Below are 54,791 nucleotides of genomic sequence, written 5' to 3'. Positions count from 1 at the left end.
CAGCTCCTTGAAGCGGATGAAGGCGGCGTTGACCTCCGCCTCCGATTCCAGGTCGATGCCCAGCTCCTGCAGGCGCTGCTTGAAGGCGTTGCGGCCCGACAGCTTGCCCAGCACGATCTTGGTGGCGGCCCAGCCCACGTCCTCGGCGCGCATGATCTCGTAGGTCTCGCGCGACTTGAGCATGCCGTCCTGGTGGATGCCGGAGGCGTGCGCGAACGCGTTGGCGCCCACCACGGCCTTGTTGGGCTGCACGGCGAAGCCGGTGATCTGCGACACCATCTTGGAGGCCGCGACGATCTGCGTGGTGTCGACGCCGACCTCCAGGTTGTAGTAAGCCTTGCGCGTGCGCAGCGCCATCACCACTTCCTCCAGCGCGGTGTTGCCGGCGCGTTCGCCCAGGCCGTTGATGGTGCACTCGATCTGGCGCGCGCCGCCTATCATCACGCCGGCCAGCGAGTTGGCCACGGCCAGGCCCAGGTCGTTATGGCAGTGCACCGACCAGATGGCCTTGTCGGAGTTGGGGATGCGCTCGCGCAGGCGGCGGATGGTTTCGCCGAAAATCTCCGGCACCGCGTAGCCCACCGTGTCCGGGAAGTTGACGGTGGTCGCGCCCTCGTCGATCACGCCTTCCAGCACGCGGCACAGGAAGTCCTCGTCCGAGCGGCTGCCGTCTTCCGGGCTGAATTCGATGTCGTCGGTGAACTGGCGGGCGAAGCGCACCGCGTTGCGCGCCTGCAGCAGCACCTGGTCGGGCAGCATGCGCAGCTTCATCTCCATGTGCAGCTTGGAGGTGGCGATGAAGGTGTGGATGCGTTTGCGTTCGGCCGGCGCCAGCGCTTCGGCGGCGCGCGCGATGTCGCGGTCGTTGGCGCGGGACAGCGAGCAGATGGTCGATTCGCGCACCACCGAGGCGATCGCCTTGATCGACTCGAAGTCGCCCTGCGAGGCGGCCGCGAAGCCCGCTTCGATGACGTCCACCCGCAGGCGCTCGAGCTGCTTGGCGATGCGGACCTTTTCGTCCTTGGTCATCGACGCGCCGGGCGATTGTTCGCCGTCGCGCAAGGTGGTGTCGAAGATGATGAGGCGGTTGGATGAGTTACTCATGATGGCTCCGTGGCTGATGCTTCGTTGCTTGAATTCTCAGGGCCTGCCGCCCCTGTTGGTTTAGCGCCGCTCGCTGGGGTCGCTGGTGTGCTCGTCGGTCTGGATCAGGCTGACCTTCTTGCCCTTGGCCAGCCGCCAGGCCGACACCACATAGCCCGACAGGCCGTAGGCGATGAAGATCGGGAACAGCACCTTCGGCGGGTCGATCGACACCAGCGCGAACACCAGCGCGATCAGGAACACGGCGATGAAGGGCACCGACTTGCGGAAGTTCACGTCCTTGAAGCTGTAGAACGGCACGTTGGTCACCATGGTCAGGCCGGCGAACACGGCGATGCTCCACGAGACCCAGCGCAGTTCGAGGCCGGACACTTCCTGGTCCACCATCAGCAGCACGAAGCCGGCCACCAGCGCGGCGGCCGACGGCGACGGCAAGCCCTGGAAGAAGCGCTTGTCGACCACTTCGATGTTGGTGTTGAAGCGGGCCAGGCGCAGCGCGGCGCCGGCGCAGTAGACGAAGGCGGCGATCCAGCCCAGCTTGCCCAGGCCGCGCAGCGACCACTCGTAGATCACCAGCGCCGGCGCGGCGCCGAAGGACACCATGTCCGACAGCGAGTCGTACTGGGCGCCGAATTCGCTCTGGGTGTTGGTCAGGCGGGCCACGCGGCCGTCCAGGCCGTCGAGCACCATGGCGATGAAGATGGCCCAGGCGGAGTGTTCGAACTTCTGGTTCATCGCCATGACGATGGCGTAGAAGCCGCAGAACAGCGCGGCGGTGGTGAAGGCGTTCGGCAACAGATAAATCCCGCGGTGGCGCGGCCGGTCGAGGTCCTCGCCCCTGGCGCGGCGCGCGAAGCGGCTAAAGCGCGACATCTGGGGCGTTTTCGCTTGGACTGCGCCATTCTTGGCTCGGCGGCGGGGGAATTTGGCCATAGGGTTCCGTTTCTGATTAACTGGTCGTATTGCCCCGTCATTATAGAGGAGGCGACCGTAAAAAAGGGGATGGCGCGCCATCCCCCTATTCTGCCCGGGTTTGCTTATTTGAAGCGCACCTTGCCCACCAGGCGCATCTGCAGCGTGGTTTCGCCCGGTTCGAAGCTGGGCTCTTCCACTGGCGCGGCAACGTTGCTGGCCATGGCGGTGACCATGCGCGACGAGCCTGTGACCGACACGCGGTCGAGGTAATTGCCCGAGCCTTCGAAATCGACCGTGTCCAGCACGGCGTCGCCGAGCTTGCGGCCCATCGCATGCGCGATCGAGTTGATGCGCTCGTTCAGGTTGGCATAGGCGGCGGCGATGCGCTGGTCGTCGAGCTTGCGGGTGGTGTCCGGCGCCAGGCCGAAGTGCAGATTATTCAAGGCCAGCACGCGTTGAGCGGCGGCTACGGTCTTCGGCAATCCCGCCAGGTTGGTGGTGACCACCTGCAGCGACTGACCCACGCGCCAGGCGGTCGGCACGCGCGGCTTGCGCGGCTGGCCGTTCACCGGCGCCGGCTCCTCGGGATACACCGGATAGGTATAGTAGCCTTGGGTCTTCAGGCTGGCCTGGGGATCTTCCTGCTTGACGATGTCCAGGCCCTGCTTCATCTTCTGGTTGACGCGCGAGGCGGCGGCGGCCTTGTCCTTGTCGATTTCCTCGACCGACAGCAGGATCGTGGCCTGGTCGTTGACGTGGCGGACTTCGCCGGAAGCCGGTACGACGACCAGCGTGCCGGCGGTCGGCAGGGATTCCAGCGGCGCGGCCTGCGCGGACAGCGCGCAAGCGGCGATCACGGCGGCGGCCAGGTGTTTCAGTGCAGTCATAACGATCTCCAGGATTAATAGAAAAGCAATCGTCACTGTACCTGAATGTGCGCCGCCGCGCACCGGGCCTTACTTGAAGCGCACCTTGCCGACCAGGGTCATTTGCAGCGTGGTCTCGCCCGGCTCGAAGCTCGGCTCGGCCACCGCGGCGGAGTCCATCATCTTGGCCTCGCGCATCATCATCGGCGCCGGGGCGCCGCCCATGCGTTCCTGAGCGTAGTTGCCCGAGCCTTCGAAGTCGACCGTGTCGAGCACCGCGTCGCCGACCTTGCGGCCCATCGCGCTGGCGATCGAGCCGATGCGCTCGTTCAGGTTCTTGTAGGTGGCGGCGATGCGCTGGTCGTCCAGCTGGCGGGTGGTTTCCGGCGTCAGGCCGAATTGCAGGCCGTTCAGGGTCAGGATCTTCTGGGCGGCGGCCACGGTCTTCGGCAGCTTCTCCAGGTTGGTGGTGGTCACCTGCAGATACTGGCCCACGCGCCAGGCGGTCGGCACGCGCGGTTTGGATGGCTGGCCGTTGATCGTCTGGCGTTCCTCGGGATAGACCGGATAGGTGTAGTAGCCCTGGGTCTTCAGGCTGGCGCCGGGGTCTTCGCGCTTGACGATGTCCAGGCCCTGCTTCATCTTCAGGTTGACGCGCGAGGCGGCGGCGGCCTTGTCCTTGTCCTGCTCTTCGATCGCCAGCGTGGCGACTGCCTGATCGTTGGCGTGCTTGACTTCGCCGAAGGCCGGCACCACGACCAGCGTGCCGGAGGTCGGCAGCGATTCAAGCGGGGCGGCGTGCGCGGCAAGCGCGAAGGAGGCGGCAGCGGCTGCGGCGAAAGTTTTCATGACGGTCATTGCGGGCTCCAAAGTTAAATTTACAACAAGGCGAACTTTACCCGAAATTGCCGCAGCGATATGTAAGACATGGTGAATGTTTGTAACAAACCACCTTGTGCTACAGTGCGCGAAGTATGCATTTTGAAAGCCGATATGTCGTATCCCTATTTGAGTGACGTGATCAAAGCCTGGACCGGCTACGAGCTGCCGCTGCCGCTGGCGACCTTCGGCCTGTTCGTGGCGCTGGGTGCGCTGGTGGCCGGCGCGCTGTTCCGGGCCGAGCTCAAGCGCCTGTATGAGGCGGGCCGGATCGGGCCGGCGCGCGTGCGCGGCGCGGACGTGCCGCCGCAGGACGTGGTCAGCGATTTCATGGTGGTGGTGATGGTGGCCGGCGTCCTCGGCGCACGCCTGTTCCATATCCTGGAGCACACCGACCAGTTTGCCGCCGACCCGATGGGCATGATCTTCACGCGTTCGGGCCTGAGCATTTTCGGCGGGCTGATCCTCGGCACGCTGGCCGGCATGGTGTGCGTGCGGCGCTGGCGCATGCCGGTGCGTCCGCTGCTGGACGCGGCGGCGCCGGCGATGATGCTGGGCTACGCCATCGGCCGCATCGGCTGCCAGGTGTCGGGCGACGGCGACTGGGGCATCGCGGCCAACATGGCGCTCAAGCCGGACTGGCTGCCGGCCTGGCTGTGGGCGCAGACCTACGACAACAACATCTACGGCGAGCTGATCGCCCTGCCCGGCGTGTATCCGACGCCGCTGTACGAAACCGCGATGGCCGCGCTGTGTTTCGCGCTGCTGTGGGCCTTGCGCAAGCATGCGTTCGGCTTCGGCTGGCTGTTCTCTGTGTATCTGATACTGGCCGGCGTGGAGCGTTTGCTGATCGAGCAGATCCGCGTCAATCCGGTGTTCAATGTCGCCGGCCTGCACGCCACGCAGGCGGAGATGATCGCCGTTTCGCTCATCGCACTTGGCGCCGCCGGGGCCCTGCTGCTGCGCCAGCGCGCGGCCCACCGGCCGGCGGCTGGCTAAAGCCGGATCAGTTGGCCCCGGCCAGGAACCAGGCCTTGACGATATCGCGCTCGGCGTCCGTCATGCCGGTGGCGTTATTGAAGGGCATCGCACGGGTGACCACCACCGCATCGTAAATGTTCTGCGCCTGGGCATGTATATTGGCGGAGCTGTTCAGCTGAACGCCACCCTGCGCGAAACTGCCTGTATGGCAGCTGAGACAGCGCTGGCTGATGATGCCGCTCACGGTCGAGAACGCCGGAGGTGGCGCGGCCGCGGCAAGCAAGGTATTGATCGTCGCGTCGACCAAGGAACCGAAGGTGGCGGGGTCGGTATTCGCGTCCACCGAAGCAAGCATCGCCCGCGCTGTCGCCGACGCGGCTTGCCCCTTGTAGGCATTGACGCGCGCATCGGTGTTGAGGGCGGCGGTGAAGGCCGAGCTGATCGCGACGCGGTTGTTGATCAGCCTGGCGTCGAGCAAGCCTTGCGGCGTGGTGTTTTGCAGCGCCGAAGACATAATGGTCAACGCCGCGTTGGACCGGCTCAGCAAATTGCCGTTCAGCGCATTGGTCCAGAAAGCCTTGCCGGTGGGCGCCGGCGAGCGCCCCAGCACGTTCTGGAAAATGGCGATGACAAAGGCCTCGTTGTCGCCGGAATACAAGGCTGCCGATTCCTTGCTGGTGCTAAAGCTGTCGATCAGCGCATGGACGTTGGCGTCGTTGGCGTAGCCTATGGTCATGGCGCCGATGCCGGTTGGCGCGTTCAATTGCTGCAACTGCGCCTCGAAATTGACCAGCGCGCCGCTATCGGCCGGTCGGCCGAAGTATGAGATATACAGCTGCTGCACCAGCGGTGCGTAGTCGGTGGCATTGACGGCACCAAGACGCACCGTGCCAGCCAGGCGCGTCATCTGCGTGGGCGGCGCGTCCGTCCCGCCACCGCCGCAAGCGGCAAGAAGGAGCGCGACAAGGAATGGAACTGCAGACTTGAATGAGATGTGCATGGCGTATCCACAAGTGTGATTTCCTGTGAATGCGCCCCGCAGCGAAAAAGGTTCAAAAAAAACGTGAAAATGCCAGCTCCGCTATACGGAGGCAACTTGCTCCGCCATGCCGCCGCCGGACTTAAACAATATCCAGCCCAGGAGCGCAAAGGCGGCGAGGACCAGGGCGCCGACGAAATAGGCGCCGAACATCGCGAAGGAATCGGCCGGCACCAACTTGCGGAACTCCTCGCTCGTCAACATGCACGCCATCGACAAGATGACGAATCCGTTAAATGCCGACATGGACAACAGCATCACGCCGGTATCCTTCTTCCAATTGCGCAGGCCGGTCAATGCCAGCGCGATGGCAAGCGCGATGAAGGCTGGCACCGAGAATCCGGCCAGCATGGCGGCCTTGCCCATGGCAGGGAAGCCGCTCATGAAGGCCAGCATGCTGACCATGTAGAAAAAGAAGCCGGCGATGACCTGGCAGATAACGCTCAGTACCTTACGCATCGTTAGCCGCCATCTGCCCGCTGAAGTAGGCGTTGGCCTTCGGGCGGTACAGGAAGAAGGCAAAAATCGCCAGCAGGATGGCGCCGGGCACCATCGCCACTTTCATCGGCGACGTCGCCAGACCGACCACGAGGCCCAGCACGCTCCAGGCAAAATACACCAGCCGTCCCCAGCCCAGGCCTTTCAACATGGCGACGCCCGTCGCCACGCTGACGGCCAGGCCGACAAACATCATGGCGTATTGGACGGACAGCGGCAGCAGGCTCTTGGACATGAGTTCGCGCACGATGGGTTTGTCCATGCTGACGTAGCTGGAGACTAAGGAAATGAGCGAGGTGACGATCAGTATCCAGGCGATGACGCTGACGGAGGTAGGACGTTTCATAGTTCTAAGAGGAAGTAAATCGTCCGGCAATAGTACCTGAAAGAAACTTCGCAATATGCGCACATATTCACACCGGAACGCGCGGACGCAAAAAAGCCGGCAACCAGTGCCGGCTTTTTCGTGGCGAAGAGCAAGCTTAGTTCTTCGACTGGTCGACCATCTTGTTCTTGGCGATCCAAGGCATCATGGCGCGCAGTTTTGCGCCGACTTCTTCGATCTGGTGCTCGGCGGTCAGGCGACGGCGCGAGATCAGGGTCGGAGCGCCCGCCTTGTTTTCCAGGATGAAGGACTTGGCGTACTCGCCGGTCTGGATGTCTTTCAGGCACTGACGCATCGCGTCCTTGGTGGCCGAGGTCACAACCTTGGGACCGGTCACGTACTCGCCGTATTCGGCGTTGTTCGAGATCGAGTAGTTCATGTTGGCGATGCCGCCTTCGTAGATCAGGTCGACGATCAGCTTCAGCTCGTGCAGGCACTCGAAGTAAGCCATTTCCGGAGCGTAGCCCGCTTCGGTCAGGGTTTCGAAGCCGGCCTTGATCAGCTCGACCGCGCCGCCGCACAGGACAGCCTGTTCGCCGAACAGGTCGGTCTCGGTCTCTTCGCGGAAGTTGGTCTCGATGATGCCGGCACGGCCGCCGCCGTTGGCCGAGGCGTACGACAGGGCGATGTCGCGGGCGATGCCGGACTTGTCCTGGTACACGGCGATCAGGTGCGGCACGCCGCCACCCTGGGTGTAGGTGGCGCGCACGGTGTGGCCTGGGGCCTTCGGTGCGACCATGATCACGTCCAGGTCGGCGCGCGGCACGACTTGGCCGTAGTGCACGTTGAAGCCGTGGGCGAAGGCCAGCACCGCGCCTTGCTTGGCGTGCGGCGCGACGTTTTCGTTGTAGACCTGGGCGATGTTCTCGTCCGGCAGCAGGATCATGATGACGTCGGCGGCCTTGACCGCGTCGTTCACTTCCGCCACTTTCAGGCCGGCCTTCTCGACCTTGCTCCACGAGGAGCCGCCCTTGCGCAGGCCGACGGTCACATTGACGCCGGAGTCGCTCAGGTTTTGCGCGTGGGCGTGGCCCTGCGAGCCGTAGCCGATGATGGCTACGTTTTTGCCCTTGATCAGGGAGAGGTCAGCGTCTTTGTCGTAGAAAACTTTCATGGTATTTCCTTAGTAGTATTTTTGAATTTGATTAAACTTTGAGGATGCGTTCGCCGCGTCCGATGCCGGAACCGCCGGTACGTACCGTTTCCAGGATGGAAGCGCGGTCGATCGAATCGATGAACGCGTCGAGCTTGCTCTTGGCGCCGGTCAGTTCAATCGTGTAAGTCTTCTCGGTGACGTCGATGATGCGGCCGCGGAAGATGTCCGCCGTGCGCTTCATCTCCTCACGCTCCTTGCCCACCGCGCGCACCTTGATGAGCATCAGTTCGCGCTCGATGTGCTGGCCTTCGGTCAGATCGACCACCTTGACCACCTCGATCAGGCGGTTCAGGTGCTTGGTGATCTGCTCGATGATGTCGTCCGAGCCGGTGGTGACGATGGTCATCCGCGACAGGGTCGCGTCCTCGGTCGGCGCCACGGTCAGCGTTTCGATGTTGTAGCCACGGGCCGAGAACAGGCCCACCACGCGCGACAGCGCGCCGGCTTCGTTTTCCAGCAAGACAGAGATAATGTGTCGCATGTTATAAGTCCTCCGAACCCAACAGCATTTCAGAGAGCCCTTTGCCCGCTTTCACCATCGGCCAGACGTTTTCCGATTGATCGGTAATGAAGTTCATGAAGACCAGCTTGTCCTTCATGGCGAAGGCGTCGCGCAGCGCGCCGTCGACGTCGCCCGGCTTCTCGATGCGCATGCCGACGTGGCCGTAGGCTTCAGCCAGCTTCTCGAAGTTCGGCAGCGAATCCATGTAGGACTCGGAATAGCGCGAACCGTAGTCGATCTGCTGCCACTGCCGGACCATGCCCAGGAAGCGGTTGTTCAGCATGATGATCTTCGGCGTCAGATGGTATTGCTTGCAGGTCGCGAGTTCCTGGATGCACATCTGGATCGAGCCTTCGCCGGTGATGCAGGCAACGGTGGCGTCCGGGTTGGCCATCTGCACGCCCATGGCGTACGGCAGGCCCACGCCCATCGTGCCCAGGCCGCCCGAGTTGACCCAGCGCTTAGGCTTGTCGAACGGGTAGTACTGCGCGGCCCACATCTGGTGCTGGCCGACGTCGGAGGTGATGAAGGCGTCGCCCTTGGTCACTTCCCACAGCTTCTGCACCACGGACTGCGGCTTGATCACCAGGTCCGAGGTCGGATACTTCAGGCAATCGCGGCCGCGCCATTCGGCGATCTGCTTCCACCAGTCCTTGAGCGCGGGCGCGTTCGGCTTGGCGTCCGCGGCGTCGAGCTGGGCCAGGAATTCGATCAGCACGTCCTTGACGTTGCCGACGATGGGGATGTCCACCTTCACGCGCTTGGAGATCGACGAGGGATCGATGTCCACGTGGATGATCTTGCGCGGGTTGGAGGCGAAGTGTTTCGGGTTGCCGATCACGCGGTCGTCGAAGCGGGCGCCGATGGCGATCAGCACGTCGCAGTGCTGCATCGCCATGTTCGCTTCGTAGGTGCCGTGCATGCCGGGCATGCCGACGAATTTCTCGTCGCTGGCGCGGTAGGCGCCCAGGCCCATCAGCGTGTTGGTGACCGGGAAGCCCAGCTTGTCGACCAGCTTGTTGAGCTCGGGCGAGGCGTTGGCCAGGATGACGCCGCCGCCGGTGTAGATCATCGGGCGTTCGGCCTGCAGCAGCAGCTGGACCGCCTTGCGGATCTGGCCCGAATGGCCCTTGTCGACCGGCTTGTACGAACGCATCTCGACCTCTTTCGGGTACGAGAAGGTCGTCTTGTGCATCGAGATATCCTTCGGGATGTCGACCAGCACGGGGCCTGGACGGCCGGTGCGGGCGATGAAGAAGGCTTTCTTGACGGTTTCCGCCAAATCCTTGACGTCTTTGACGAGGAAGTTGTGCTTGACCACGGGGCGGGTGATGCCGACCGTGTCGCATTCCTGGAAGGCATCCTGGCCGATGGCGTGGCTGGGCACCTGGCCCGAGATCACGACCATGGGGATGGAATCCATGTAAGCGGTGGAAAGACCTGTCACGGCATTGGTGACGCCCGGGCCGGACGTGACCAGCGCGACACCAACCTTGTTCGAGCTGCGCGAGTACGCGTCGGCGGCATGCACTGCGGCCTGTTCGTGACGCACGAGAACGTGTTGGAATTTGTCTTGCTTGAAGATGGCGTCGTAGATATACAGGACGGCTCCGCCCGGATAGCCAAAGACGTGTTCTACGCCTTCCTCGGCCAGGCAGCGCACCAGTATTTCAGCGCCTGTGAGCGTGTTCGCTCCGGATGATGCGGTTGCTTCGGTATTCATGAAACATTCCTTTCAAGGTCCATAGGAGATTGATCGGATGCTCTTTCCTAACGAAGTAGGCCCACCTCTACAGCATTGCCCTGCTTCCCTTTATCTCTGCAGTCACACCTGCCTCTTCCGTCAACCGTAGTGACGTGCAAAGCAGTGCTAGCTGCAAACTCTCGTTTGGCCGGATCTGTCTGTAGCGGTTCTGCGTACCTCTCGCGCTTGTGGCACGGGTTAGAGCAAACTGCTGACATATGAAAGCGCGTCTCGTCGATTGCGGCGTTGTGTGCCTGCTGCGACCAGACCATAGAGCTTCGGGGTGTTCAAAGCGTCCCATACGGTACACCGGGCGCACCGGTTTGGGCAAGGGAAATATCGAAAAATTCCGCATTGCGGAGCATTTTGCATCGTCCACGCCGCAAAAACCATGCAGAAATGGCTAATTTTTGCTAGCATGCGCTCAGTTCACGAGCCGCCATCAAGCGGCCCAGCGCCGGCTTTCCCGGCAGTACCCACACCCGACGCATGGCCACAGACAAAGAATTATCCGACTTTCTCGAAAACGTCGAGCGGCGTGCCTTTAAACAAGCCGTCTACGCAGTGCGCAAGGACGAATCCGCATTGGACATCGTGCAGGACGCGATGATCAAGCTCGCCGAGAAGTACGGCGACAAGCCGGCCGCCGAGCTGCCGATGCTGTTCCAGCGCATCCTGCAAACCACCATCCTCGACTATTTCCGCAGGGAAAAGGTCCGCAACACCTGGGTCAGCCTGTTCTCCGGCATGGGCCCCTCGGGCGACGAGCACGAGGACTTCGACCTGCTCGAATCCTATGCCGCCGAAGAGGGCTCCGCCGCCGCCGAGTCCAGCGCCGACCAGGTCGAGCGCCAGCAGATGCTGGCGCTGATCGATGCCGAAGTACAAAAACTTCCGGCGCGTCAACGAGAAGCCTTCCTTATGCGTTATTGGCAGGACATGGATGTAGCTGAAACAGCCGAAGCGATGGGATGTTCCGAGGGGAGCGTGAAGACACATTGCTCCCGCGCAACACACACGCTCGCCGAATCGCTCAAAGCCAAGGGAATCAAATTATGAATACCGACGATCTGAATTTCGCTTACAAGGTGCGCCACGCGCTCAACGAGCACCTGGACGATCTGCCCGCATCGACCACCGACCGCCTGGCGCAAGCGCGCAAGCTGGCGCTCGCCCGCAAGAAGGCCCATGTGGAGGCGCCGCTGAAGGTGCGCGTGCGCAAGACCGCGCTGGCCGGTGCCGGCACCGGCTTCTTCTCGTTCAGCTGGATGACCCGCATGAGCGTGGCCCTGCCCCTGCTGGTGCTGGTGGGCGGCCTGGCCGGCATCTACCAGTACGAGCAGGAGCAGCGCGTGGCCGACCTGGCCGAGCTCGACGCCGCCGTGCTGTCCGACGAATTGCCGCTGTCCGCCTATCTGGACCACGGTTTTAACGCCTATCTGGCCCAAAGCGAGTAAGCGGCATGGCATTGAGCGGTCACGCAACATGGGGCGCTAAGGCGGTGGCGGTATTGACGGTGGCAAGCGCAGCGCTGGTCGGCTGCGGCCGTTCGGAGACGCCGGCGCAGCCCGGCGCGCAAAGCGCATCCGCGGCCGGCGCGCAGCCGGGCGCCGCGGCGGGCAAGCACGCGCCCGCCAAGTCGGCGGACAAGACCATGTGGAAGGATTTGACGCCCGCGCAACAGCAGGCGCTGGAGCCGCTGGCCTCCGAGTGGGACCAGATGGAACCTATCCGCAAGCAAAAATGGCTGGGCATCGTCAAGCGCTACGCCTCGATGAAGCCGGACGAGCAGGCCCGCGTGCAGGAACGCATGCGCGAATGGGTCAGGATGACGCCGGAAGAACGCCGCCAGGTGCGCCAGAACTTCGCCCGCGCGCAGAAGATCGATCCGTCGCAGAAGACCACGCAGTGGGAATCCTACCAGCAGCTTTCTGAAGAGCAGAAGAAGGAACTGGCGGCCAGGGCGGCGACCAAGAAGCAGGTCGCCAATCTGCCGACGCCAACCCAGAGCAAGATGAAAACCGTGGCGCCGATCAAGCCATCCGTGCCGACCGGCGCCGGCCCGGCCGCGACGCCCGTGGTGGTAGCGCCGCCCGCCGCCGCACCGGCGCCCGCGCCAGCGCCCGGCATCGACCCGGCCACCGGCGCGCCGATCCCCAACGCATCGAACGTCGCACCCGTGATCGCGCCTGCCGCGCCGGCATCCGTTCCGCCCGCCCAGCCCGCCAACAGCAATGTCAAATAAGCAGCCTGCCACCATTCCCACCGTCAAGCGCCGTCTGATTTCGATGGTCTATGAAACCCTGCTGGGATTCGCGGTGCTGTTCCTGCCCTTCCTGATTTTTGAAGTCGCCGTCCACGGCAGCCACACGCCAACCCTGGAGCACATGCGCCAGGCGCTGGCCTTCCTGGTGCTGGGCGCCTACTTCATCCACCAGTGGAGCCGCGACGGCCAGACGCTGGCGATGAAGACCTGGCGCCTCAAGCTCGTGCGTCCCGGCCACGGCCACCTGTCGCTGCAGACCGCCGCCGTGCGCTACCTGCTGAGCTGGATGTGGGTGCTGCCGGCGCTGCTGGCGGCACTGGTGCTGGACCTGCATCGGTGGCAGGCGCTGGGCGCGGTCGGCGCCGGTATCCTGCTGTGGTCGCTGACGGCCTTCCTCGACAAGGACCGCCAGTTCCTGCACGACAAACTGACCGGCACCCGCCTGGTCCAGCTACCGCCGCCGGAAAAGAAAAAGAAGGCCGTGCCAGCGGTGTAATTCTTGCAATCTTCTGTGGCAGAATAGGCCTTTCGCCACAGGGGGTACAAATGACCAAAGTTGTTTGCATGATGTACGGGGCGGCCCTCGCCCTGTCAGTCTCCGCCGCGTTCGCGGCCGACATTCCCGCCGCGCCCGTTGCGCGGGTTGAACCAGTCAGCGACACCTACTTCGGCGAGGCCGTGGTCGACCGCTACCGCTGGATGGAAAACGACAAAGACCCCGAGTGGCTACCCTACCTCAAGCAGCAGAACGCCCACGCCCGCGCCGTGCTCGACGCGCTGCCCAAACGCGACGCGCTGCTGGCCCGCATCCAGCAGCTGTCCGGCGACGTGGCCACGCCGGCGCGCGTGCAGAAGGCTGGCGCCCGCCTGTTCTACCAGCAGCGTCCGGCCGGCGCCAACAACTTCAAACTGTTCGTGCGCGAGGGAGGCAAGGACCGCGTGCTGGTCGATCCGACCAAGCTCGACACCAAGACCAGCCACGTCTCGCTGGACTGGTGGCAAGCCTCGCCGGATGGCAGCAAGCTGGTCTACGGCCTGTCCAGGGACGGCAGCGAAGACTCGGTGCTGCAGATCATGGACGTGCGCACCGGCGCCATCCTCAAGGAACGCATCGCCGACACGCAGGCCGCCGATCCAAGCTGGCTGGACGACAGCTCCGGCTTCTTCTACAACCAGCTGACTGGCAAGAACAACACGCCGGAACGCTACCTCGATTCGACGGCCCGCTTCCACAAGCTGGGCACCGATCCGGCCAAGGATCCTCTGCTGATGAAGCGCGGCTTCGATCCGGCGATCGCGTATGAAAAAATCCAGGCGCCATACATCGGCACCTCGCAGCACTCCGCCACCGCGCTGCTGATGCTGGCGGACGTGCGGCATGAGAAGCGCATCTACGCCGCGCCGCTGCGCGATGTGGTCAAGGGCAAGGCCAAGTGGCAGCTGGTGGCCGACTTCGCCGACGAGGTGACCGACGTCGACCTGCACGGCGACGACCTGTATCTGCTGTCGACCAAGGACCATCCGCGCGGCCGCCTGCTGAAAACCTCGGCCAGCGCGCCATCTCTGCCCGAGGCCACCGAGGTGGTGGCCGAGTCCAAACTGGTCCTGCAAGGCATGGCGCGCGCCAAGGACGGCCTGTACCTGCGGGCGATGGACGGCGGCCCGAGCGCGCTGCAGCGCCTGGGCAACGACGGCAAGCTGACCACCATCGCCCTGCCCTTTGAAGGCACGCTGCGCGAGATCGAGGCCGATCCGAACGCGCCGGGCGTGCTGGCCCTGCTGACCGGCTGGCTGGAACCGGCCGGCATCTGGAGCGTGGCCGCCGACGGCAAGATGAGCGACACCGGCATCACGCCGAAACCAGCCATCGACACCAGCGCCTACACCACCGAGCGCCGCTACGCCACCGCCAAGGATGGCACGCAGATTCCGTATAGCCTGATCTACAAAAAAGGCCTGAAGATGGACGGGAAAAATCCGGCCTTCATCTCGGCCTACGGCAGCTATGGCTCGGCGGCGTACACGCCGTCATTCGCTGGCCGCACGCTGGCATTGGCCGACCAGGGCGCCATCATCGGCTACGCCAATGTGCGCGGCGGCGGCGAGTTCGGACGCCAGTGGCACCGCGCCGGCCAGCTGGAAAACAAACCGAACACCTGGCGCGACTTGATCGCCGTGTGCGAGGACATGAACGCCAAGGGTTATACGTCACCGGCCAACCTGGCGATCGGCGGCCGTTCGGCAGGCGGCATCACCATGGGCCGCGCGCTGGAAGAGCGGCCGGACCTGTTCGCGGCGGTGGTGTCGGGAGTGGGCTGGCACAATCCGCTGCGCTACGTGGCGGAGCAGAACGGCTATGGCGAGGAACCTGAATGGGGCGCGATCGCCGATCCCGCCGGCTTCAAGGCGCTCAAGAGCATCGACAGCTACCAGCAGGTGGTCGACGGCACCAGGTACCCGGCCATCATGCTGACCACCGGCGTGACCGATCCGCGCGTGGCGCCCTTCCATCCGGCGAAGATGGCGGCGCGCCTGCAGTCGGCCACCGCCAGCGGCAAGCCGGTGATACTGCGGGTGGACTTCGACGCCGGCCACGGCATGGGCTCGACCCGCGCGCAGCAGGACGTGGAAGCGGCCGATACCTACGCCTTCATTTTGTCGCAGACCACCGCGAAGTAATCAGAAGCGCTCGTGATCCTGCAGGTAGCGCCACTCGCCTACCGGCAGGCTCGCCATCGCGATGCGGCCGATGCGGATGCGCTTCATCGACACCACGGTCAGGCCGACCAGCTTGCACATATGTTCGATCTGGCCCGGCTTGGGATTCTTGGGCGCGAAGCGCAGGCGGTTCTCGTTCTGCCAGCTGACCTTCATCGACGGCAGCGGCTTGCCGTTGAACGGCAGGCCGTGGTTCAGCAGCGCCAGGCCGTTTTCCGCGATCGTGCCGGTCACCTCGGCGATGATCTCGTGCTCGATCTTGGCCGCTTCGTCGACCAGCTTGCGGCTGACGCGGAAGTCCTGCGTGAACACCAGCAGGCCGCTGGCCTTGGTCTCCAGCGGCGTGGTCAGGGTCAGGTTGGCCAGGTGGCGCTTAAGGAAGCGCTGGCCCGGCGCGGAGCGCGTCAGCGAAGCGGGATTGAGCAGATGCACCGCCGGTGAACCGTCCTTGCCGATGCCGCCGTTGGCGCCCACCGGCTTGTGCAGCAGGATCGTCACCGGCAGGATCTCCAGCAGCGTGGCGTCGGGTGCGACTTCGATCTTCTGTTCCATCGTCACACGCGCGCCCGCCTCCTCCACCACGACGCCGTCCACGCTGACGAAACCGCCCTCGATATAGAGTTCGGCTTCGCGGCGCGAGCAGGGGCGCATCTCCGACAGGCGCTTGGCCAGGCGGATGCTGTTATCAGTGGTGGTGTCGGTCATCCGAAGAAATCTCCAAAAACGGTAATGGCGCGGTCGATGTCCTCGCGCGACGCATCCATGTGCGTGACGATGCGCAGGTGCGGCGACATCGATACGCGTATGCGGGTCAGTTGCAGCACATCGTTCAGGCCACGGCAAGCGTCGGCCGGGATATCGACGTAGAAAATATTGGTTTGCGGCGTGCTGACCTTGATGCTTTTCAGCTTGGCCAGTTCGCCCGCGAAGTAAGCGGCGTTGTCGTGGTCTTCCGCCAGCCGTTCGAAGTTGTGCTGCAGGGCGTACAAGCCGCCAGCCGCGATCATGCCGGCCTGGCGCATGCCGCCGCCCAGCATCTTGCGCCAGCGTTTGGCCTCGGCGATCAGCGGCTTGCTGCCGCACAGGACGGAGCCGACCGGCGCGCCCAGGCCCTTGGACAGGCACACCGATACGGAATCGAAGCCCGCCACCGCCGCGCGCGGGCTCACGCCCAGCTTGACGGCGGCGTTGCAGACGCGCGCGCCGTCGAGGTGCGTGGCCAGGCCGCGTTCATGTGCCAGCGTGGTCGCCTGCTTCAGGTAGTCCAGCCCGAGCACGCGGCCGCCGTTGGTGTTCTCCAGCGCCAGCAGCTTGGTGCGCGCGAAGTGGAAATCGTCCGGCTTGATGTAGGCTTCGATGTCGGCCAGCGCGATGCCGCCGTCAGGCTGGTTGATGATGGGCTGCGGCTGGATACTGCCCAGCACCGCGGCGCCGCCGCCTTCGTAGCGGTAGGTGTGGGCTTCCTGACCGACCAGGTATTCATCGCCACGGCCGCAGTGGGCCAGCAACGCCAGCAGGTTGCTCTGCGTGCCGGACGGCGCGAACAGCGCGGCCTCGTAGCCGAACAAGTCGGCCGTGTATTCCTGCAAGCGGTTGACGGTCGGATCATCGCCGTAGACATCGTCGCCGACGTCCGCCGCGTTCATCGCGGCGCGCATCGCCGCGCTGGGGCGGGTGACGGTGTCGCTGCGGAGGTCCAACCATTTTTCGTTCAGCTCACTCATCGTTCCATCACCCTTTTTGATTTACTGTTTTGCTACCTGCTCGGTGAAGAAGCGGTTGCCCATCTCCTCCAGCCCCAATGTCTCCAGCACTTCCTGCAAGCGTTCCGATGGCCGCTGGCGCGGCAGGTTCTTGTAGGTGGCGATGATCAGCTCATTCTTCATCGAGTGCTCCCAGCCCACCAGCTCCGTCACGTTGACCTGGTAGCCATGGGCTTCCAGTTGCAGGCAGCGCAGCACGTTGGTGATCTGGCTGCCGAATTCGCGCGTGTGGATCGGATGGCGCCAGATCTCGGTCAACGCGGACTTGGCCAGCGACTTGGCCTTGTTCTTCTTCAGCACCGTCGCCACTTCCGCCTGGCAGCACGGCACCAGCACCATGTACTTGGCCTTCTTCTTCAGCGCGAAGTGGATGGCGTCGTCGGTCGCCGTGTTGCAGGCGTGAAGCGCGGTGACGACATCAATCTGGTCCGGCAGCAGCTTCGATTCGGTGGACTCGGCCACCGACAGCGGCAGGAAGGACATGCCAGGGAAGTTAAACTGCTTGGCCAGTTCCTGCGAACGCGCCACCAACTCTTCGCGCGTCTCGATGCCGTAGATGTGCGAGCTGTCGTTCAGCGCCTTGAAGAATAGATCGTAGATGATGAAGCCGAGGTAGGACTTGCCTGCGCCGTGGTCCACCAGCGACACGCTGTCCTTCTCGGCCAGCACTTCCTTCAGCAGCGGCTCGATGAACTGGTACAGGTGGTAGACCTGTTTCAGCTTGCGGCGGCTGTCCTGGTTCATCTTGCCGTCGCGGGTGAGGATGTGCAGCTCTTGCAGCAGCGCGACGGTCTGGCCCTCGCGGATTTCCGGCATGTTGTCCGCGCCGGTGACGGTTGCGCCGATCTTGGCCGCTTGCTTATTTGGCTTCATCGATCCACGCCTGCTGTATCGCTTCGAGGACTTTTTCACCGCCGCGCGTGTGGTCGTCGTCGAACTCTTCGAGGTCGACGATCCAGTTGTGCAGATCGGTGAAGCGGATAGTCGCCGGATCGATGTCCGGGTGCTTATCGTAGAGCGCTTCCGCAATCGCGGTGATGTCGGTCCATTTCATCTCAGTGCCCGCCTTCGCTTGCGTGATTGATGGTGTATTTCGGGATCTCGACGACCAGGTCCTCGTCCGCCACCACGGCCTGGCACGACAGGCGCGACACGGCTTCCAGGCCCCAGGCCTTGTCCAGCAGGTCTTCCTCGGTCTCCGAGGCTTCGTTCAGCGAGTTGAAGCCTTCGCGCACCAGCACGTGGCAGGTGGTGCAGGCGCAGGACTTCTCGCAGGCGTGCTCGATGTGGATGTCATTTTCAAGCATGACGTCGCACAGCGTCTTGCCGGCTTCGGCTTCGATGACGGCGCCGTCCGGGCACAGTTTTGCGTGGGGCAGGAATACGATTTGTGGCACTTGATACCTCTAGGTTTGTTTAAACTACCTGGTCCAGCGTCTTGCCGGCCAGTGCGCTGCGCACGCTGCGATCCATGCGGCGCGATGCGAATTCCTCGGTGCCGTTGGCCAGCGCTTCGACGGCGGACTTCACCGCCGCGTGGTCGGCGGCGCCGGTCTGCGATTGCGCGACCACGTCGCGCACCTTGTTCATCAACGCATCGACGGCCACGCGTTCTTCGTCCGACAGCAAGCCCGCATCTTCGTCCAGCGCCGATTGCGTGGCCAGCATGATGCGCTCGGCCTCGACCTGCTCTTCGCGCAGTGCGCGGGCGACCATGTCCACATCGGCCGACTTGTACGAATCCTGCAGCATGCGTGCGACGTCGTCGTCGCCCAGGCCGTAGGCCGGCTTGACGACGATCGACGCTTCCACGCCGGAGCGCAGCTCGCGCGCGGACACCGACAGCAAGCCGTCCGCATCCACCTGGTAGGTGATGCGGATGCGCGCGGCACCGGCCACCATCGGCGGAATGCCGCGCAGCTCGAAGCGCGCCAGCGAACGGCAGTCGGACACCAGCTCACGCTCGCCCTGCAGCACGTGCACCGCCAGCGCGGTCTGGCCGTCCTTGAAGGTGGTGAACTCCTGCGCGCGGGCGCAAGGAATGGTCGAATTGCGCGGGATGATCTTCTCGACCAGGCCGCCCATGGTCTCGATGCCGAGCGACAGCGGGATCACGTCCAGCAGCAGCCAGTCGTCGCCTGGCGCACGGTTACCGGCCAGCAGATTGGCCTGCACCGCCGCGCCCAGCGCCACCACCTTGTCCGGGTCGATGTTCGCGTGCGGGATGGTGTGGAAGTATTCGCTGACCGCGCGCTGCACATGCGGCATGCGGGTCGCGCCGCCGACCATGACCACGCCATCGATATCGTCCGCGTCGACGCTCGCGTCGCGCAGCGCCTTCTTGATGGCCTTCATGGTCTTGTCGATCAGGTGCTTGGTGATCTCCTGGAAGGTCTCGGCGGTGATCTTCAGATGTACTTCCTCGCCGGAGCCGAGGATCGCATCGACGGTCACTTCGTTCTTGGTCGACAGCTGCTCTTTCGCTTCGCGCGCTTTCACCATCAGCACGGCGGTATCCTCGTCCGACAGCGGCGCCAGTTTTTCCTGCTGGTGGATGTAGCAGAACAGACGGTGATCGAAATCGTCGCCGCCCAGCGCGGAATCGCCGCCGGTGGACAGCACCTCGAACACGCCCTTGCTCAGTTTGAGGATGGAGATGTCGAAAGTGCCGCCACCCAGATCGTAGACGGCGTACAAACCTTCCGAACCGTTATCCAGGCCGTAGGCGATGGCGGCGGCGGTAGGCTCGCTCAGCAGGCGCAGCACGTTGATGCCGGCCAGCTGCGCCGCATCCTTGGTGGCCTGGCGCTGCGCGTCGTCGAAGTAGGCCGGCACGGTGATGACCGCGCCCACCAGATCGTCGCCCAGCGAATCCTCGGCGCGCTGGCGCAGCGTGGCCAGGATCTGCGCCGAGATCTCGACCGGGCTCTTGACGCCGGCGATGGTCTTAAGCTGCACCATGCCAGGCGTGTCCTGGAAATCGTAGGGCATGTTTTCCGCGTAGGCGATATCGGCCAGGCCACGGCCCATGAAACGCTTGACGGAGACGATGGTGTTCTTCGGATCGGTGGTCTGCGCGGCCTGCGCCTTGTAGCCGATGTTGGCATGGCCGTTGGGCAGATAGCGCACCACGGACGGCAGCAGCGGGCGGCCATCCTCATCGTTCAGCACTTCTGGAATGCTGTTGCGCACCGTGGCGACCAGCGAATTGGTGGTGCCCAAGTCGATACCGACCGCCAGCCGATGCTGGTGCGGTGCGGTGGACATGCCTGGTTCGGAAATTTGCAGAAGTGCCATTTATATTTTCACGCCATGCGGCTCAGATTGCATTAAGACGTTGAGGAAATCATCAACGTTCGACTCTTTTATTTTTACTGCTTCAAACAAATCATCGGTGAACGGCGTAAGCGGAAACTCAAACTCCACATCACCAGCTGAATCTAACAATACCAGTCCGACACGCTCGCCCCAACGTTCTTCAGTCTCGGAGATAGCATAGCGATATCGCTCCTGAAACAGCCCCAGGCGTTTCCCTCCGTATTCCGCCTCAAAGAAATAGGGAAAGACTGAATTCGTGCCGCCGGTCAGACTCTGCGGTGGATTCTTTCTGGACCATTGCATTTCTCCGAGGTGCGTCAATCGGAAAATCTGAAAAACGCCGCGCTCAAAACGATCAAACTTGTCTTCGCTCATTTTCTGCTCCAACCTTGATCAACTTGATCATGTTCAAGCGACCTCACCAAACCCATGCCTTTGCCGTATATGTCAATCAACACGTTGCTGGTGACGCTGGATGAAGCCAACTGGGCAGATTCAACCAGATTCAATAACTGCTTCGCGATGATCGCAGAATCTCCGAACGCCTTCCTCACCACATTTTTTACGTCTACCTGCAAGTGATTGAGTGAAATGACCACGGCATCCCGTTTTTCAGAGGGCTTGGCCATCGCCGCATTTAGCTGGCGTAACGACTCCCTCAGGTTTTTTACTACATCGGGAATGGTTGCCTTGAAGAGGTAGCGTTTCTCAATCTGTCTTAATTTGACTAGTGCGTAAAACGATGCCAAGCCACCGAGGATCTTGACGCCCTCAGAAATATATCCGAGCAAGATCGCGACATCGGGCATCAGGCATCCTCTAACTGACTTAACGCTCCATCTATTTCCTGCTTCATTTTTTCCAAAAACATCAACGCGCGCACGCCTTGCGCCGCCGCGTGGAAGTCGCCGGCGTCGATCTGCTTTTCGATCTCCGCCAGGCGCGCCTTGCGTTCGTTGCGCAGCTGCTTGTCGAGCGATTCGAGCGCGTCGCTGTCCTTGGCGGCGCGGGCGTCGCCCAGTTCTTCGCGCCATTCCATCTGCTGCATCAGGAAGGCCATCGGCATCGCCGTGTTGGACTCGGTCTGCAAATCGACGCCATTCAGCTCGCACATGTACTGCGCGCGCTTCTGCGGATTCTTCAGGGTCTGGTAGGCTTCGTTGGCGCGGGTGGCCCACTGCATGGCGACGCGCTTTTCGGCGTCGGTGGCATTGACGAATTTGTCGGGATGGACGCGGCCCTGCACGTCGCGGTAGGCGCTGTCCAGCGCCCCCGCGTCCACGGCAAACTGCTGCGGCAGATTGAACAGCTCAAAGTGATTTTGCATGGCTTATCAGATGCGGAAGCTCTCGCCGCAACCGCAAGCGTCTTTCTCGTTCGGGTTATGGAACTTGAAGCCTTCGTTCAAGCCTTCGCGCGCGAAATCTAGCTCGGTGCCGTCGATGTACGGCAGGCTTTTCGGATCGACGAATACTTTGACGCCGTGCGATTCGAACACGCTGTCTTCCGGCGCGACTTCGTCCACGTATTCCAGCTTGTAGGCCAGGCCCGAGCAGCCGGTGGTACGCACGCCAAAACGCAAACCGACGCCTTTACCACGGCGTTCGATGTAGCGGTTGATATGCTTGGCTGCTTTTTCGGTCAGGGTGATTGCCATTTGATTCTCCGTGCCGGCGGCGATGTACGCCGCCGGTTAAAACAGACTTAGGCCGCGACTGGGTGCTTGGTCTGGTAGTCCAGTACCGCTGCCTTGATGGCGTCTTCCGCCAGGATCGAGCAGTGGATTTTCACCGGCGGCAGCGCCAGCTCTTCGGCGATCTGCGTGTTCTTGATGGCCAGGGCCTGGTCCAGCGTCTTGCCCTTGACCCATTCGGTCACCAGCGAGCTCGATGCGATGGCCGAACCGCAGCCGTACGTCTTGAACTTCGCGTCTTCGATCAGGCCATCGGCGCCGACCTTGATCTGCAGCTTCATCACGTCGCCGCAGGCCGGCGCGCCGACCATGCCGGTGCCGACGGTCTCGTCACCCTTTTCGAACGCGCCCACGTTGCGTGGATTTTCATAGTGGTCCAACACTTTTTCCGAGTAAGCCATTTTGATGCTCCTGTATCTTAAAAATTAGTGGGCTGCCCATTGGATCGAGCTGATGTCGATGCCCTCTTTGAACATGTCCCACAGTGGCGACAGCTCACGCAGTTTGTGTACCTTGGACTTCATCAGATTAACGGCGAAGTCGATGTCCTCTTCGGTGGTGAAGCGGCCGATGGTGAAACGGATCGAGCTGTGCGCCAGCTCGTCGCTGCGGCCCAGCGCGCGCAGCACGTACGACGGTTCCAGCGATGCCGACGTGCAGGCCGAACCGGACGACACGGCCAGGTCTTTCACGGCCATGATCAGCGACTCGCCTTCGACGTAGTTGAAGCTGACGTTCAGGTTGTGCGGCACGCGGTGTTCCATGTCGCCGTTGATGTAGGTTTCTTCGATCTCCTGCAGGCCCTTGGCCAGGCGGTCGCGCAGACCCTTGATGCGGGTGATCTCGCTGTCCATTTCCACTTTGGCCAGGCGGAACGCTTCGCCCATGCCGACGATCTGGTGGGTAGGCAGGGTGCCGGAGCGCAGGCCGCGCTCGTGGCCGCCGCCGTGCATCTGCGCTTCGATACGCACGCGTGGCTTGCGGCAGACGTACAGCGCGCCGATGCCTTTGGGACCGTAGGTCTTGTGGGCGGTGAAGGTCATCAGGTCGCACTTGGTCTTTTGCAGGTCGATCGCCACCTTGCCGGTCGCTTGCGCGGCGTCGCAGTGGAAGATGATGCCTTTCGAGCGGCACAGCGCGCCGATCTCGTCGATCGGCTGGATCACGCCGATCTCGTTGTTGACCAGCATGACGGAGACCAGGATGGTGTCCGGGCGGATGGCTGCGGTCAGCTGCTCGATGGTGATCAGGCCGTTGTCCTGCGGTTCCAGGTAGGTCGCCTCGAAGCCCTGGCGTTCCAGTTCGCGCACCGTGTCCAGCACTGCCTTGTGCTCGGTCTTGACGGTGATGATGTGCTTGCCCTTGGTCTTGTAGAACTGGGCCGCGCCCTTGATGGCCAGGTTGTTCGACTCGGTGGCGCCGGAGGTCCAGATGATTTCACGCGGGTCGGCATTGACCAGCGCCGCGACGTGGCCGCGCGCCTCCTCCACCGCCTTCTCCGCGGTCCAGCCGTACATGTGGCTGCGCGAGGCCGGATTGCCGAACTGCTCGCGCAGGTAGGGAATCATCATGTCGGCGACGCGTGGATCGATCGGCGTGGTGGCCGAGTAGTCCATGTAGATCGGGAAATGCGGGGCGGTCTGGAACTTCACTGGCGCGATGTTTTTTTCAGGGGCGTTCATCTAGGTTACTCCGTTAACTAGTTCTCTTAACCAAGCGCGGCGTGGTTACGGTGCATCACGACCACGTTTTGTTCAGCATTCTTTTGCTTCTGTTGATCGACCAGATCCTGCAGGGACACGGAATCGAGGTAATCGACCATTTTTTCGTTCAGCGTGGCCCACAGTTCGTGGGTCATGCAGCGTGCGCCGCTGGCGGCGTCCGCGCCGTGGCAGTTTTCCTTGCCGCCGCACTGGGTCGCATCGAGCGGCTCATCGACGGCGATGATGATGTCGGCCACGGTGACCTTGTCGGCGCGGCGCGCCAGACTGTAGCCGCCGCCCGGGCCACGGATCGATTCGACGATCTCGTGGCGGCGCAGCTTGCCGAACAACTGCTCCAGGTAGGACAGCGAGATGGCCTGGCGCTGGCTGATGCCGGAGAGCGTGACCGGGCCTTTGCCTTGGCGCAAAGCCAGATCGATCATCGCAGTCACAGCAAAACGGCCTTTGGTGGTCAGACGCATCACTACCTCGGTTCAACTAGGTTAAAATATCGACCTCATCGCTAATCACGGTGTTGCTTAAGCGCTGATTAGTTGATCGATTTAGTCAAGTATACCAAACTTTAACAAAGTTTGCCGGGAGAGCCTTTTGCCAGAAGGGTTACTTACCGTTTCAACAACTCCATCGGCTGAAACAGCTGTTGCATGTCCCGGTTGCCGATGAAACTCAGGTTGTAGGGGTGTTCCGCCACTATGCGCGGGAATTTCTGCATGACCGGCAGTTTGCTCAAAAGTTCAGCGATCTTCCCCCACAACACCATCGTCGGCGTGGCGGCCGCCTGCGCGGCCAGGCCGGCCATCACGGTCTCGAAAAACGGCAGCCAGGCCTTGGCGTCCTTGGCCGGCGCGACGTGGCTGCGGAACACCAACGATGCGTTCAGCAGCAAAAACCCCTGTTGGATCAATTTCTGCTGCATCTCGGCCAGCGACTGGATGTGGTTTTCCGATCCGCTGCGGGCACGGGCGGCGACGGCGGCCATCGCCTCGCCGGCGGTGTTGTCCGGCGCCAGCTGGCCGTCGGCCACCAACAACATCTTCATGAAATTGCGCAGCGAGGTGGCCTTGTTGACCGGCTTGGAGAGACCGCCGCCCTGCTCTTCCGACCACAGGCTGCCGACCGCGCCGTCCATGAAGCAGACGCCGGTGGCACTCTCGGCGCGCGGATACGGACCCTCGCCCACCAGCACGTAGCGCACCTGCTGCAACGGCAATGCGAAGGCGGCGAACAGGCGTTGTTCGGTCGGCAGGTACTGGTCATCGGCCAATTGCGGCAGATAGTCGGGCGTGGCGGCCATCATGGCTTCCAGCCCCTGCACCAGCAACGGATGCCAGGAAACATCTGCGCGCGCCAGCGCATCGAGGATCGGAGTCGGGATCGTCATAAAAGAATAGCCGTTGGGGAAAGGCGAGATTGTAGCGCCGAACGGTGCTGCAGCCGGGTTTGCAAAGATTCGTACGCCCGCAAAGATATCAGCGACACGAATACTTTTTTGCTTGACCTCCTTCGGCTATTGCAACAGCTTATGCGCAGCTCCCTGCGCGCGCAGCCAATCGAATACCTGCAGGACAATCTCCGAACGGGCTTGCTCCGCCACGCCCGACAGCCACCAGGTGGCGCCGGGCACACGCTGATATCCGGGCAGGACGTGCAAACGCCCGGACGCCAGGCTGGCGTCCGCCAGTAGGCGCGGCAGGCAGGCTATCCCGCGCCCGTCCAGGGTGGCGTCCAGCAAAAGACGCGCATCGTCATAAATCGCCCGCTTGCGAAAGCGCGCCAACGGCCCCAGAAATAGCGGCGCCGTGGCATCGCCGGTCAGGCTTTCCTCCAGGCAGACCAGATCCACGTGCAGATGGTGCTGCGCCTGCGGCACGCCGGCCAGCCGCGCCGCCAGCTCGCTGTTCGCCACCAGCAGCCATTCATCCTGCAGCAATGGGATTTCCTGCAAGCCCGGCTGCAAGATGGGCCGGTCGCTGATGGCCATGTCGACATCGATTTCATCGACAAACCGTGCGCTTTCATCCACCGACAGCAGCAGGCACAACTCGGGCAGTTGTGCCTCCAGCGTGCGCAGCCGTGGCTGCAGCCAGCCATGCAGCAGCGGCGCCGGGCATACCAGCACCACCAGCCCCGGATCGAGGTAGGTGGCGATGCGCCCCATACCGCTGCGCAGGACGGTGAGCGAGCGCTGCACGCTGCGCAGCAGCACCTCGCCGGCCACCGTCAGCTCAACACCCCGTCCCGCGCGGCGAAACAAAGGCTGCTTGATTTGCTCTTCCAACTGCTGGACCTGGTGGCTGATAGCCGACTGTGTCACATGCAATTCGTCCGCCGCACGCGAGAAATTGCCGTGGCGAGCCGCCGCCTCAAAGCCCATCAAAAGTTTCAGTGAGGGAATACGATGCTCTGACATATGAGGAAACCTAATATATTTAGCCAAATTATATCATTTGTTCTCATGTCTCTATCCGTCCACAATGCCGTTCCTGTCAATCAATCAAAGGATGGATGATGAATACACGCCGATACTTCTTACGCAATTGCCTGGCCGGCGGCAGCGCGCTGGCCATGGGCGGCATGCTGGCCGCCTGTGGCGGTGGCGGCGCCGACGCCGCTGGAACCGTTCCGGTCACGCCGCCTGCTGGCGCCGGCGGCAACAACGGCGCGGCAAACAACTCCGACATCTGGCACATGCCCGACGAGGCAGAAGCCCACAGGGCGACGTGGATGGCATACGGCGCCTCCAGCGCCATCTGGACGCGGGCGCAAGTGCCACAAGTGCAACGGGCGCTGGTGCGCATCGCCAACGCTATCGCAGCCTACGAACCGGTCAAGATGCTGGTGCGTCAGGACGAGCTGGCAAGCGCGCGGCAATTGCTCGACGCCCGCGTTACGCTGATCCCCGCAGAACTGGACGACCTGTGGATACGCGACACCGGACCTGTCTTCGTGCGCAAGCCGAATGGCGAACGGGCCGGCGTTAAATTCAACTTCAATGGCTGGGGCAACAAGCAGCAGTTCGGCAAGGACAGGCAAGTGGCCGACCTGGTCTGTGCCCGCGCCCAAGTGCCGCTGCTGGCCACGCGCCTGGTGCTGGAAGGCGGCGCGTTGGAAGTCGATGGCAAAGGCACGGTCATCGTCACGGAAAGCTGCGTGTTGAACCCGAGCCGCAACCCGGATTGGAGCAAGGCCGAGTGCGAAGCGGAGCTGCGCCGTCTGCTGGGCATCCGCAAGGTGATCTGGCTGCCCGGCATCATGAACAAGGACATCACCGATGGCCACACAGACTTTTACGCGCGCTTTGTGCGTCCCGGCGTGGTGATCGCCCACCGCGATATGGACCCGGAATCGTACGACTACGCGCTGACCCGCCGCCACCTGGACATCTTGCGTGGCGCCACCGACGCCGACAACCAGCCATTGCAGATCGTCGCGGTCGATGGCCCCGGCCAGATTAGGCCGGGCAACAATCCGAATACCTTCGCCGCCGGCTACATCAATTACTATGCGACCAAGGGCGCCATCTTCATACCCGAGTTCGGCGATGCACAAGCCGATGCCAGGGCCAGGGCGCAATACGTGGACCTGTACCCGGGGCGCGCGGTCGTCCAGATCAATATCGATCCCATCGCGGCCGGTGGCGGCGGCATCCATTGCACCACGCAGCAGGAAATTGCATAAAACAGGAGACGATCATGCTACGGCGACAATTTCTCACCGGCGCCATGGGCCTGATGTCCGGCGCCGCCAGCGGCCTGCCCGCACTGCCTGCCATGGCCGCAAGCGAAGGCTGGCGCATGCCCGACGAAGGCGAGCGCCATGCCGCCACCTGGATGGCCTTCGGCGCCAACGACGAAATATGGGGCAAGCGCCTGAAGGCCGGCGCCCAGGCGAACCTGGCGCACATCGCGCAAACCATCGCAAGCGTCGAACCGGTGCACATGCTGGTCAACGAGGAAGACTACGAACTGGCGGCCCGCCTGTGCGGCAACAAGGTCAAGTTGTTGGTGCAGCCAATAGACGACTTATGGATGCGCGACACCGGCGCAGTTTTCGTCAGGAAGGCTGGCAGCGCGCTGGCCGGCGTCAACTTCAACTTCAATGGCTGGGGCAAAAAACAGGACTACCATGACGATGCGCGAGTGGCCGCCTTCATGGCCGCACGCGCCGGCGCGGCCGCGCTGGAAAGCAGCCTGGTGCTCGAAGGCGGCGGCATCGAGGTCGATGGCTGCGGCACGGCCATCATCACGGAAAGCTGCGTACTGAATGCCAACCGCAATCCAGGCGTCAGCAAGGCAAGGTGCGAACAGGAACTGCACCGCGTGTTGGGCATCGACAAAGTCATCTGGCTGCCCGGCGTCGCCGGCCAGGACATCACCGATGGCCATACCGATTTCTATGCGCGCTTTTGCGCACCTGGCGTGGTCGTGGCCGGTTTCGAAAGCGACCCGTCCTCGGCCGAACACGCCGTCACCCAGCGCCACCTCGCGCTACTGCGCAAGGCCACCGACGCCCGCGGCCGTCCGCTGCAGGTGGTGGTCTTGCCGGGGCCGGCCGACGTCCGCCCGCAATACAGCAACCAGGCGTTCGCCGCCGGCTATATCAACTTCTACGTCTGCAACGGCGCCGTGCTGTGCCCGGATTTCGGCGACGCCAAAGCCGACCGCAACACGAAAGCCATCTTGCGCGAGCAATTTCCCGGACGCGACATCGTGCAATTGAATATCGACGCCATCGCGGCCGGTGGCGGCGGCATCCATTGCACCACGCAGCAACAGCCGGCGTAAGCTCTGCAGCCCGCTACCCGAGGCTTGCTCTGCTGAGGCGTCGTCGCCGCCAAACTTGCAAAAGTTGAAATTTTCCAGCACTATTTGCTACGTTCCCGTCAATTTATATGCAATCCGAACCGTGCGAGGATTTTGTGGCGACTCCCGACATCTCCCGATTGAAAATAGAGCGCGGCGCTCCCGCGCAGGTTCAAGGGCTGCGCACCAAACGCCGCCGATGGATCCGGATCGCGGTGATCCTGCTGGTGCTCGCGGTCGGCGGCAAGATCGCCATGAGCCAGTTCAGCGGCAAGAGCAGCGTGGACACCGTGACCGTGGCGCAGACCTATCCGTCGCAGAGCTACACCCTGCTCAACGCCACTGGCTACGTGGTGGCGCAGCGCAAGGCGGCGCTGTCGTCCAAGGCCACCGGCCGGCTGGAGTGGCTGGGCGTGCTCGAAGGCAGCAAGGTCAAGAAGGACGAGGTCATCGCGCGGCTGGAGAACCGCGACGTCAGCGCTTCGCTGGGCCAGGCGCAGGCCAACGTCAAGGTGGCGCAGGCCAACCTGGAACAGGGCCAGGCCGAGCTGCTCGACGCCCAGGCCAACTTCAAGCGCACCGCCGAGCTGCTGAACCAGAAATTCATCACCGCCTCCGCCTACGACACCGCGCAGGCGCGGCTGGCCAAGGCCAAGGCCAACATCGCCGGCTTCAACGCCGCCATCGCCGCCGCCAAGGCCAACGCGCAGGTGGCGCAGGTGGCGCTGGACCAGACGGTGATCCGCGCGCCGTTCGACGGCGTGATCCTGACCAAGAGCGCCAACGTCGGCGACAACATCACGCCCTTCTCCTCCGCCGCCGACAGCAAGGGCGCGGTGGTCACCATCGCCGACATGGACACGCTGGAGGTGGAGGCCGACGTCTCCGAATCGAACCTCAGCAAGATCCGCGTCGACCAGCCGACCGAGATCCTGCTCGACGCCTTCCCCGAGCTGCACCTGGCAGGCACCGTCTCGCGCATGGTGCCGACCATGGACCGCAGCAAGGCGACCTTGCTGGTCAAGGTGCGCTTCGTCGACCACGATCCGCGCGTGCTGCCGGACATGAGCGCCAAGGTGGCCTTCCTGTCGAAAGCCGTGCCGCCGGAGGACAAGCAGGCCGTGACGGCCGTGCAGCCGGCCGCCATCGCCACGCGCGACGGCAAGCCGGTGGTGTTCGTGCTCGATGGCGAGAAGGTGAAGCAAGTGCCCGTCACGCAGGGCCGCAAGCTCGGCGACCTGACCGAAGTCAAGGGCGTCAAGCCCGGCGACAAGGTGGTGCTGGCGCCGGACGCCAAGCTGCACGACGGCGCCTCCGTCAGCCTGGCGAAAAAATAAGATGAGCGAACCACTGGTACTGATCGAACACCTGGTCAAGTCCTACCGCCGCGGCGACCAGGTGGTGGAGGTGCTGCGCGATATCAGCCTGTCGATACCGGCCGGCGATTTCACGGCGCTGATGGGCCCTTCCGGCTCCGGCAAGAGCACGCTGCTCAACCTCATCGCCGGCATCGACAAGCCCGATCGCGGCGTGCTGCGCATCGCGGGCCTGGACATCGCCGGCATGAGCGAGAGCGACCTGGCGCACTGGCGCTCGACCAACGTCGGCTTCATCTTCCAGTTCTACAACCTGATGCCGGTGCTGTCGGCGTTCGAGAACGTGGAGCTGCCGCTGCTGCTCACGCCCCTGTCGCGGCGCGAACGGCGCGAGCGCGTGGAGCTGACGCTGGAGATGGTCAACCTGGCCGACCGCATGGACCACACGCCGAACGAACTGTCCGGCGGCCAGCAGCAGCGCGTGGCCATCGCCCGCGCCATCGTCAGCGACCCGACGCTGATCGTGGCCGACGAGCCGACCGGCGACTTGGACCGCAACTCGGCGGCCGAGATCCTGGTGCTGCTGCAGCAGCTGAACCAGCAGCTGGGCAAGACCATCATCATGGTCACGCACGACGCCAACGCGGCGGCGCAGGCGCGCCACATGATCCATCTCGACAAAGGCGAACTGCTCGCCGGCGAGCTGGTTTAAGGCGCTCCATGTACACATTGCGGCTGATCTTCAAGAACGCCATGCGCCACAAGCTGCGCACCTCGTTGACCATACTCGGCCTGGTGGTGGCGATCTTTTCCTTCGGCCTGTTGCAGACGGTGGTCGACGCGTGGTACGCCGGCGCCGAGGGCGCGTCCAACACCACGCTGGTCACGCGCAACAAGACCTCGCTGGTGTTCCCGCTGCCGCTGTCCTACCAGGCGCGCATCCGCGCGGTGCAGGGCGTGTCCGGGGTCGGCTTCGCCAATTGGTTCCAGGGCACCTACAAGGATCCGAAGAACTTCTTCGCGCAGTTCGCCATCTCCGGCGAGAGCTATCTGAACATCTATCCCGACTACCTGCTGCCGCCCGAGCAGCGCGCCGCCTTCCTCAAGGACCGCAAGGACTGCATCGTCGGCCGCAAGCTGGCCGACCAATACGGCTTCAAGGTCGGCGACATCATCCCGCTCAAGGGCACCATCTATCCGGGCAACTGGGAGCTGGTGGTGCGCGGCATCTACGACGGCAGGCAAAGCACCACCAACACCTCCACCCTGTTCTTCCACTGGGACTACGTCAACGAGACGATGAAGAAGGTGGCGCCGCGCCGCGCCAACCAGATTGGCGTGTACGTGGTGCAGATCGACCAGCCGGAGAACGCCGCCGGCATCTCCGCCGCCGTCGACAAGGAGTTCGCCAATTCGCTGGCCGAGACGCTGACCGAAACCGAGAAGGCGTTCCAACTGGGCTTCGTGTCGATGTCGGAGGCGATCGTGGTGGCTATCCGCGTGGTGTCCTTTGTGGTGATCATCATCATCGGCGCGGTGATGGCCAACACCATGGCCATGAGCGCGCGCGAGCGGCTGGGCGAGTACGCCACGCTGAAGGCGCTCGGCTTCGGCCCCGGCTTCCTGGCGCTGATGATCTTCGGCGAATCGCTGCTGCTGGCGGCGTTCGGCGCGGCCATCGGCATCGTCATCCTGTTCCCGTTCGCCAGCTTCCTCGGCAAGGTGATGGGCACCATGTTCCCGGTGTTCGAGGTGTCGCGGCTGACGGTGCTGCAGCAGGTGCTGGCGGCGCTGGTCATCGGCGCGCTGGCCGCCATCGCGCCGACCATCCGCGCAGTGCGCATCAACATCGTCGACGGCTTGAGGAGCATAGGTTGAAGATCCCGCTCTCATACGTGGCCCGCAATCTGTGGGCGCGCCGCCTGACCACCACGCTCACCGGCGCCGGCCTGGCGCTGGTGGTGTTCGTGTTCGCCACGGTGCTGATGCTCGACGAGGGCCTGCGCAACACCATGGTCACCACCGGCGAATACGACAACGTGATTCTGATCCGCCGCTCGGCCGACACCGAGGTGCAGAGCGGCATAGACCGCACCCAGGCCAGCATCGCCTCGAGCCACCCTGCCATCGCGCTCGGCGCCGACGGCCAGCCCTTGCTGTCGAAGGAAACGGTGGTGCTCATCTCGCTCAACAAGCGCGGCTCGGCCAAGCCGTCCAACGTGATCATCCGCGGCATCTCGCCGCGCGGCCTGATGCTGCGGCCGCAGGTGAAGCTGACGGCGGGCCGCATGTTCCGCCCCGGCGCCTCCGAGATCATCGCCGGCGCCAGCATCGCGCGCCGCTTCGAGGGCGCAGGCATCGGCGAGACGCTGCGCTTCGGCCAGCGCGAGTGGACCGTGGTCGGCCTGTTCGACGCCGGCAACAGCGGCTTCGACTCCGAGATCTGGGGCGACGCCGACCAGCTGATGCCGGCCTTCCGCCGCAACGCCTACTCGGCCATGGTGCTGCGGCTGGCCGACACCTCGCTGTTCGACGTCTTCAAGAAGGACATCGAGGCCGACCAGCGCCTGACGCTCGACGCCAAGCGCGAACAGACCTTCTACTCCGACCAGTCGAAGGCGCTGTCAACCTTCATCAGCGTGCTGGGGCTGATCCTGTCGATCATCTTCTCGATCGGCGCGATGATAGGCGCCACCATCACCATGTACGCCTCGGTCGCCAACCGCGTCGGCGAGATCGGCACCTTGCGTGCGCTGGGCTTCCAGCGCCGCAGCATCCTGGCCGCCTTCCTGGCCGAGTCGATGCTGCTGGCGGTGCTGGGTGGCGCGCTGGGCCTGGCCTGCGCCTCGCTGATGCAGTTCCTGTCCTTCTCGACCACCAATTTCCAGTCCTTCTCCGAGCTGGCCTTCGGCTTCCGCCTGACGCCCGCCATCGTGGTCAAAACGCTCATGTTTTCGCTGGCGATGGGCATGGTCGGCGGCTTCCTGCCGGCGCTGCGCGCGGCCCGCATGAAAATCGTCGACGCCCTGCGCGCCGCGTGACCGACAAGGCCCGCATCCGGCCCGCGCCGGCAACAATGGCGCGGGAAAGCGTGCTAGACTTTCCAAAGTGCAAAGTTCGCCGTCCGCGCCTTTTTTGCCGTGTAAATCATCGCCGACCATGCCGCACAGGGATCATCCATTTGCCGCGCAGGGAATCGGGTCGCGCCAGCTCTGGCGCCGGCTGCTGCTCGGTTGCGCGCTGCTGGCGTGGGCGCTGGCGGCGATGGCCGCGCCGACGTGGGCCGCAGGCGAGCGCAAGGTGCTGGTGCTGTATTCTCTGGGTTCCGATTCCGCGTCTGCCTGGCAGACGCTGATCCACAAAGGCCTGTCGGCCGAACTGGCCGACAAGCACCAGACCTCCGCCCTGGGCATCTTCGAAGAACGCTTCGACGCCGTGCGGGTCGGCGACGAGCAGGCGCTGGCCGGCATGGAGCAGTACCTGCGCACCAAGTACGCGCATATCAAGTTCGACGCCATCATCACGGAGAACTACGTGGCGGCGCGCTTCCTCAGCGAACACCCGGACCTGTTCCACGGCGTGCCGCGCCACTACCTGAACCACGGGCGCCTGAACTGGTCGCCGTCCGACGGCGTGGCCTACCAGGTGCAGGCCAGCTTCGAACGCGCCATCGGCGTCATTCCGCAGGTGGCGCCGGAGGTGCGGCATGTGGTGGTGATTGGCGACAGCACGGAGCGCATGCAGGAATCGGTAAGCGGCGTGCGCGACGCGGCCGGCATCTACGCGCGGCAACTGAGCTTCGAATACTGGGACCGTCTGACCTACGCCGATATCTTCCGCCGAGCCGCGCTGCTGCGGCCCGGCAGCGCCATCTTTCTGCTGCCCACCTATCACGACAGCACCGGCGCGCGCCGCCGGCCGGTGGACATTGCGCGCCAGCTGGTGGCCACCACCCAGGTGCCGATCTTCACCAACTGGGAGGCCATCGTGGTGCCCGGCGTGGTGGGCGGCTACGTGGTCAGCGCCGAGCGCATAGGGCGCGCCATCGCCGCCATCCTGATGCAGCAGAAGCCCGATATCGCCGGCATTCCCGGCTACCTGTTCGATTACGGCGCCGCGCAGCGCTTCCACTTGCAGAACATTCCGCCGGCGGCGCAATGGGTCAACCGTCCGCGCAGCGTGTTCGAGCAATACCTGTGGCAGATACTGGTCGGGCTCACGCTGATCGTGCTCCAAGGCCTGTTGATTTCGGCGCTGATCGTCGCGCTTCGCGGCCGGCGCCAGACGCTGCTCGCGCTGCACGATGAGCGCAATCAGCTGGAGGCACGCGTGATGCAGCGCACGCTGGAACTGATGGTGGCCAACACCAAGCTCGAACAGCTGGCCACCACCGATCCATTGACCGGCATCGGCAACCGCCGCCGCATGACGGAGCAGATCAACAAGGAGCTGGAACGCAGCCGCCGCTTCAAGCATCCGCTGTCGCTGCTGATGGTCGACATCGACCACTTCAAGAATGTCAACGATATCTACGGCCACGAGGCGGGCGACCGCGCCATCGTGGCGGTGGCGCGGGCGCTGGCGGGCGGCATGCGCAATATCGACATGGCCTCGCGCTTTGGCGGCGAGGAGTTCGTGCTGCTGATGCCGGAAACCGAGATCGACGTCGCCAGCGGCGCCGCCGAGCGGCTACGGGCCGATGTCGCCATGCTGCGCATCGAGGGCGACAACGGCGAGCAGATCACGCTCACCGTCAGCATCGGCGTGGCCTCGTCGACGCCGGAGGGGGCGCCGGACAGCGCGTCGTCGCTGATCTCGCGGGCCGACAAGGCGCTCTACCAGGCCAAGCACGAAGGGCGCGACCGCGTGGTCAGCGCCTGATCCGGCGGCTTGCACGGCAGGCAAACACGAATCATTATCATTTGCATTGACATTTACCTTTGCACAAGATAATGTTTCGCGTTCCTTCCCGGCTACCGCAATCAAACAATGAAAACAGTTTTGAAACCACTTCCCCTGCTGCTGGCAGGCCTCGTTTTTTCCGCGCAGGCGCAGGACATCCCAACCATGCAGCAGGTGACCGTGACCGGCACCAGCGACGGCCTGGCCGCCGGCGCCAGCGGCACCAAGGCCCAGGGCAGCCTGCTCGACGCGCCGCAATCGGTCAGCGTCGTCACCCAGGAAAATCTGCGCAACCGCGCGGCGCTGACCAGCAAGGACGCGCTGGACTACGTCAGCAGCGTGGTGGCCGGCCAGGGCGAAGGCCGCCGCGACGAGTTCTACATCCGCGGCTTCTACTCGCTGCGCGACACCAGCCTCGATGGCGTGCGCGATGACACGCTGTATTCGCGCGACCTGGCGACGGTCGAGAAGATCGAAGTGATCAAGGGCGCGGCGGCGGCGCTGTATGGACGCGGCTCGGCCGGTGGCTTGATCAACCGCGTGAGCAAGCAGCCGCGCGCCAAGCAGGAAACCGAAGTCTCGGCCACGCTGGGATCGGACAACGAACGGCGCGTGAGCGTCGACGCCGGCGGTGCGCTGAGCGGCGCCGTCAACGGCCGCCTGATCGCCGTGTACGACACCGGCGACAGCTACCGCGACGTGGTCGAACACACGCGCAAGCTGCTGGCGCCCTCGGTGAAGTTCGCGCTGTCGCCGGCCACCTCGCTGCTGCTGCAGGCCGAGGTGCAGCGCGAGGACCGCACGCCGGATCGCGGCGTGCCGTCGCTGGCGGGCCGTCCGGTGTCGGTGGCGCCGTCGACCTTCTACGGCGAGAGCTACGACTACACCAGCACCGACAGCGACATGGCGAAGGTCAAGCTGGAACACCGCTTCAACGACCGTCTGACGCTGGAAAACACCTTCCAGTACAGCCGCACCGAGCTTGAAGGCGTGAACACCCGCAACCGCCGCGTCAATGCGGACAACACCGTGTCGCGCCAGATCACCTATTTCCCGCAGACGCAGCGCAACCTGATCAACCAGACCGAGTTGGCTTACACGCTGGACCGGCATGCGCTGCTGGCCGGGGTGGAGCTGTCGGACCAGAAGCGCGACGTGGTCACCGCGCAAACCGGCATCGCCTTTCCGGTGAACCTGTACGCGCCGCAGCATGTACTACCCGCGCCCAACCTGAGCGCCCTGCCGGTGGCGCTGAACAACGCGTTCACGGCCAAGACGCAGGCGTTGTACCTGCAGGACCAGATCAGCATCGCGCCGCAATGGAAGGCGCTGGCGGGCGTGCGCTTCGACCGCTTCCAGCAGGAGCAGACCAACCGCCTGACCAAGGTGTTCAGCGAGCGCACCGACAACGTGGTCTCGCCGCGCGCGGGCGTGGTGTACCAGCCGATCGAGGGACAGTCGTGGTATCTGAACCTGAGCCGCTCGTCGCAGCCGGGCGGCGGCGACCTGCTCTACACCGGCAGCACGCCGCTGTCGCAGGTCAAGCCGTTGCAGACAGATTTGCAGGAGGTGGGCTACAAGCAGGAGTGGCTGGGCGGGCGCGTGTCCACCACCGCCGCGCTGTTCCGCATCGAACAGCGCAACCAGCTGACGCTGGACCCGAGCGATCCGGCCGGCCTGCGCCAGCTGCAGGTCGGCAAGCAGCGCAACCAGGGCGTGGAGCTTGAGCTGCAAGGCGCGCTGTGGCAAGGCGGCCGTCTGAACGCGTCCTACACCTACAACGACGCGCGCATCGTAGCGTCCAACGATATCCCGAGCGGCAACCGGGCGGAGATGACGCCGCGCCATCGCGCATCGCTGTGGGTGGACCAGGAACTGGGCGGCGCGTGGAGCGCGGGCCTGGGCGTGCTGCTCAGCGGCGACCAGTTCGCGCTGTCCGACAACGCGGTGCGCCTGCCCGGCTACGGCCGCGTGGACGCGGCGCTGAGCTATCGCGCCAAGCAGTATGAGCTGCGGTTCAAGTTGAACAACGTCGGCAATGCGCGTTTCTACGAATCGGCCATCAACAACGTGCAGATCCAACCGGGCGCCTCGCGCAACGCGAGCGTGACGCTGACCACCCGGTTCTGATTCCGCCGGCGCCTATTCGGCGTCCGGCTGTTGCGACGGGTGCGCCTGCTGGAAGGCGGGCAGCTCGCCGCAGGCGGCGTGGATGCGCATGACGGTCGGATAAGGCGTCATGTCCACGCCGAAGCGCTGGGCGCTGAACACCTGCGGCACCAGGCAGCAATCGGCCAGCGTCGGCGTGTCGCCGTGGCAGTAGCGGCCGGTGCGCGTGTCGTCGGCCAGCATGCGCTCCAAGGTCGCCAGGCCAAGCTGCAGCCAGTGCTGCTGCCATTCCAGCTTGACCTCTTCGCTCACCTTCAACTGCCCCTTCAGGTACTTCAACACACGCAGGTTGCCCAGCGGGTGGGTGTCGGCGGCCACCGTCAGCGCCAGCGCGCGCACGCGGGCGCGGTCGGCCGCACCGGACGGCAGCAGCGGCGCTTGCGGGCGCGTCTCCTCCAGATACTCGATGATGGCCAGCGACTGGCCGATCACGCTGCCGTCGTCGTCCAGCGTCGGCAACAGCGCCGATGGATTGAGCGCGCGGTAGCTGTCGGTGAGCTGTTCGCCGCCGTCACGCAGCAGATGGACCGGCACGGCATCGTAGGCCAGGCCTTTGAGGTTGAGCGCAATGCGCACACGGTAGGCGGCGGAACTGCGGAAGTAGGTATAAAGCTTCATGCGAAATCTCGTTCTAAAATTGTGGCTGGCTGCGGACGGTCCATCAACCACAGCATGATGGCCGACAGCAGCGCCGGCACGGCGGCGATCACGAAGATGGTGCTGTTCGGCCAATTCATGCGTATCAGCTCACCGCCCAGCACCGGGCCGATAATGGAGCCAACGCGGCCCACGCCGAGGCTCCAGCCGATGCCGGTGGAGCGCAGCGTGGTCGGATAGTAGTTGGCCGCCAGCGCGTTGACGGCGGGCTGGCCGCCGACGATGCAGAAGCCCGCCACCAGGATCGCCAGGCACAGGAAGGCCAGCGACGCTTCCGGACGGCCGATCAGCACAATCGCCACGGCCGCCACCAGGAAGCCCGGTATCAGCACGCTGCGGAAGCTGGAGCGGTCGATCAGTTGGCCCATCATCAGCGTGCCGATGGTGCCGCCGACCGGCAGGATGGTGCCGGCCAATACCGCCATGCTGGTCGACAGGCCCGCGCCCTTGAGGATGGTGGGCAGCCAGTTCGATAAAAAGTACAGGTTGAGCAGGTTGAGGAAGTTGACCAGCCAAAGCAGCACGGTGGTGCGTGCGCGGCCTTCACGGAACAGCTCCGCCACGGAGCCGCGCTTGCCGGCCTTTTCATGCACCAGGTAGCGGCTGTCCGCATGCACGGCGGCCGATGGATCGATGCGGCGCAGCCACTGCGCCACGCGCTCCACGCGCTTGCCGCTCAGGACCACGTACTGCATCGATTCCGGCAGCAGGAAGATCATCAGCAGTCCGATCGCCAGCGGCATCGCGCCGCCGACGTAGAACACCGATTGCCAGCCGTACGAAGGAATCAGCGCGGCGGAAGCCAGGCCGCCAACCACGGCGCCCACGGTGAAGCCGCAGGAGACCAGCATCATCAAGGTGACGCGGCGGCGCATCGGGCTGTACTCGCCGGCCAGCGCCATCACATTCGGCATGATGGCGCCCAGGCCGATGCCGGTGACGAAGCGCAGCCATTGCAGCTGTTCGAGCGTGGTGCACGAAGGCGTGAGCAGCATACAGACCGAGAAGAACATGGTGGCGCCGATCAGCACCGGACGGCGGCCGATTTTATCTGCCATCACGCTGAACACCAGCGAGCCGGCCAGCATGCCGAGCAGGCCGGCGCCGAACACCGGACCAAGACTGGCTTTGCTGACATGCCACTCCTGGATGATGGCCGGCGCCACATAGCCCATCGCCTGCACGTCGAAGCCGTCCATCAGGATGCACAGGCCGCACAGCATATAGACGCCGACCTGGAAGGCGCCGATTTTGCTTTTGTCGATGAGCGCGGGGATATCTATTTGTTGTTCCATCTTTGTCTCCTCCTGCCTCGCCGGCGCTTTAGCTGCGCTCTTGGTAGTGCGTGACGGTTTGCTCGATGGCGCCGAAGATGCTGGCGCCCTGCTCGTCCTTCATCTCGATGCGCACGCTGTCGCCGAATTTGAGGAAGCCGGTCTGCGGCTTGCCGCTTTCGATGGTCTCGTACATACGCACTTCGGCCAGGCAGCAGTAACCCACGCCGCCATTGGCGATGCTCGATCCATGCAGGCTGCCCTGCTTATTCGACACGGTGCCGGAACCGATGATGGTGCCGGCCGCCAGCTCGCGCGTGGCGGCGGCGTGCGCCACCAGTTGCGCGAAGTTGAAGGTCATGTCCTCGCCGGCGTTCGGCTTGCCGAAGGGCTGCTTGTTCAGGTCGACCAGCAGCGGCAGATGCAGCTTGGTATCGGCCCAGTGCGCGCCCAGTTCCTCCGGCGTGACGGCCACCGGCGAGAAGGCGCTGGCGGCTTTCGACTGGAAGAAGCCGAAGCCCTTGGCCAGTTCGTTCGGAATCAGATTGCGCAGCGAGACGTCGTTGACCAGCATGACCAGGCGGATCGCCTTGGCGCAATCGGCGGGGCTGGCGCCCATGCGCACGTCGCCGGTGATGACGGCCACTTCGGCCTCCAGGTCGATGCCCCATTCTTCCGACAACGCGAAGATCGGATCGCGCGGGCCGATGAAGCTGTCGGAGCCGCCCTGATACATCAGCGGGTCGGTGTAGAAGGATGCCGGCACTTCGGCGTTGCGCGCCTTGCGCACCAGCTCAACGTGGTTGATGTAGGCCGAGCCGTCCGCCCATTGATAGGCGCGCGGCAGCGGCGAGTGGCAGTACTGCTGGTCGAACGGATGGGTGTCGATGGCGTCGCCGGCGTTCAGCGATGCATAGACTTGTTCCAGCGCCGGCGAGACCAGCTCCCAGTTGTCCAGCGCGTGCTGCAGCGTGGCGGAGATTTTCGGTACGTGCTGGTAGCGCGACAGATCGCGGCTGACCACCACCAAGCGGCCGTCGCGGCTGCCGTCCTTCAGGGTTGCGAGCTTCATGCCTTCACCTCCGGTGCATGCATCCAGGCGGCGTGCTTGGGCGCCTTGCGGGTCTGCGACCATTCTTCCAGCATCTCCCACTTGACAGCGTCGAGGCGCTGCATCATCTCCGGCGTGCCGGTGTTGACCGCCAGTTCGAGGCGGTGGCCGTTCGGGTCGAAGAAGTAGATCGATTTGAAGATGGTGTGGTTGATCGGGCCGATCACGCTGATGCCGGCGGCCACCAGGCGCTCCTTGGCGGCCAGCAGTTCTTCCATGCTCTCCACTTCCAGCGCCAGGTGCTGCACCCAGGCCGGGGTGTTGTGGTCGCGGTCCATCGGCGCCTGGGTCGGCAGCTCGAAGAAGGCCAGCACGTTGCCGTGGCCGGCGTCCAGGAACACGTGCATGTACGGGTCCGGTGCCTTGGTGGATGGGACTTCGTCTTCGGCGATGGCCAGCACGAAGTCCATGTTCAGGTGTTTGACGTACCACTCGACGGTCTGCTTGGCGTCGATGCAGCGGTAGGCTACGTGGTGAATTTGCTTGATTTTCATGTTTGTCTCCAACTGGGGCATTCCACATTAAATGCGAATTTCAGATATCATACAAACGATATTTTCCAGCTCACTTATCAGATTTCCCGATGAATCCTAGTTTGCGCCAGATGCGCGCCCTGGTGGCGCTCGCCAAGACCGGCAGCTTTACGCTGGCCGCCGAACACCTCAATGTGACGCAATCGGCGCTCAGCGGGCAGATCAAGGAGCTGGAGCAGATGCTGGGGGTGCGCGTGGTCGAGCGTACCACGCGCAAGGCGCAACTGTCGGAGATCGGCCGCGAGCTCACGCCGCTGTTCGAGAAGATGCTGCAGGACCTGGACCGTGCCATGGCCGACATCGCCAACCGCAAGGCGCTCAAGCAGGGCTCTGTGCGGGTGGCGGCGCCGCAGATGCTGTCCTGCACGCTCATTCCGGAGGTGATCGCAGCCTACAAGGCGCGCTATCCGGACGTGCAGGTGCGGCTGGCCGACAGCCCGGTGGAGATGGTGTCGGCGCGCGTGTTCAGCGGCGAGGCCGACTTCGGCATCGGCCCGGATCGCGACACCACCGCCGAGATCGAGGCGCAGCCGCTGTTCGAGATGCCGTTCGTGGTGGTGTATCCGCCCGGCCATGCGCTGGAGCGGCGCAAGCGCATCACCTGGGCCGACGTCAACGAGTTCCCCTTGATCTCGCTGCAAGGACAGTTCACCGAGCGGCTGTTGCGCGACATGCATGCGTCGTTCCGCGAGCAGTCGCTCAGTCCGTACAACGAGGTGACCTTCATGACCACGGCGCTGGCCATGGTGCACGCGCGGCTGGGCATCACGGTCTGCCTGCCGTATGCGGAAAAAATGGTGGAGCTGTACGGCCTGAGGATGCGGCCGCTGGAATCGCCGGCGCTGACGCGGCGCTTCTTCGTCTACACGCGCAACGCGCGGGCGCTGTCCCCCGCCGCCGAGAGCTTCGTCGCCTTCCTGCAGGAGTTTGCCGCTTCGCATCACTGGAATGTGCCGCAGGGCTGAAGGTTTTATAATTGACCTATGACAGCAGATACCATCGCCATCAATCAACAGATGGACCAATTCGACGGCCACCACAGCGTCTGGCTGTTCGGCTACGGCTCGCTGATTTACAAGGCCGACTTCCCTTACCTTGAGCGCCGCCCGGCCAGCATCGCCAACTGGACGCGGCGCTTCTGGCAGGGCTCGCACGACCATCGCGGCACGCCGGAGGCGCCGGGCCGGGTGGTGACCATCATCGAGGAGCCCGGCGCGGTCTGCCACGGCATGGCCTACCTGATCACGCCGGAAGTGTTCGCGCACCTGGACCATCGCGAGAAGAACGGCTACCTGCGGCTGGCGATCGCCATCGCGTTCGAGGACGGCGGCAGCGTGGAGGGCCTGGTCTACGTCGCCACGCCGGACAACACGGCCTTCCTCGGCGAGGCGTCGGAGCAGGAGATCGCGCGCCATATCGCCCGCTCCGCCGGCCCCAGCGGGCCGAACAGCGACTATCTGAACCACCTCGCCAACGCGCTGCGCGAGCTGGGCCGGCATGACCGGCACGTGTTCGAGATTGAGCGCCATCTGGCCGCGCTGAAGAACCATCAACCCTAACGATAACGAGGCAACGCCATATGACCCATATCGACCAGCGCCGCCGCACCCTCTGCATGCAACTCCTCGGCGGCCTCGCCGGTCTGGCCATCGACGGCACCGTCAAGGCCCGGCCTTCGGTGGACGAAGCGGCCCGGGTCTTCCGGCTCGACGGGGCGGGCGTCACGTATGCCTTCGGGGTCAACAGCGACGGGCAGTTGCAGTCGATGTACTGGGGCAGCGCCCTGTCGGACGAGGACAGGCTGGCGGCGCCGGTGCCGGTGCCGGAAAACTCCTCCAATGAAATGCCGGTCACGCTCACGCCGTTTGAATTCCCGGGCTTCGGCGGCGGCCTGACCGTGGAACCGGCGCTGAAGGCGACGTTCCCGGACGGCGTGCGCGACCTCGTCTTGCGCTATCTGAGTCACCAGTTCGACAAGGACCGGATCGTGGTGAGGCTGAAAGACACCAGCCGCGCCGTGTATGTGACCCTCACCTATGCGATGGATGCGGCGACAGGCATCCTGGCCCGCTCGGCCGTGGTGGAAAACCGCACGCCCGGCTGGATTCAGCTCGACCAGATGGCGGCAGCGAGCATCAATCTGCCGTTCCGGGATGACTACCGCCTTTCCTACCTCACCGGGCGTTGGGGCGGAGAATTCGCATTGCAGACGCGGGCGATCGAGCCGGGCTCCACCGTGATCGAAAGCCGCAAGGGCGTCACCTCCCACCAGGCCAATCCGTGGATCGCAATCAGCCACGCCGGCACGGAAGAAGAATCGGGCCCCGTGTGGTTCGGCGCGCTGGGATGGAGCGGTGCCTGGCGCATCCACGTCGATATGGATGCGCTGGGCGGCGTGCGCACGACCGCCGGCTACAACCCCTTCGACTTCGCCTATCGCCTGAAGCCGGGGGAGAGCCTGGCTTCGCCTGTGTTCCACGCGGGGTATTCCGAAGGCGGCTTCGGTGGAGCTTCGCGCCTGTTCCACCGCTACCAGCGCGAGCGCATCCTGCCTGGCGCGCCGCAGCCGCGGCTGCGCCCCATCCTCTACAACTCATGGGAGGCGACCACGTTCGCCGTCGATGAAGCCGGACAGGTGGCGCTGGCGGAAAAGGCCGCAAGCATAGGCGTCGAGCGTTTCGTGGTCGACGATGGCTGGTTCGGCGCGCGCAACAGCGACAAGGCCGGCCTGGGCGACTGGTTCGTCAACCGGCAAAAATTCCCGAACGGACTGGCGCCGCTGATCAAGCGGGTCAATGCGCTCGGCATGGAGTTTGGCCTGTGGGTGGAGCCCGAAATGGTCAACCCGGACAGCGACTTGTATCGCGCCCATCCGGACTGGGTCATCAACTTCAAGGGCCGGCCGCGCAGCGAGGCCCGCAACCAGCTGGTGCTGAACCTGGCGCGCCAGGATGTGTACGAGCACCTGCTGACCGTGCTCGACCGGCTCCTCGCGGACCATGACATCGCCTTCCTCAAGTGGGACCACAACCGCGCGTGGTCGGAGCCGGGCTGGCCGGAGGCGGCGCCCGGCGAGCAGCAGAAGCTGTATGTCCGCTACGTGGAGAACCTGTACAAGCTGCTGGCCGAACTGCGCCGGCGCCATCCGCACATCGAGATCGAATCGTGCGCCAGCGGCGGCGGCCGGGTGGACCTCGGCATCATGGCGCTGACCGACCAGGTCTGGACATCCGACAATACCGATCCATTCGACCGGCTGCTGATCCAGGACGGCTTCAGCCACGCCTATGCGCCGGGGATCATGATGGCCTGGGTGACCGATGCGCCGAACTACCTCAACAAGCGCGTCACGTCGCTGGAATACCGCTTCCTGTCGTCGATGCAGGGCGCGCTGGGTATCGGCGCCAACCTGAATCACTGGCAGGAAGAGGATTTCGCGAAGGCGAAGCGCCTGGTCGCGGAATACAAGACTATCCGCTCGACGGTGCAGCGGGGGAACCTCTACCGTCTGGTGTCGCCGCAGCGCGGAGCGGCGCGCTCGGCCACGTTGTCCGTGGCGCAGGATGGCAAGCAGGCCGTGCTGTTCGCGTTCCTGCACTCCGGCGGCAGGCGCGATCCGCAGCCGCGCATCCAGCTGCGCGGGCTCGATCCGCAGCGGAACTATACGCTGCGGGCGATTTCCGGCAATGCGACGGCGCAGACACCACGAGTTGCCAGCGGCGCTTACTGGATGGGACGCGGAATCGATGTCGTGCTGGAAGGGGATTTCCAGGCTGCCGGCTTTGTGCTCGACGGGGTTTGACACCGCACGGCACCGCGGACGGCACTAGTTCAGGCTGGCGAGGTAGGCGCACAGCATGTCGGCCAGCGCGTCCGAGTAGACTTGGATCTCTTCGTCCGTGCGCGGCGTTTCCGAGAATTGCTTGCCGACCGAACTGAAGGTCGTCATCACGAGGTCGCCCGCCAGCGCGCGCACGCTGTCCGGCGACGTTGGCAGCACTTCGCGCATGAATACCTCGATGATGCCGTCGATTGCCGTGCGCGCTTCGTGCGACTCGGGCGTGTCCCGATAGTACGGGGCGGCGTCGTTGAGCGCGGTGCGCATCTCGGCTTCCTCGCACTCCGAGCGCAGGAAGGCGTGGACCAGCGTGCGCAGCCTTTCCAGCGGCGGCTTTTGCAGGTCTTGCAGGATGTTGATCAGCATCTCGGTGGTCTGGCGCCACTCGTCCGCCTGCAGCCGGAACAGGATGGACGCCTTGTTCGGAAAGTACTGGTACACCGATCCCACGCTCACGCCGGCACGCTCCGCCACCCTCGTGGTGGTGAAGCGGCGCACGCCCTCCTTCGCCAAAACCTGAATAGCCGCTTCGAGTATGGCCGAAACCAGGTCGGCCGAGCGCGCCTGTTTGGGCTTGCGGCGCGAGGTGATGCTGGATTTTGCGGGGTCTGACATGGGGGCGCCTTGGAATGCGAATATGAAATGTGAAGGATTCTTCATATTATATCCATTCTTCTTTTGAAAGGAATCACCATGACAACCCTGACCACCAATCCCGTCGCGTCCCTGCTCGACCGCCTGTTTGCCGAAGCCGATGCCGTGCAGATCGCCGCGATTCCGGCCGTCGCCGAATTGTCCAAGGGCAAACGCGACCGTCTGATGCACAGCAAGACGGAATACCTCAACCTCTACCATCGGCTGAAGGACGTGCCGCTGCCGGTGTCGCGCCAGACCGGCGAATTGCTGTACATGCTGGCGCGCAACTGCAAGGCCCGCAATGTGGTCGAGTTCGGTACGTCGTTCGGCATCTCGACCTTGTACCTGGCCGCGGCCCTGCGCGACAACGGCGGCGGCCATCTGATCACCAGCGAGTTCGAACCATCCAAGGTGGAGCGGGCGCGCGGCCATCTGGAGGAAGGCGGCCTGCTCGACCTGGTGGACATCCGCGCCGGCGATGCGCTGGAGACGCTCGCGACCAACCTGCCGGAACAGATCGACCTGCTGCTGCTCGACGGCGCCAAGGCGCTCTACCCCGAGATCCTCGGCCTGGTGCGCAGCCGCCTGCGGCCGGGCGCGCTCATCATCGCGGACAACGCCGACATGAACCCGGACTATGTGGCCATGGTGCGTTCGCCCGCATCAGGCTATATGTCGCTGCCGTTCGCGGAGGATGTCGAGCTCTCCATCAAGCTGGGCTGACGTCAGAACAAGTCCATCTGGCCGGCATCGGCCGCCTTGGCGCGCGCGCCCAGCGGCGGCACCACCAGCGGACGCGTGAACTGCGACGCATCCATGTTGTGGAAGCGGCTGCCGCGCCCGGTCAGGCCGAGTCGCTCGGTGGCGATCTTGAAGCGCTGACGTATCAACTCGGCCCACACGCCCTCGCCCTTCATGCGGGCGCCGAAGTTGCTGTCGTAGTCTTTGCCGCCGCGCATTTCACGCACGCGGTTCATCACGCGTTGCGCCCGCTCGGGGAAGTGTGCCTGCAGCCACTGGTGGAACAGCGGCGCCACTTCCCACGGCAGGCGCAGCACCGTGTAGTGGGCGCTGACGGCGCCGGCCTCCTTGACCGCCTCCAGGATGCGCTCCAGGTCGGGCTCGGTGACGAAGGGGATGATGGGCGCGACGCTCACCGCGACCGGAATGCCGGCGTCGGTCAGCGTGCGTATCGTACGCAGGCGGCGCGCCGGTGCGGCCGCGCGCGGCTCCAGCGTGCGCGCGATGGCCGGGTCCAGCGTGGTCAGCGTGATGGCGACGCCGGCCTGTTCCCTGGCCGCCATCGCCGACAGGATGTCGATGTCGCGCTCGATCAGCGAGGACTTGGTGATCAGGCCGACCGGATGCTGGCATTCCTGCAGCACCTCCAGCACGCGACGGGTGAGCTTGCGTTCGCGCTCGCAGGGCTGGTAGGCGTCCGTGTTGACGCCGAGCGCGATCGAGGACGGTTCGTAGCTGGCCTTGGCCAGTTCGCGCCGCAACACTTCCGGCGCGTTGACCTTGGCGAAGATTTTGCTCTCGAAGTCCATACCCGGCGACAGGCCCAGATAGCTGTGCGTGGGCCGCGCGAAGCAGTAAATGCAGCCGTGCTCGCAACCCCGGTAGGGATTGAGCGAGACGCTGAACGGCAAGTCCGGCGAGGCGTTGCGGCTGAGGATGGACTTGCAGAGCTCGTCCGTCACTTGCGTCTTCCACGGCGCGGCCTCCTCGTCCTCGCGCTCCCAGCCGTCGTCGTACGCCTCGCGCACGTTGACCTCGAAGCGGCCCTGCAGGTTCGACACCGCGCCACGGCCCTTCTGCGCCTTCAGCGAAGGCGGCGGCAGCATCACATGCTCTTGATTATTTTCATCGTGGGACATCGCGGCACCAAACTACTGTATACATGTACAGTATTCTATGCGCTTGAAATCGCGATATCAAGCGAAATGTCAATCGCGCGGGGCTGCTGCCTTGGGGGCAACGTGGTCAAGCTGGTATCATTCAGGACTTCCGGGGGATGGAATTCCCCGCGCCTTGCGCGCCCCCAACCCACACCTCGCCAGGATGCCGCCGATGCGGCGCCCCGGCTCACCCGATACGAGCACACAAACATGAACAATTCGAGCCAACCATTGCCGTCTTTTTTTAGCCGGATATCGATCGCGATCGGCGCCTTCTTCCGCGCCCTGTCCGACGCCGACTACGCAGCGCGCCTGACGCGCATCGACGAGGCACCGCAGCCGGCCGCCGCGCCGGTGGCCACGCCCGCACCGAAGCCAGCGCCGGCCCCCGCGCCGCTGCGCGTGGCCACGCCGGATGCGGCCTTGCAGCTTCTGAGCCTGTTCCAGCGCGAGGCGCGCCTGATCGACTTCACCCAAGAGAATCTGAGCGCCTATTCCGACGCCGACATCGGCGCCGCCGCGCGCGTGGTGCATGAGGGCTGCAGCAAGGTGCTGCGCGAGCACTTCACCATCGAGGCGGTGCGCAGCGAGGCCGAAGGCAGCCGCATCGTGCTGGAAGAAGGCTTCGACGCCAGCGCCGTGCGCCTGACCGGCAACGTGGTCGGCAGCGCGCCGTTCCGCGGCGCCTTGAGCCATCGCGGCTGGCGCGCCTCCAATGTGCGCCTGCCGAAACTGGCGGAAGCGCACGACGCCTCCATCCTGGCGCCGGCGGAGGTGGAATTATGAGCGATCCACGCTACGCCATCGGCATCGACCTTGGCACCACGCACAGCGCGTTGTCCTATGTGGACCTGGGCGCCAGCGATGGCGAGAAAACCCAGCACGGCGTGCTGGCCATTCCGCAGCTGACCGCACCAGGCACGGTGGAAGAGCTGCCGCTGCTGCCGTCCTTCCTTTACCTGCCGCACGCGGACGAACTGGCGCCGGGCGAATTGAGCCTGCCATGGCCGCAGTCGCCGGAAGAACAGACCAGCGTGGCCGGCGAGATGGCGCGCAGCCGTGGCGCCACCACGCCTATCCGCCTGGTCTCCAGCGCCAAGAGCTGGTTGAGCCATCCCGGCGTGGACCGCCGCTCCGCCCTGCTGCCGAACGACGCGCCGGAAGAAGTGTCGCGCGTCTCGCCGCTGGAAGCGTCCACGCGCTACCTGACGCACCTGCGCAAGGCGTGGGAGCAGGCCTACCCCGACGCGCCGTTCGGCGAACAGGCGGTGACGGTGACGATTCCCGCATCGTTCGACCCAGGCGCGCGCGAGCTGACGGCCGACGCGGCACGCGCCGCCGGCTACACCAACCTGACTTTGCTGGAAGAGCCGCAGGCGGCCCTGTACAGCTGGATCCAGGGCAGCGAAGGCCGCTGGCGCAAGGAAGTCAAACCGGGCGACATCATCCTGGTGGTGGACGTGGGCGGCGGCACCAGCGACTTTTCGCTGATCGCCGTGCTGGAACGCGACGGCGTGCTGGAACCGCACCGCATCGCGGTGGGCGACCATATCCTGCTGGGCGGCGACAATATGGACCTGGCGCTTGCGCACTTGGTGGCGCGCAAGCTGGCCGCCAACGGCACGCAGCTCGACGCGTGGCAGATGCGCGCGCTGACCTACGGCTGCCGCAGCGCCAAGGAAAAGCTGCTGGCCGATGCCAGCGTCGATACCTGGCCTATCGTGGTGCCGAGCCGCGGCTCGAAGCTGATCGGCGGTTCGATCCGCACCGAACTGACGCGCGACGAAGTGACCACCTTCATCCTCGACGGCTTCTTCCCGCAGGTGGATGCGTCGGCGCGTCCGGCGGTGCGCACGCGCGCGGGCCTGACGCAGCTTGGCCTGCCGTATGCGCAGGACGCGGGCATCACGCGCCATCTGGCGGCGTTCCTCGCACGCCAGCTCGGCGCCACCAGCGAACTGGAAGGCTACGCCGGCAAGCAAAGCGCCGACGCGACCTTCCTGCATCCGACGGCGGTGCTGTTCAACGGCGGCGTGTTCAAGTCGGAGCTGCTGGCGCAGCGCATCATGGGCACCATCAACGACTGGCTGTACATGGAAGGCTCCGAGCCAGCGCGCATGCTGGGCGGCGCGGACCTGGACCTGGCGGTGGCGCGCGGCGCGGCCTATTACAGCTACGTGCGGCGCGGCAGCGGCGTGCGCATTCGCGGCGGCACGGCGCGCGCCTACTACGTGGCGATCGAATCGTCGATGCCGGCCATCCCCGGCATGGAGCCGCCTATCCAGGCGCTGTGCGTGGCGCCGTTCGGCATGGAGGAAGGCAACGAGATCGAACTGCCGAACCAGGAATTCGGCCTGGTGGTCGGTGAGCCGGTGCAGTTCCGCTTCTTCGGTTCGTCGGTGCGCCGTCAGGACCAGATCGGCGATCTGCTGGACTTCTGGAGCGCCGATGAGCTGATCGAGTTGAACGAGATCCAGGCGACGCTGTCGACCGAGGGCCGCACGGTCAGCGACGTGGTGCAGGTCCGCCTGCATGCGATGGCGACCGAATCGGGCACGCTGGAGCTGCAAGCGGTGGCCAACGACGGCCAGCGCTGGAAGGTGGAGTTCGACGTGCGCGCGGGTGCCCAAGCCTGAGCATGAGTCCATACGTCGTCAGCATCGATCTCGGCACCACCAACACAGTGCTGGCTTATTCGGAACCGGGCAGCGCGCAGATACGCCTGTTCGAGATCGAGCAGCTGGTGGCGCCGGGAGAAGTCGGCGCCGGTGCGCTGCTGCCGTCGCTGCGCTATCACCCGGCGCAGGGCGAGCTGGCGGACGGCGATCTGCAACTGCCCTGGCCTTCGGTCGATGTAGCGGGCCTGCAGCAGGTGGTGGTCGGACGGCTGGCGCGCACCTTGGGCGCACAGGTGCCTGGGCGGCTCGTCTCCAGCGCCAAGAGCTGGCTGTCGCATCCCCAGGTGGACCGCATGGCGCCGATACTGCCGTGGGGCGCCGAGGCCGATGTGGCCAAGGTGTCGCCGGTGGCGGCCAGCGCTTCATATCTGGCGCATGTGCGGGCGGCGTGGAATGCCCGCTTCCCCGCACATCCGCTGGAACACCAACAGCTGGTGCTGACAATCCCCGCATCGTTCGACGAAGGCGCGCGGGCGTTGACGCTGGAGGCAGCCCGCAGCGCTGGCCTGCCGGACCTGCGCCTGCTGGAGGAGCCGCAGGCGGCCTTCTACGACTGGCTGTTCCGCCAGCGCGCCACATTGGCCTCCGACCTGGCGGACACGCGCCTGGTGCTGGTCTGCGACGTCGGCGGCGGCACGACCGACTTCAGTCTGATCAAGGTCGAAATGATCGACGGCCAGCCGCAGATCAGCCGCATCGGCGTGGGCAACCACCTGATACTCGGCGGCGACAATATGGACCTGGCGCTGGCGCATTTGGTCGAAGCGCGCATGGCCGGCGGCGACGCCGCGCAGGCGCGCCTGTCGGCCAGCCGCCTGTCGCAACTGGCGGAGCGCTGCCGGGCAGCGAAGGAACTGCTGCTGGCCGCCGACGCGCCGGAACGCATCACCGTCACCCTGCTCGGTTCCGGCTCGCGCCTGATCGGCAGCTCGCGCTCCGCCGAGCTGACGCGCGATGAGGTGGCGGCGCTGGTGGTGGACGGCTTCTTCCCGCTCAACGCGGCGCGGGAGCCGGCGCAGCGCGGCCGAGGCGCCATCGTCGAATTCGGCCTGCCCTACGCCAGCGACGCGGCCATCACGCGCCACCTGGCCAGCTTCCTGCGCCAGCACGCATCGGCCGCGCGCGACGCGCTGGGCATCGCGGCGGACGACCGCGCCATCCCCGTTCCCGACACGTTGCTGCTCAACGGCGGCGTGTTCCGCGCCCACGCGCTGGCTGCCCGCCTTGAGGCCACGCTGGCCAACTGGCGCGGACAGCCACTGACCGTTCTGCACAACGACAATCCCGACGTGGCCGTCGCGCGCGGCGGCGTGGCCTATGCGCTGGGCCAAGCCGGGCAAGCGCCGGTGATCGGCGGCGGCTCGCCGCGCAGCTATTTCCTGCTGCTGGACGACGAGGCGCGCCAGGACAAGCCGCGCCGCGCCATCTGCATCCTGCCGCGCGGCAGCGCGGAGAACCGCGAGATTCTGCTGGCCGACCGCACCTTCGCGCTGCGTCTCGGCCGGCCGGTGCGCTTCCATCTGGCCTCCTCGGTTTCCGAAGCCACACCGCCGCAAGCGGGCGACCTGGTCGAGCTGCAAGCCGACGAATACGTCCAGCTGCCGCCTATCGCCACCGTCCTGCGCGACAGCAGCGCCGCCGACGCCCGCAAAGAGATCCCGGTACAGCTGGCCGCCACGCTGAGCGAGGTCGGAACGCTGGACGTGCATTGCGTCGCCATCGAGGGCGATCAACGCTGGCTGCTGGAGTTCCAGCTGCGCGGCGATGCCGTCGACGACGACAGCGATACCGCGCCACAGCAAGAGGCACCGATGCCGGCCGGCTTCGACGCCGCCATCGACAAGATAGACCGCATCTTCGGCAGCCGCGCGCAGCAGGTGGACATCAAGGAAGTCAAGCAGCTGCGCACACAGCTCGAACACCTGCTGGGCAGCCGCGAAAGCTGGGCCACGCCGCTGCTGCGTCGCCTGTTCGACGCGCTGATGCAGCGCGCCAAAGGCCGCCGCCGCTCGTCCGAGCACGAACGCGCGTGGCTGAACCTGAGCGGCTACTGCTTGCGCCCCGGCTTCGGTTACACGCTCGACGAGTGGCGCATGGAGCAGCTGTGGGCCATGTTCGACACCGGCGTCCAGCACCACAAGGACAGCCAGGTCTGCGCCGAATGGTGGACGCTGTGGCGCCGCGTGGCCGGCGGCCTGAGTGTGGAAGCGCAGCTGCGCGTGCTGGACGATTTCGCCTTCAACGTGCAGGCCGACGAGCAGGAACGCGGACGCCGTCCGCACACGCTGGTCAACGGCAGCGAGGAAGACATGCTGCGCCTGGGCGCATCGCTGGAGCGCATCCCCGGCAACTACAAGGCGGAGATCGGCGCGTGGATGCTGGGCCGGCTGGAAGCGGCGACCAAGGCCGCGAGCGAAGCCGCCGCCAACAAGACCCGCAGCGGCGCCGCCGATGCGGGCAAAGCCGAAGCTGCGCAGGCGCGCTTCCTGTGGGGCCTGAGCCGGGTCGGCGCGCGCCAGCCCTTCCACGGCAGCGCGCACGACGTGGTGGAGACGGCGGTCGTCGAGCAGTGGCTGGCCGCGATCCTGTCGCTCGATTGGAAAAAGGTGGAGCCGGCCGGTTACGCCGCAGCCCATCTGGCGCGCATGACGGGCGACCGTTCGCGCGACATCGGCGAAACGCTGCGGGCCGAAATCCTGCGGCGCCTTGCCGCCGTTGGCGCGCCGTCTACCTGGGGCGCGATGGTGCGCGAGGTGGTGCAGCTCGACCAGGCTGACGAAAAACGCATGCTGGGCGAAGCCTTGCCGCCGGGTCTAAAGCTGATCGCCTGACGGCGGCCGCACAACGTAGCCAGCCTGCTGGGCGACGAAACCGTCGAAGGCGTCGATCAGCGGGTTGAATTTGTTTATATCGTTTTCCAGCTGGGCCAGCGCGTAGACCGTGGCCTCCAGCGTAGACAGCTGGTCCGGCAGGTGCGCCTTGCGGATCAGGTAGTGCGACGGCGGCGTGTCGCGCAGCGGCAGGCGCGGCAAGCCTTGCAGCGCCGGGTTCAGATACAGCATCTTGCGGCTTTTACGCCAGGTGCCGTCCAGCACCACCAGGCGCAGGAGCTGCGGTTCGCGCAGCCAGGCCGCATCGAAGGGTTGCGCCGGCGTCAGGCCCAGCGACTTGTCCGCCGCCGTGTCGGGGTACAGCAGCACGCTGCGGCGCTCGGGCGACAACAGCGCTTGCAGACGCTCCGGCGCGAACGTCTCCCCCACTTCCAGACGGCTATCGGCCAGGCTCAGATGCAGCAGGCGCGCGCTGCCCTTGGCGTTGTTCACTTCCATCGGGTGTTGAAGGACCAGCACCTCCACCGTGTTCGGCAGGCGCGCTACCCAGCGACAGATGCAGGTCTGCTGCGGGCGCAGGCACGCGGCGCATTGCGCGCGCGCGGAACGTGGAGCGCCTGAGGCGCCGGCGCTGTCGGTACTGGTCGTCATAGGCCGCCATTGTACCGAAGGCGCGGGCCGCGCTGTTTAGAACTCTTCCCAGTCGGATTCACTGGAAGCCACCGCCGCGCGCTTGGGCGCCGCCGTCAGCGCCTTCCGCGGCGCGGCAGCCACCGCCGGCGCCGGACGCCGCGGCGGTGACGCGACGCGCGGCCGCACGGGAGGCAAGGCGCGCGCTTGCATCGTCATCTGCGAGGCATCGAGCTTGAACACGCCCACCGCCTCGGCCAGCCTGGCCGATTGTTCCTGCATCGATTCCGCCGCCGCTGCGGCTTCCTCCACCAGCGCCGCGTTCTGCTGCGTTACCTGGTCCATCTGCGTGATCGCGTCGTTCACCTGCGAGATGCCGATGCTCTGCTCTTCGCTGGCATGGCTGATCTGGGTCATGATCTGCGTGACGCGGCTGATACTGGTCACGATCTCGCTCATGGTCTGGCCAGCCTTGTCGACCAGGTCCGACCCCAGCGCCACCTTCTGCACCGAATCGTCGATCAGACCTTTGATGTCCTTGGCGGCTGCGGCCGAACGCTGCGCCAGGTTGCGCACTTCGGACGCCACCACGGCAAAACCGCGTCCCTGCTCACCGGCGCGCGCCGCTTCCACCGCTGCGTTCAGGGCCAGGATATTGGTCTGGAAGGCGATGCTGTCGATGACCGAAATGATGTCGACGATCTTGCGCGACGAGTCATTGATCGACCCCATGGTGCTGACCACTTCCCCCACCACGGCGCCGCCCCGGCTGGCGATCTCCGATGCGGTGGCGGCCAGCTTGTTGGCCTCGCGGGCGTTTTCGGCGTTGAAGCGCACGGTCGATGTCAGCTCCTCCATCGAGGACGCGGTTTCCTGCAAGGAGCCGGCCTGCTCCTCGGTTCGCGAGGACAGGTCCTGGTTGCCGGCGGCGATCTCGGTCGAAGCGGTAGCAATCAGGTCGGTGCCGTTGCGCACCTGGCCGACGATGTTGACCAGGTTTGTATTCATGGTCTTGAGGGCGTTCATCAACTGGCCGGTTTCGTCGGTGCTGTTGACCTGGATGTCGCTGGTCAGGTCGCCCGACGATACCGTCTCCGCCACCTTCACCGCCTCGTTGATCGGCGTCGTGATGGTGCGGGTGATCCACCACGCGGCGAATACGCCCATCACAATCGCGGCCAGGCCAAGTATCGTCAACAGCGTGCGGCCGCTGGCGTACTGCTGCTGGATTTCCAGCGCGGCCTTATCCAGCAAGGCCGCCTGCTTGTCGGAGAATTTTTTCAGCGCGTCCAGATAGAGGATGCGGCTTTGCGTCATGTCGCTTTCGTAGAGGCTCTTGCCCTTTTCAAGATCGCCTGCGTTCTTGGCGGCGAAGACGGCCTTGCGGAAGTCGGTGTAGGCCTTGCGCGTCTCCAGCACTTTTTTGAACAGCGGCTTGAGTTCTTCGTCGTCGATGGCGGCGCCGATCTGGTCCTGGATCTGGGTCGCGCGGCCGGAGGATTCGGCCATCATGCCTTCGAGTTTTTTCTGGTCGGCCGGATCGGCCACCATCCACGCGCCGGTGGTGCGCGCCGCGTTTACTTCGATGATCTTGCCCCATTCCGCGATCAAGCGCTCGTCGCGGATCTTCACGTTGATCATCTCATCGGTCATCGAGCTGGCACTGCTCAGACGGAGGATACCGATGATGGTCATCGCCGTCAGCATCAACAGGATGAGCGAGAAACCAAAACCCAGGCGGGTGCCGATTTTCAGATTGTTCATAGCTGTCCTCAAAGCGGATGGGGGCGGTCAGCCCAAGCTTACACCATTTGAGAACAAACTATAGCCCGGAAGGAAACGTTGCACAACAGAAATATTTACTCCGCTGCGGGCTTGGCGTCCAACAACTCTTCGACGCTGGCGATGGCGGCGGGGTCCTTGATGACGGCGCGCAGCCAGACGTGCAGCGGCATGTCGCCC

At 64.6% G+C, this 54,791-nt stretch carries 55 protein-coding genes (2 of these 55 running past the window's edge); 21 read left to right on the top strand and 34 right to left on the bottom strand.

Translation table 11 applies throughout. From position 1 onward, the window contains the following. From AC07WS_RS23225 to AC07WS_RS23210, 4 genes are all read right to left on the bottom strand, one after another. Positions 1-1,104, bottom strand: the 5' portion of a protein-coding gene (locus tag AC07WS_RS23225) for a 2-isopropylmalate synthase (protein ID WP_494731353.1). The gene continues 444 nt to the left of window position 1, outside the view; 1,104 of the gene's 1,548 nt are visible here — the first part of the coding sequence; it begins with the start codon at positions 1,102-1,104; the stop codon falls past the left edge of the window. A gap of 60 nt (positions 1,105-1,164) precedes the next feature. Then, positions 1,165-2,037, bottom strand: a complete 873-nt coding sequence (gene pssA / locus AC07WS_RS23220) for a CDP-diacylglycerol--serine O-phosphatidyltransferase (RefSeq protein ID WP_494731352.1) — start codon at positions 2,035-2,037, stop codon at positions 1,165-1,167. Between the two features lie 104 nt (positions 2,038-2,141). Continuing rightward, positions 2,142-2,906, bottom strand: a complete 765-nt coding sequence (locus AC07WS_RS23215) for an SIMPL domain-containing protein (protein WP_494731351.1) — start codon at positions 2,904-2,906, stop codon at positions 2,142-2,144. A 69-nt stretch (positions 2,907-2,975) separates the two neighbouring features. Then, positions 2,976-3,743, bottom strand: coding sequence for an SIMPL domain-containing protein (locus AC07WS_RS23210; RefSeq protein WP_494731350.1), 768 nt, complete (start codon positions 3,741-3,743; stop codon positions 2,976-2,978). 135 nt (positions 3,744-3,878) lie between these two features. Here AC07WS_RS23210 and AC07WS_RS23205 point away from each other — a divergent pair, with 135 nt between their 5' ends. Beyond that, positions 3,879-4,763: a prolipoprotein diacylglyceryl transferase gene (locus AC07WS_RS23205; protein ID WP_494731349.1), complete on the top strand. Its 885-nt coding sequence runs from the start codon at positions 3,879-3,881 to the stop codon at positions 4,761-4,763. Between the two features lie 7 nt (positions 4,764-4,770). On the opposite strand, the gene AC07WS_RS23200 is transcribed toward AC07WS_RS23205, so the two are convergent. The 6 genes from AC07WS_RS23200 to AC07WS_RS23175 form a co-directional block, all read right to left on the bottom strand. Further along, positions 4,771-5,745, bottom strand: a complete 975-nt coding sequence (locus AC07WS_RS23200; protein WP_494731348.1) for a DUF4214 domain-containing protein — start codon at positions 5,743-5,745, stop codon at positions 4,771-4,773. Between the two features lie 81 nt (positions 5,746-5,826). Next, positions 5,827-6,243 carry a hypothetical protein gene (locus AC07WS_RS23195; protein WP_494731347.1) on the bottom strand — a complete coding sequence of 139 codons (417 nt, stop codon included), beginning with the start codon at positions 6,241-6,243 and terminating at the stop codon, positions 5,827-5,829. Next, the gene (locus AC07WS_RS23190; RefSeq protein ID WP_494731346.1) at positions 6,236-6,628 is read right to left on the bottom strand and encodes a hypothetical protein; all 393 of its coding nucleotides are present in this window, start codon (positions 6,626-6,628) and stop codon (positions 6,236-6,238) included. The genes AC07WS_RS23195 and AC07WS_RS23190 overlap by 8 nt, the downstream gene beginning before the upstream one ends. Positions 6,629-6,764: 136 nt before the next feature. Further along, positions 6,765-7,781, bottom strand: a complete 1,017-nt coding sequence (gene ilvC, locus AC07WS_RS23185) for a ketol-acid reductoisomerase (RefSeq protein ID WP_161094931.1) — start codon at positions 7,779-7,781, stop codon at positions 6,765-6,767. A gap of 31 nt (positions 7,782-7,812) precedes the next feature. Further along, complete coding sequence (gene ilvN / locus AC07WS_RS23180; protein WP_008450481.1) at positions 7,813-8,304, bottom strand: acetolactate synthase small subunit; 492 nt, start codon at positions 8,302-8,304, stop codon at positions 7,813-7,815. 1 nt (position 8,305) lies between these two features. After that, positions 8,306-10,048, bottom strand: coding sequence for an acetolactate synthase 3 catalytic subunit (locus AC07WS_RS23175; RefSeq protein ID WP_494731345.1), 1,743 nt, complete (start codon positions 10,046-10,048; stop codon positions 8,306-8,308). 510 nt (positions 10,049-10,558) lie between these two features. Here AC07WS_RS23175 and AC07WS_RS23170 point away from each other — a divergent pair. From AC07WS_RS23170 to AC07WS_RS23150, 5 genes are read left to right on the top strand one after another with little or no spacing between them, the layout of a single operon-like run. Then, positions 10,559-11,128, top strand: coding sequence for an RNA polymerase sigma factor (locus tag AC07WS_RS23170; RefSeq protein WP_117013433.1), 570 nt, complete (start codon positions 10,559-10,561; stop codon positions 11,126-11,128). After that, the gene (locus AC07WS_RS23165) at positions 11,125-11,526 is read left to right on the top strand and encodes a DUF3619 family protein (RefSeq protein ID WP_494731344.1); all 402 of its coding nucleotides are present in this window, start codon (positions 11,125-11,127) and stop codon (positions 11,524-11,526) included. The genes AC07WS_RS23170 and AC07WS_RS23165 overlap by 4 nt, the downstream gene beginning before the upstream one ends. Before the next feature lie 5 nt (positions 11,527-11,531). Beyond that, entirely contained in the window at positions 11,532-12,314 is a 783-nt protein-coding gene (locus tag AC07WS_RS23160) for a DUF3106 domain-containing protein (RefSeq protein ID WP_494731343.1), read from the top strand. Next, positions 12,304-12,831, top strand: a complete 528-nt coding sequence (locus tag AC07WS_RS23155; protein WP_494731342.1) for an RDD family protein — start codon at positions 12,304-12,306, stop codon at positions 12,829-12,831. The genes AC07WS_RS23160 and AC07WS_RS23155 overlap by 11 nt, the downstream gene beginning before the upstream one ends. Positions 12,832-12,881: 50 nt before the next feature. After that, on the top strand, positions 12,882-15,014 hold the full coding sequence (locus tag AC07WS_RS23150) for a prolyl oligopeptidase family serine peptidase (RefSeq protein WP_494731341.1): 2,133 nt from the start codon (positions 12,882-12,884) through the stop codon (positions 15,012-15,014). Here the strand turns inward: AC07WS_RS23150 and AC07WS_RS23145 are convergent, their stop codons facing one another. From AC07WS_RS23145 to AC07WS_RS23075, 15 genes are all read right to left on the bottom strand, one after another. Then, positions 15,015-15,758, bottom strand: coding sequence for an rRNA pseudouridine synthase (locus tag AC07WS_RS23145; protein WP_494731340.1), 744 nt, complete (start codon positions 15,756-15,758; stop codon positions 15,015-15,017). After that, positions 15,755-16,777, bottom strand: coding sequence for a low-specificity L-threonine aldolase (ltaE, locus tag AC07WS_RS23140; protein ID WP_494731339.1), 1,023 nt, complete (start codon positions 16,775-16,777; stop codon positions 15,755-15,757). Before ltaE ends, AC07WS_RS23145 begins: the two co-directional genes overlap by 4 nt. Positions 16,778-16,798: 21 nt before the next feature. Continuing rightward, positions 16,799-17,689, bottom strand: coding sequence for a class I SAM-dependent methyltransferase (locus tag AC07WS_RS23135; RefSeq protein ID WP_494731338.1), 891 nt, complete (start codon positions 17,687-17,689; stop codon positions 16,799-16,801). Continuing rightward, positions 17,676-17,870 carry a Fe-S cluster assembly protein IscX gene (gene iscX, locus AC07WS_RS23130; RefSeq protein WP_117013425.1) on the bottom strand — a complete coding sequence of 65 codons (195 nt, stop codon included), beginning with the start codon at positions 17,868-17,870 and terminating at the stop codon, positions 17,676-17,678. The genes AC07WS_RS23135 and iscX overlap by 14 nt, the downstream gene beginning before the upstream one ends. Before the next feature lies 1 nt (position 17,871). Next, positions 17,872-18,213 (bottom strand): ISC system 2Fe-2S type ferredoxin, encoded by a 342-nt coding sequence (fdx, locus tag AC07WS_RS23125; RefSeq protein WP_117013424.1) that lies wholly within the window; start codon positions 18,211-18,213, stop codon positions 17,872-17,874. A gap of 19 nt (positions 18,214-18,232) precedes the next feature. Then, positions 18,233-20,113 (bottom strand): Fe-S protein assembly chaperone HscA, encoded by a 1,881-nt coding sequence (hscA, locus tag AC07WS_RS23120; protein ID WP_494731337.1) that lies wholly within the window; start codon positions 20,111-20,113, stop codon positions 18,233-18,235. Beyond that, positions 20,114-20,509 carry a hypothetical protein gene (locus AC07WS_RS23115; RefSeq protein ID WP_176361942.1) on the bottom strand — a complete coding sequence of 132 codons (396 nt, stop codon included), beginning with the start codon at positions 20,507-20,509 and terminating at the stop codon, positions 20,114-20,116. It lies immediately after the preceding gene. Beyond that, entirely contained in the window at positions 20,506-20,943 is a 438-nt protein-coding gene (locus tag AC07WS_RS23110) for a hypothetical protein (RefSeq protein WP_494731336.1), read from the bottom strand. The genes AC07WS_RS23115 and AC07WS_RS23110 overlap by 4 nt, the downstream gene beginning before the upstream one ends. Beyond that, positions 20,943-21,461 (bottom strand): Fe-S protein assembly co-chaperone HscB, encoded by a 519-nt coding sequence (gene hscB / locus AC07WS_RS23105; protein WP_494731335.1) that lies wholly within the window; start codon positions 21,459-21,461, stop codon positions 20,943-20,945. The genes AC07WS_RS23110 and hscB overlap by 1 nt, the downstream gene beginning before the upstream one ends. Before the next feature lie 6 nt (positions 21,462-21,467). Continuing rightward, on the bottom strand, positions 21,468-21,791 hold the full coding sequence (iscA, locus tag AC07WS_RS23100; protein WP_117013419.1) for an iron-sulfur cluster assembly protein IscA: 324 nt from the start codon (positions 21,789-21,791) through the stop codon (positions 21,468-21,470). Positions 21,792-21,838: 47 nt separating this feature from the next. Further along, complete coding sequence (gene iscU, locus AC07WS_RS23095; protein WP_008450509.1) at positions 21,839-22,228, bottom strand: Fe-S cluster assembly scaffold IscU; 390 nt, start codon at positions 22,226-22,228, stop codon at positions 21,839-21,841. A gap of 24 nt (positions 22,229-22,252) precedes the next feature. Continuing rightward, entirely contained in the window at positions 22,253-23,509 is a 1,257-nt protein-coding gene (locus AC07WS_RS23090) for an IscS subfamily cysteine desulfurase (RefSeq protein WP_494731334.1), read from the bottom strand. A 26-nt stretch (positions 23,510-23,535) separates the two neighbouring features. Then, positions 23,536-24,012 (bottom strand): Fe-S cluster assembly transcriptional regulator IscR, encoded by a 477-nt coding sequence (gene iscR, locus AC07WS_RS23085; protein WP_008450513.1) that lies wholly within the window; start codon positions 24,010-24,012, stop codon positions 23,536-23,538. 143 nt (positions 24,013-24,155) lie between these two features. Beyond that, positions 24,156-24,932, bottom strand: coding sequence for a uracil-DNA glycosylase family protein (locus tag AC07WS_RS23080; RefSeq protein WP_494731333.1), 777 nt, complete (start codon positions 24,930-24,932; stop codon positions 24,156-24,158). A gap of 126 nt (positions 24,933-25,058) precedes the next feature. After that, on the bottom strand, positions 25,059-25,961 hold the full coding sequence (locus AC07WS_RS23075) for a LysR family transcriptional regulator (protein ID WP_494731332.1): 903 nt from the start codon (positions 25,959-25,961) through the stop codon (positions 25,059-25,061). Positions 25,962-26,059: 98 nt separating this feature from the next. On the opposite strand from AC07WS_RS23075, the gene AC07WS_RS23070 reads away from it, so the two are divergent. The 8 genes from AC07WS_RS23070 to AC07WS_RS23035 all read left to right on the top strand — a co-directional run bounded on the left by AC07WS_RS23070 (position 26,060) and on the right by AC07WS_RS23035 (position 36,701). Then, entirely contained in the window at positions 26,060-27,229 is a 1,170-nt protein-coding gene (locus AC07WS_RS23070) for an agmatine deiminase family protein (RefSeq protein ID WP_494731331.1), read from the top strand. A 14-nt stretch (positions 27,230-27,243) separates the two neighbouring features. Beyond that, entirely contained in the window at positions 27,244-28,335 is a 1,092-nt protein-coding gene (locus tag AC07WS_RS23065; RefSeq protein WP_494731330.1) for an agmatine deiminase family protein, read from the top strand. A 134-nt stretch (positions 28,336-28,469) separates the two neighbouring features. Further along, positions 28,470-29,690 (top strand): efflux RND transporter periplasmic adaptor subunit, encoded by a 1,221-nt coding sequence (locus AC07WS_RS23060; protein ID WP_494731329.1) that lies wholly within the window; start codon positions 28,470-28,472, stop codon positions 29,688-29,690. A gap of 1 nt (position 29,691) precedes the next feature. After that, a complete protein-coding gene (locus tag AC07WS_RS23055) occupies positions 29,692-30,381 on the top strand; it encodes an ABC transporter ATP-binding protein (RefSeq protein WP_494731328.1) in 690 nt (229 codons plus the stop codon). 8 nt (positions 30,382-30,389) lie between these two features. Next, positions 30,390-31,547, top strand: coding sequence for an ABC transporter permease (locus AC07WS_RS23050; protein WP_494731327.1), 1,158 nt, complete (start codon positions 30,390-30,392; stop codon positions 31,545-31,547). Further along, positions 31,544-32,710: an ABC transporter permease gene (locus tag AC07WS_RS23045; RefSeq protein WP_494731326.1), complete on the top strand. Its 1,167-nt coding sequence runs from the start codon at positions 31,544-31,546 to the stop codon at positions 32,708-32,710. The genes AC07WS_RS23050 and AC07WS_RS23045 overlap by 4 nt, the downstream gene beginning before the upstream one ends. Before the next feature lie 118 nt (positions 32,711-32,828). Then, the gene (locus AC07WS_RS23040) at positions 32,829-34,550 is read left to right on the top strand and encodes a diguanylate cyclase (protein ID WP_494731325.1); all 1,722 of its coding nucleotides are present in this window, start codon (positions 32,829-32,831) and stop codon (positions 34,548-34,550) included. Between the two features lie 120 nt (positions 34,551-34,670). Then, positions 34,671-36,701, top strand: coding sequence for a TonB-dependent receptor (locus AC07WS_RS23035; RefSeq protein ID WP_494731324.1), 2,031 nt, complete (start codon positions 34,671-34,673; stop codon positions 36,699-36,701). A gap of 12 nt (positions 36,702-36,713) precedes the next feature. On the opposite strand, the gene maiA is transcribed toward AC07WS_RS23035, so the two are convergent. The 4 genes from maiA to AC07WS_RS23015 are packed head-to-tail and all read right to left on the bottom strand — an operon-like array spanning position 36,714 to position 40,276. Further along, positions 36,714-37,358, bottom strand: a complete 645-nt coding sequence (gene maiA / locus AC07WS_RS23030; protein ID WP_494731323.1) for a maleylacetoacetate isomerase — start codon at positions 37,356-37,358, stop codon at positions 36,714-36,716. Next, complete coding sequence (locus AC07WS_RS23025) at positions 37,355-38,692, bottom strand: MFS transporter (RefSeq protein ID WP_494731322.1); 1,338 nt, start codon at positions 38,690-38,692, stop codon at positions 37,355-37,357. Before AC07WS_RS23025 ends, maiA begins: the two co-directional genes overlap by 4 nt. A 28-nt stretch (positions 38,693-38,720) precedes the next feature. Continuing rightward, positions 38,721-39,743: a fumarylacetoacetate hydrolase family protein gene (locus AC07WS_RS23020; RefSeq protein WP_494731321.1), complete on the bottom strand. Its 1,023-nt coding sequence runs from the start codon at positions 39,741-39,743 to the stop codon at positions 38,721-38,723. Then, entirely contained in the window at positions 39,740-40,276 is a 537-nt protein-coding gene (locus AC07WS_RS23015; protein ID WP_494731320.1) for a VOC family protein, read from the bottom strand. Before AC07WS_RS23015 ends, AC07WS_RS23020 begins: the two co-directional genes overlap by 4 nt. Before the next feature lie 89 nt (positions 40,277-40,365). Here AC07WS_RS23015 and AC07WS_RS23010 point away from each other — a divergent pair, with 89 nt between their 5' ends. The 3 genes from AC07WS_RS23010 to AC07WS_RS23000 are packed head-to-tail and all read left to right on the top strand — an operon-like array spanning position 40,366 to position 44,117. Beyond that, positions 40,366-41,280 carry a LysR family transcriptional regulator gene (locus AC07WS_RS23010; RefSeq protein ID WP_494731319.1) on the top strand — a complete coding sequence of 305 codons (915 nt, stop codon included), beginning with the start codon at positions 40,366-40,368 and terminating at the stop codon, positions 41,278-41,280. Positions 41,281-41,298: 18 nt separating this feature from the next. After that, positions 41,299-41,874: a gamma-glutamylcyclotransferase gene (locus AC07WS_RS23005; protein WP_494731318.1), complete on the top strand. Its 576-nt coding sequence runs from the start codon at positions 41,299-41,301 to the stop codon at positions 41,872-41,874. A 20-nt stretch (positions 41,875-41,894) separates the two neighbouring features. Next, on the top strand, positions 41,895-44,117 hold the full coding sequence (locus AC07WS_RS23000; protein WP_494731317.1) for an alpha-galactosidase: 2,223 nt from the start codon (positions 41,895-41,897) through the stop codon (positions 44,115-44,117). Positions 44,118-44,141: 24 nt separating this feature from the next. Here AC07WS_RS23000 and AC07WS_RS22995 read toward each other — a convergent pair whose 3' ends face one another. Then, the gene (locus AC07WS_RS22995) at positions 44,142-44,768 is read right to left on the bottom strand and encodes a TetR/AcrR family transcriptional regulator (protein ID WP_494731316.1); all 627 of its coding nucleotides are present in this window, start codon (positions 44,766-44,768) and stop codon (positions 44,142-44,144) included. A gap of 78 nt (positions 44,769-44,846) precedes the next feature. Here AC07WS_RS22995 and AC07WS_RS22990 point away from each other — a divergent pair, with 78 nt between their 5' ends. Beyond that, positions 44,847-45,512 (top strand): O-methyltransferase, encoded by a 666-nt coding sequence (locus tag AC07WS_RS22990; protein WP_494731315.1) that lies wholly within the window; start codon positions 44,847-44,849, stop codon positions 45,510-45,512. Positions 45,513-45,514: 2 nt separating this feature from the next. Here AC07WS_RS22990 and AC07WS_RS22985 read toward each other — a convergent pair whose 3' ends face one another. Beyond that, the gene (locus AC07WS_RS22985; protein ID WP_494731314.1) at positions 45,515-46,669 is read right to left on the bottom strand and encodes a PA0069 family radical SAM protein; all 1,155 of its coding nucleotides are present in this window, start codon (positions 46,667-46,669) and stop codon (positions 45,515-45,517) included. A 231-nt stretch (positions 46,670-46,900) separates the two neighbouring features. On the opposite strand from AC07WS_RS22985, the gene AC07WS_RS22980 reads away from it, so the two are divergent. From AC07WS_RS22980 to AC07WS_RS22970, 3 genes are read left to right on the top strand one after another with little or no spacing between them, the layout of a single operon-like run. After that, positions 46,901-47,476 (top strand): DUF2760 domain-containing protein, encoded by a 576-nt coding sequence (locus AC07WS_RS22980; RefSeq protein WP_176361929.1) that lies wholly within the window; start codon positions 46,901-46,903, stop codon positions 47,474-47,476. Then, positions 47,473-49,326, top strand: coding sequence for an Hsp70 family protein (locus AC07WS_RS22975; RefSeq protein WP_494731313.1), 1,854 nt, complete (start codon positions 47,473-47,475; stop codon positions 49,324-49,326). The genes AC07WS_RS22980 and AC07WS_RS22975 overlap by 4 nt, the downstream gene beginning before the upstream one ends. Positions 49,327-49,328: 2 nt before the next feature. Then, complete coding sequence (locus AC07WS_RS22970; protein ID WP_494731312.1) at positions 49,329-52,199, top strand: Hsp70 family protein; 2,871 nt, start codon at positions 49,329-49,331, stop codon at positions 52,197-52,199. Here the strand turns inward: AC07WS_RS22970 and AC07WS_RS22965 are convergent. The 3 genes from AC07WS_RS22965 to tssA all read right to left on the bottom strand — a co-directional run. Next, positions 52,182-52,850 carry a tRNA-uridine aminocarboxypropyltransferase gene (locus AC07WS_RS22965; RefSeq protein WP_494731311.1) on the bottom strand — a complete coding sequence of 223 codons (669 nt, stop codon included), beginning with the start codon at positions 52,848-52,850 and terminating at the stop codon, positions 52,182-52,184. The two genes, AC07WS_RS22970 and AC07WS_RS22965, sit on opposite strands and share 18 nt — an antisense overlap. Before the next feature lie 36 nt (positions 52,851-52,886). Beyond that, positions 52,887-54,593 (bottom strand): methyl-accepting chemotaxis protein, encoded by a 1,707-nt coding sequence (locus AC07WS_RS22960; protein WP_494731310.1) that lies wholly within the window; start codon positions 54,591-54,593, stop codon positions 52,887-52,889. A 95-nt stretch (positions 54,594-54,688) separates the two neighbouring features. Then, positions 54,689-54,791 carry the final stretch of a type VI secretion system protein TssA gene (gene tssA / locus AC07WS_RS22955; RefSeq protein WP_494731309.1) on the bottom strand. It continues 764 nt past the right edge of the window, so only the last 103 of its 867 coding nucleotides appear in the window; the start codon falls outside the window, past its right edge; it ends in the stop codon at positions 54,689-54,691.

Source organism: Duganella sp. GW821-FHT01E12 (genome assembly GCF_059422325.1).
The sequence above is the reverse complement of the archived record's forward strand: the minus strand, read 5'-3'. Positions and strand labels throughout refer to the sequence as shown.

What these genes read in the sequence shown, in the direction of transcription:
- pssA (WP_494731352.1), bottom strand. Translation starts at nt 2,037, where the DNA reads ATGGCCAAATTCCCCCGCCGCCGAGCCAAGAATGGCGCAGTCCAAGCG.
- AC07WS_RS23215 (WP_494731351.1), bottom strand. Translation starts at nt 2,906, where the DNA reads ATGACTGCACTGAAACACCTGGCCGCCGCCGTGATCGCCGCTTGCGCG.
- AC07WS_RS23210 (WP_494731350.1), bottom strand. Translation starts at nt 3,743, where the DNA reads ATGACCGTCATGAAAACTTTCGCCGCAGCCGCTGCCGCCTCCTTCGCG.
- AC07WS_RS23205 (WP_494731349.1), top strand. Translation starts at nt 3,879, where the DNA reads ATGTCGTATCCCTATTTGAGTGACGTGATCAAAGCCTGGACCGGCTAC.
- AC07WS_RS23200 (WP_494731348.1), bottom strand. Translation starts at nt 5,745, where the DNA reads ATGCACATCTCATTCAAGTCTGCAGTTCCATTCCTTGTCGCGCTCCTT.
- AC07WS_RS23195 (WP_494731347.1), bottom strand. Translation starts at nt 6,243, where the DNA reads ATGCGTAAGGTACTGAGCGTTATCTGCCAGGTCATCGCCGGCTTCTTT.
- AC07WS_RS23190 (WP_494731346.1), bottom strand. Translation starts at nt 6,628, where the DNA reads ATGAAACGTCCTACCTCCGTCAGCGTCATCGCCTGGATACTGATCGTC.
- ilvC (WP_161094931.1), bottom strand. Translation starts at nt 7,781, where the DNA reads ATGAAAGTTTTCTACGACAAAGACGCTGACCTCTCCCTGATCAAGGGC.
- ilvN (WP_008450481.1), bottom strand. Translation starts at nt 8,304, where the DNA reads ATGCGACACATTATCTCTGTCTTGCTGGAAAACGAAGCCGGCGCGCTG.
- AC07WS_RS23175 (WP_494731345.1), bottom strand. Translation starts at nt 10,048, where the DNA reads ATGAATACCGAAGCAACCGCATCATCCGGAGCGAACACGCTCACAGGC.
- AC07WS_RS23170 (WP_117013433.1), top strand. Translation starts at nt 10,559, where the DNA reads ATGGCCACAGACAAAGAATTATCCGACTTTCTCGAAAACGTCGAGCGG.
- AC07WS_RS23165 (WP_494731344.1), top strand. Translation starts at nt 11,125, where the DNA reads ATGAATACCGACGATCTGAATTTCGCTTACAAGGTGCGCCACGCGCTC.
- AC07WS_RS23160 (WP_494731343.1), top strand. Translation starts at nt 11,532, where the DNA reads ATGGCATTGAGCGGTCACGCAACATGGGGCGCTAAGGCGGTGGCGGTA.
- AC07WS_RS23155 (WP_494731342.1), top strand. Translation starts at nt 12,304, where the DNA reads ATGTCAAATAAGCAGCCTGCCACCATTCCCACCGTCAAGCGCCGTCTG.
- AC07WS_RS23150 (WP_494731341.1), top strand. Translation starts at nt 12,882, where the DNA reads ATGACCAAAGTTGTTTGCATGATGTACGGGGCGGCCCTCGCCCTGTCA.
- AC07WS_RS23145 (WP_494731340.1), bottom strand. Translation starts at nt 15,758, where the DNA reads ATGACCGACACCACCACTGATAACAGCATCCGCCTGGCCAAGCGCCTG.
- ltaE (WP_494731339.1), bottom strand. Translation starts at nt 16,777, where the DNA reads ATGAGTGAGCTGAACGAAAAATGGTTGGACCTCCGCAGCGACACCGTC.
- AC07WS_RS23135 (WP_494731338.1), bottom strand. Translation starts at nt 17,689, where the DNA reads ATGAAGCCAAATAAGCAAGCGGCCAAGATCGGCGCAACCGTCACCGGC.
- iscX (WP_117013425.1), bottom strand. Translation starts at nt 17,870, where the DNA reads ATGAAATGGACCGACATCACCGCGATTGCGGAAGCGCTCTACGATAAG.
- hscA (WP_494731337.1), bottom strand. Translation starts at nt 20,113, where the DNA reads ATGGCACTTCTGCAAATTTCCGAACCAGGCATGTCCACCGCACCGCAC.
- AC07WS_RS23115 (WP_176361942.1), bottom strand. Translation starts at nt 20,509, where the DNA reads ATGAGCGAAGACAAGTTTGATCGTTTTGAGCGCGGCGTTTTTCAGATT.
- AC07WS_RS23110 (WP_494731336.1), bottom strand. Translation starts at nt 20,943, where the DNA reads ATGCCCGATGTCGCGATCTTGCTCGGATATATTTCTGAGGGCGTCAAG.
- hscB (WP_494731335.1), bottom strand. Translation starts at nt 21,461, where the DNA reads ATGCAAAATCACTTTGAGCTGTTCAATCTGCCGCAGCAGTTTGCCGTG.
- iscA (WP_117013419.1), bottom strand. Translation starts at nt 21,791, where the DNA reads ATGGCAATCACCCTGACCGAAAAAGCAGCCAAGCATATCAACCGCTAC.
- iscU (WP_008450509.1), bottom strand. Translation starts at nt 22,228, where the DNA reads ATGGCTTACTCGGAAAAAGTGTTGGACCACTATGAAAATCCACGCAAC.
- AC07WS_RS23090 (WP_494731334.1), bottom strand. Translation starts at nt 23,509, where the DNA reads ATGAACGCCCCTGAAAAAAACATCGCGCCAGTGAAGTTCCAGACCGCC.
- iscR (WP_008450513.1), bottom strand. Translation starts at nt 24,012, where the DNA reads ATGCGTCTGACCACCAAAGGCCGTTTTGCTGTGACTGCGATGATCGAT.
- AC07WS_RS23080 (WP_494731333.1), bottom strand. Translation starts at nt 24,932, where the DNA reads ATGACGATCCCGACTCCGATCCTCGATGCGCTGGCGCGCGCAGATGTT.
- AC07WS_RS23075 (WP_494731332.1), bottom strand. Translation starts at nt 25,961, where the DNA reads ATGTCAGAGCATCGTATTCCCTCACTGAAACTTTTGATGGGCTTTGAG.
- AC07WS_RS23070 (WP_494731331.1), top strand. Translation starts at nt 26,060, where the DNA reads ATGAATACACGCCGATACTTCTTACGCAATTGCCTGGCCGGCGGCAGC.
- AC07WS_RS23065 (WP_494731330.1), top strand. Translation starts at nt 27,244, where the DNA reads ATGCTACGGCGACAATTTCTCACCGGCGCCATGGGCCTGATGTCCGGC.
- AC07WS_RS23055 (WP_494731328.1), top strand. Translation starts at nt 29,692, where the DNA reads ATGAGCGAACCACTGGTACTGATCGAACACCTGGTCAAGTCCTACCGC.
- AC07WS_RS23050 (WP_494731327.1), top strand. Translation starts at nt 30,390, where the DNA reads ATGTACACATTGCGGCTGATCTTCAAGAACGCCATGCGCCACAAGCTG.
- AC07WS_RS23040 (WP_494731325.1), top strand. Translation starts at nt 32,829, where the DNA reads ATGCCGCACAGGGATCATCCATTTGCCGCGCAGGGAATCGGGTCGCGC.
- maiA (WP_494731323.1), bottom strand. Translation starts at nt 37,358, where the DNA reads ATGAAGCTTTATACCTACTTCCGCAGTTCCGCCGCCTACCGTGTGCGC.
- AC07WS_RS23025 (WP_494731322.1), bottom strand. Translation starts at nt 38,692, where the DNA reads ATGGAACAACAAATAGATATCCCCGCGCTCATCGACAAAAGCAAAATC.
- AC07WS_RS23020 (WP_494731321.1), bottom strand. Translation starts at nt 39,743, where the DNA reads ATGAAGCTCGCAACCCTGAAGGACGGCAGCCGCGACGGCCGCTTGGTG.
- AC07WS_RS23015 (WP_494731320.1), bottom strand. Translation starts at nt 40,276, where the DNA reads ATGAAAATCAAGCAAATTCACCACGTAGCCTACCGCTGCATCGACGCC.
- AC07WS_RS23010 (WP_494731319.1), top strand. Translation starts at nt 40,366, where the DNA reads ATGAATCCTAGTTTGCGCCAGATGCGCGCCCTGGTGGCGCTCGCCAAG.
- AC07WS_RS23005 (WP_494731318.1), top strand. Translation starts at nt 41,299, where the DNA reads ATGACAGCAGATACCATCGCCATCAATCAACAGATGGACCAATTCGAC.
- AC07WS_RS23000 (WP_494731317.1), top strand. Translation starts at nt 41,895, where the DNA reads ATGACCCATATCGACCAGCGCCGCCGCACCCTCTGCATGCAACTCCTC.
- AC07WS_RS22995 (WP_494731316.1), bottom strand. Translation starts at nt 44,768, where the DNA reads ATGTCAGACCCCGCAAAATCCAGCATCACCTCGCGCCGCAAGCCCAAA.
- AC07WS_RS22990 (WP_494731315.1), top strand. Translation starts at nt 44,847, where the DNA reads ATGACAACCCTGACCACCAATCCCGTCGCGTCCCTGCTCGACCGCCTG.
- AC07WS_RS22985 (WP_494731314.1), bottom strand. Translation starts at nt 46,669, where the DNA reads ATGTCCCACGATGAAAATAATCAAGAGCATGTGATGCTGCCGCCGCCT.
- AC07WS_RS22980 (WP_176361929.1), top strand. Translation starts at nt 46,901, where the DNA reads ATGAACAATTCGAGCCAACCATTGCCGTCTTTTTTTAGCCGGATATCG.
- AC07WS_RS22975 (WP_494731313.1), top strand. Translation starts at nt 47,473, where the DNA reads ATGAGCGATCCACGCTACGCCATCGGCATCGACCTTGGCACCACGCAC.
- AC07WS_RS22970 (WP_494731312.1), top strand. Translation starts at nt 49,329, where the DNA reads ATGAGTCCATACGTCGTCAGCATCGATCTCGGCACCACCAACACAGTG.
- AC07WS_RS22965 (WP_494731311.1), bottom strand. Translation starts at nt 52,850, where the DNA reads ATGACGACCAGTACCGACAGCGCCGGCGCCTCAGGCGCTCCACGTTCC.
- AC07WS_RS22960 (WP_494731310.1), bottom strand. Translation starts at nt 54,593, where the DNA reads ATGAACAATCTGAAAATCGGCACCCGCCTGGGTTTTGGTTTCTCGCTC.